Raw genomic sequence first — 51,237 nt, 5'->3', positions numbered from 1 at the left:
ACCAAGTGTCTGGTCGATAATAGGTGAAAGCATGGAGTCAAATTGCTCCATGATTGAAAAAATTCCTCCAAAAGGTGTGAGTTTTTCAGATTTTATTTGTACCTTTGCCATGTCTTGTTACGATTTACGCTTGTTTTGAATTGCAACACTAAGATAAGTGAAAAATCTGACATGGCAAAATCCTGAGCAACTTTTTGTTGCTCAGGAACTTATAAATAAAGTTAAATTATAGTGTTGCGGAATTAAGGATATTCAAAGTCAATGCGCAATTTGTCATCATTCTTAATACGATTTGCCATAGCATTCATGATTTCCTCTCCTGCCAGTTCAAGAGAGACATATACTTTGTATTTACCATCAGGAGTCTTCATGGTTTTTTCACAAATTACACGCGTACCGCTCAATTCCTGTTCCACTACCGTACGGGTCAATGATTGATAACGACTTTTGCTTTCATCATTTTCATCTTGCTGATAAGAGGAAACATAACTATCGGTTACCGATTTCACTTTTGCATTGATAGCAGTAGCAATTTCAGCCCGGGCCTCCGTCATCGCTTTTTTCTTTGCAATAGACATATCCGTAGAAAGTCCCATCGAACTAGCTCTAAAATACTCTTTGTTCGTTTGAAATTCCGGTCCCGAACAAGGAACATTAATTTCTACGTCCTGTTGCACTGCCGGTTGCTGCACTGTTTGTGTTACAGGTTTTGAACTACCGCAACTTGTCATAACAGCAATGATTAGCAATGCTGTTCCCAATAAATTAATTCTTTTCATTTCAAGTCTTTTTTAATGTTAATATATGATTCATTTCAAGCCTCTCAACTTCACTATATTATTTTTGAAATCCTTCAATTGCAGCAGTGCCACAGATTGCAACTTACTTACCTCAATAACCATCTCCGTAGGCAGATCAGGCACAATGAGCGCAGTGACTCTGCGGTCATTGAACTTAGACCCCAGTTTGAGACTGACAATCGGAGATTCTTCACCTTTTTCGTTTATAACCGTCAGATTTCCACTATATAAGTCCACTTCGCAATCGTCAGCATTTGTATTCACAATCTTAAGATGTATCCTCGATTTGTCTCCCAAAGTTGCAAGTTTGTCAAATTCAAAAAAGACACCATCCAACCATTCAACCCGAATTGCCTTTTGATTCTCTGGTTTGGCGGACTTAACCGGAACCAAAGGAGCAGGAATAACTTCCGGCACCACAACAGGGACAGATATAACCGGATCAGCTTCTTTTTCCGGTACGGAAGGACCGACTACCGGAACAGGAACATCCGGCAACATCTTCTGTCTTTCCGGAATCTTTCCGGTTCTGTCGAATGTTATTTTCTTCAATTCACGTGCAAACTCCCGGTTCAGCCGTTTTATCAATTCACGCGCCGCCATATTCTTGCCTTGAGAAGCGGACTTATTTTCAGGTACTAATGTCCGTTCATCATTAATAGAATAATTCAATAGGATTTGCCCCGTCCGGTTATTTTCTATTTTAATCCCCAACGTAGAAAAGAATTCGATGAAGTTATACAGTTCACCCGGAACGGTATTGCCTTTACGACACTTATTATCCAATGTAACGATAATGTCGGCTTCAGAAGGAGATGCAACTACGTTAAAGAAATGATTGTTCAGCAAACTCTTCACAGTTCGTTCCACCGCCTCTATATCGCTCTGCGCACTTCTAACATAAGCAGAAGTCTGTGTCTGCACCGTGTTGATAGTCAACGTTGCTCCGGGAAGAGAAGAAAGCATTTGTTTGAATAAAGCTGCATAACTTCCCTTCCGGAACAAGCTGAACACATCATCAATTAATGAAATTCCAATTTCCTGCTGTGCCTGTTTAGAAGTAATATTGCGCACATAAAGAGCGGCAACTCCCGATTCGTCGGTGGGAGACATGGAAGACAAATCTCCCGACCCGGAAACAAACTCGGCTTTCAACCGGATATTCCTTAACGGATTTCCATTACTGTAAACACCTATAGCAATAGGCTCCCTTATACCTTGAAACGGCGTGACTGAAACGGTTGCCGGATTCAGAACAATCGTTATTCCATCAAATACTCCAGCCAAAGCCGCATATAGTTCAGTCGCCAAATTAATTGTCTTTCCTTCGTAAGAGCAGAACAACTCCTGATTAAGCACCGGGCGTATAGCCTCCATTCCATTCGAGAATAATTCAACGGCAGTCATTAAATCTCCCTGTTGTAAAGTAATGTGTCCCTTATACCAAAAATCGAAGCCGTTACGGATTGCCTTCTGACGACGTGCTTCCACCAAGGCCGCATAATCATCCTTATTCAGTTCATAATAAACCCAATACTCATTGTCACTTCGCCAGGAATCCACCAGACGAAAGTTCTCTATTTCCGCCCGGGCTTCTGTACGAATACTCTCTGCGAAGGTTTGTTTCACATTACCATCGTCCTCCAACGTATTCAACAAAGAATTGGCGGCAATCACCACTTGAATTTCAGATACAAGATCAGACAAAGCGTTTTGCTTTGCCTTTTGCTGATAATCTCCTTCCGATATTTCAGCCATTCCTATTCCGATGTAACTTAAACCACTAACAGGATGCTGTTTCACCCAGTCAGGACGGTTCGTTTGTTGACCGGAAAGCGGAAAGCAAAACCATGAAATCACAAGAATAAATAAAAGCCAATGTTTCATACGTCCTTGATTTATTGAATAGTCAAATAGATAGTACTTCCATCCACTCTATGTTCACTATCTATTCCGGAATCATTCAGATAATTAACCAGATTATCCGCAAATGTGATGCAATCCATCGGCAAGCCGTCGCTGTCCTTTGCAGGAATCTGTATCGAATCAAATATCAGACTATCGTCCACAGCACCTTGAATATGGTAACGTCCTCCCTGGGCATTTTTTCGTACCCAATTGCGTATATGCGCCGAAAGAGTAGTAGTACCGTTTATCCGGCTATTCATCGTATTGATAGCATTATCTGCGAGACTAACCCGAAGAACAACCGTATTCCCCTGTTGAACTTTCCGGGCAAACTCTTTCGAGATATCTTTCAGAAAACCATCCAGAACATCTTGTGCCGCGTATGCGCATAACTTATCCACGTCCGTCGTCCTAAAGCGGTTCGTCCAGCTTTTCCGGCTAGCCAAATCTACTCCGGTAGCCGTTTCACGAGCAGTCATAATCAATGAGACTCTACTTCCCGAAGCTGCAGATATGTCTTTTTGTAAATCAACCATCACATAGACGTCCGCTCCCGAATTCATCAACAACTGCTTATCATTGGAATCAGCATTCTTACTTTCCCATTCGGAAGCGCGCAAAGTTCCTGACTGTTTTCCCTCAGCAGCCACCGTCTTCACGCCAAGCTTAACAAATCCCTCCTTTACCGTACTTACGGCTATACGAAGATCAAAATCATTCTTCAGAATATCGGCGTATGAGCTTCGGTCATTGCTTTTATAGGGGACTACCATGATTGTCGGCAAAGCCATTTGTTGCCGAGTTTCCTCCATCGACATTTCTTCCTGGGGTCTCGTCATCAATTTATTCCGTATCAAGTCTTTTTTAAGCGCACCTAATAAGATTTGAGCCGTTACTGTACCTTTGTATAGATTGGAAGATTGCCGTACCGGGTCTCCTACCGTTTCATAGTTCTTCACAAAAAGCATATAACGTGAACTGAAAAACTGATTCATATAGTAAGAATCTTCTTTCCCGACGAGCGGCTGTCCGTTTTCCACTCCGTCAATGCCGTTGAGGAATATAGCATTAAAGATCGACTTCAATGCCATATTATATACATCCTTCTTTTTTTCGGCTGTTCCGGAAGCGGTGATAACGGCTATGTTATCATCTGCCTTCACACAAGTTACGTCATTAGAGTATGACTCCTGTGCCATGAAATGAATAGTGTATACAACTAGCAGGTTCAAAAGCAGTATTCGTAACTTCATCATAGTCCAAGTCCGCCTAAAAAGGTATTTTTTCGAGAAAGAATAATCAATTTCTTTTCTTCTTTCGATGCTTTCATTATCTCCTCACCGCCTTTGCTCACGGTACATAAAGAACGTGTTCCGCTCAATACTTCTTTCACATTCAAGCGTCCGACTTCTTTCAATGACAGTTCTCCGGCAATATCCATCTCTATGTAAACGATAAATTTCTGACCTTTTTGTACCCCTCTCTTGGTTCCAAGATCGATATATACAGTTTGTGCTTTATCTTTTTTGGTACTCTCAATCTGTACAATCGTTCCTTTCATTTTGAAATACTCGTCAACAAAATCGTCCATGCTTATTACTACATAATCCAAAGTCTTAATGATAGCTTCATCAGGAGTATCGCCAATATTCCCGGTCAGCCCCTCGTGAGTGAATGTCTGGGTTCCTTTGAGTGTACCGTTAGAAGGGTCTACTATCTTTAACGTGTAAGAAACACTCCCCTGATAATAGGTCTTCCCTTTACTATCTGTTTTTTTAACTCCCTGCATACTGGTAATATTTCCCTGAATAAGATATTGGGCGCCTAACGTTGTCATGACCTCGCTTCTGCAAACGGCATCTCCCATAGCAGAAGCCTCTTGGCGTCTTTTCGCTTCAGTCTTCAATGCTTCATTAGAATCAACATCAATAAGTTCTACACGATCCATCTTCTGGATACCTTCTATTACTTTATTACGCAATGCTTCCGCCAAAATATTACTGATAGTACCGGGACGCGAGAAATAATCAATATAGACTCTTTCTTTACCGTTTTCATCGGTTTGTGCATAGCCTAACATTGGAATTAGGCAAATAGAGAACAATAGTAAAATCTTCTTCATGTCTGTTTATTATTTATTATTAATGCTATGTTTGTTTTTTAGTGCAATATTTCGCTCTTTTAATACAATATAGAATGTTCTTTTTTCAATAATGATTTACTGTTATGAATGATTGTGTTTTCTCTGACTGCAAAGTTAAGCACACATTAAGGTGCATTGTATACACAATATTTACTACAACCATCCGTTAAACGAATAGTTATCTCCAAATATCAATGAGAAAAGGGAAAAGAGTGGTATGTTCAATAAAACGAGGTCGTTTTCCCGTCTCCAAGCTATTTGCACCATCGCATTTTCCACAGTTCTCTCGAATAAGTATAAAATAGCATTTGTTATATCCACTAAAATTGTTACATTTGTCCAATAATAAATTGCTTCCCAATAACAAGATACATGGAAACAGATTTAAAGAAGATAGTAGGACATCGGCTGCAAATGCTTCGTATGGAAAAGAATCTTACTCAAGAACAAATGGGAGAAAAGTTGAACCTGTCAACAAGTGCCTATTGTAAGATTGAGTATGGTGAAACCGACCTCACATTAACAAGGCTGAACAAAATAGCAGAAGTGCTAAATATGTCTGCATTGGAGCTATTTAATAAAATAGATGGAAATGTGTATGTCAATAACACAGGTACAATCGGGACAAATATCGGAGTCGCGAAAGATTGTAGCACTGTCCGCATCGAAGCTGCAGAGGATCTCCGTGAACTAATCAAGGCAAACAGCCGGTTTATCGAGATATTGTGCAAACGCATAGAACTTTTAGAGAATAAAGTACTGGTATAGTAACATACTCATAGAATTATTACATTAAGGTAACAATAATGAGGATGCACAGATCACCGATTAGTTATCGATTTTCTGTGCATCACTACTATTTTAAAAACACTTTCAAGACACCCTACTAAAATTCTTTATTAGGTGTAGCTTATACCCTAACTCTTATAAGAGTCTACGCAAAAATATCACTCCGTAAAATATAACCTATTACATCTCCTTTATGTACATTGGCACCTTGCTGTGCACATATCTCCACAACCCTTCCGGTAAATCCGGTCAGAATCTTTTCATATTCTCCCCACGGGGTAGAAAGATAGCAAAAGACTTCGTCATGCTGATATTTACGTCCGATGAATGGAGCAATGGATGGTCCCTCTACGGAAACTTCCCAAAGTACCTGCCCGTTATCAGGAGCAATGACCGGGTCTGCCTTGGCACGTTTCAATTTCTTAATTTCCTCTTCCGAATATCCGTTCTTTGCCATTGCCGCATCTTTAGCATGTTGTAACTCTTCCTCAAAACGCTTTTTGGCAACCCCGGACTTATAATCACGATACTGGCGATCGTGCATGGCCAGTTCGAAAAGCTCCTCGTCATCCTCTCCATATTCCCAGCCATTTTCATCCATTTCCTTTCGATATTCATCCAAAGCATCCGGATAATTCAACTGCGGGTCGGTATCGACAAATTCATATCCTTTAGATTTCGCCAACTCTATAATCTCCGGAGCGAGCTTACCCGGAAGACGTCCACTTTTACCCAGAATCATATCCCAAGTGTGGTTATCTATCATTGTCCAGCGATCTTCTCCTTTTACCTGCTGCATAAGATTCATTAATGCAACATTCTTCACATACTGGCTGAAAGGAGTCACCAAAGGAGGATAACCCAGCTTAGGCCATACATATTCCACTTCATCAAAAAGCATCACAAGCAAATCATCCAGACTAAGTTCCGGCTCATTCTTACTCCTTAATATCATATTGATACCGGAATGTACTCCTTTCAAGTCTGCCATCATGGAACCCATCATACCACCCGGCAAACCACATTTCAGTAGAAGTGAAGACATGTATTTATTGGTAGGATCCATAAAATAACCCAGAAAATCATCAATGAATTCTTGCGTCATAGCGCGAGCTTTCATATATGCTTTCATATTTATGTCGGGAACCTGGAAGCCTAAATCTTTCAACATAGCCTGCACAGAGATTACGTCCGGATGCACTTTACCCCAAGACATCGGTTCCATAGCCACATCAATGATGTCCACACCATTCTCACAAACTTCAAGAATAGAAGCCATAGACAATCCCGGTCCGCTATGACCATGATATTGAATCAATATATCCGGATGTTTCTCCTTGATAGTCCTGACCAATTCTCCTAACATACCCGGACGACCGATACCCGCCATATCCTTCAAGCATATTTCAGGTGCACCGGCCTCAATCAGTTGATCGGCAATTCGGGCATAATACTCAACAGTGTGTACGGGAGAATAGGTGATACAAAGAGTTGCCTGCGGAATCATACCTGCTTCCAAAGCATATTTAATAGAAGGAATGATATTCCTCGTTTCGTTCAGTCCACAAAAGATGCGTGTGATGTCCACTCCTTGCGCATGCTTGACTTTATACATCAATTTACGTACGTCTGCCGGAACCGGATACATGCGCAACGCATTCAATCCGCGATCGAGCATATGCGTTTGAATACCCGCTTCTTTAAAAGGTGCGGTAAAAGCACGGACAGCCTTATTAGGATTTTCGCCGTACAACAGATTCACTTGCTCAAAAGCACCGCCATTCGTTTCAACTCTGGCAAAACAGCCCATCTCAATAATCAAAGGAGCGATACGGACAAGCTGATCAACCCGAGGTTGATATTTACCGGAAGATTGCCACATGTCCCGATAAACAAGACTGAATTTAATTTCCTTTTTCATCATAGCCAATAATAAGTGATTTTTTCTTCGGTTAACTTCACATATACAAATATAAAGGTTTAAACTGACATATAGTCAAACAATCACCTTAAAAAATAGATATAAAGAGATGTTTAATATCATAATGCAAGAAAACCACCTCTGTATAGATCCATTCACTATAAATAACAAATCAAATTGTTTTATGTTCGTACATATATCATTCCTTTAAGATTGCCAAATACTTCATCACCTTCATTCATTGACGTTTAACGGCTTCTGAAGCTATACCAGAAAGTTTATTTATACCAAAGTTTGTACAAAAGCAAATCGCTTCTCAAAATCATCAGTAGGTATAAACAAACCAAGATAACCATCAGGCATAATCCACTTGTCAAGGGCTTTATTATACTCAAAATTACTATTACAATAATTAATATAAGATGCAATATTGACTGAATCATTAAAATAAAGATTTCATCATTTTTTATTGTTATTACTCTAGTAAATAATGGTATTAGTGAGAACCTAAAATCGTAAATTGTAAAGCACAAATACACAGCAACATACAAGTATATATTTTCCTTTAAAAGGAACACCTCGTTGGTTTTAAAGGAACGATGCCTTGGTTTTAAACCAACGGGGCGTTCCTTTTAAACCAACAAAGCACTTATTTTAAGTGCTCATTTCACGAGCCCTTCGAAATACAATGAAACATATTCAAGAAGGCTTGCATTTCTTTTCATTACTTACCATAAATGTGCCATGTTTTATCCATTAGAAGTACGTCGTGTCCGATAACAGTAAAAATTAGTGAAAGAATTTAAAAGAGAAACAAATACAACAGAATTATTTGGAAAGAATCAGTTGAACACTTACATTTGTCATGTGATTTTTTTCATAGTATTAGATTTAAGGTTAACAAAGGTTGGAGCAAGGCGTTGCTCCTTTTTTTATGTCTATATGTGAGATTAGTTCATGTGAGTTAATTCAATAATTGGTACATTCCTCCTGCCAATACACGAATCACCCCTTTCATTTCCAGTTCAAACAGTAGGGCAGTCATCTTATTTACGGGAATATCTGCTTCTACCACAAGAGAATTGATTTGCAGATTTCCCAGTTTCTCCAAAATAGCAACTATCTTCTGCTCTTCTTCAGACAATTCGATAAAAAGACTACGTTGCACACTTACCTTTTCCGAAAGAGTCGTCTGCATATTCCAGCCCATAGCCTGCACAAAATCCTCGGCAGATAATAACAGGGATGCTTTATTATCCCTAATCAACCGATTGCATCCTTTTGAATATTCATCACTCATGCGACCTGGGAAAGCGAAACAATCGCGATGATAACCTTCAGCAAGTTCGGCCGTAATCAATGAACCTCCCTTTTCTGCCGACTCAATGACGATGGTAGCATCACACATGCCGGCAACAATACGGTTTCGACTGATAAAGTTATGACGATCGGGATTCGTTCCGGACAGAAATTCGGTCAGTAATCCCCCTTTTTCAAGCATGTCAACAGCTGTTTTCCGATGGACATAAGGATAAATACGATCCAAGCCATGAGCTAAAACACCTACCGTAGGTAATTCATTAGCCAAAGCTTCACGATGCGCATGAATATCGATTCCATAAGCAAGGCCGCTAACTACAAGTACATCAGGACAAACTGCTTTCAGATCCCGCAGAAAAGAGGCGCAGATTTGTGTCCCATAATCAGTAGCATTACGGGTTCCTACCATATTCAGGATATGAAGGGAATTTAGATCAGCATTTCCTTTAAAGAAAAGAACGACAGGAGCATCTTCACATTCCCGCAAACGGGAAGGATAAGCCTCATCATGAAAGGACAGACAGGCGATCCGATTCTTCCGGATAAATTCATATTCCTGTTCGGCACGGATCACAGCTTGCGGACAATCCAATGCCTCTATCACCCGTTGACTTACTTCTGGAATACGTTCCGGTATTTCTTTGCGCAGACGGAAGACATCAACGGCATTACCCATTCCATCTATCAAATGTTTTGCTCCTATGTGCCCGATACCGGGCACCATTGTCAGAGCAATACTATACATTTGTTCTTCTTCGGAGCTGTTCATTTCAGGTAGGGCGCAAAGACATTATCGAACAATTCGCTGTCACTTAAACGTCCGTTTACCACACATACCGTCTCAACAGTGGATTTCACTACTACTTTATTATCATTCTTACGGAAGATATCCTGATAAAACACATATTTGATACCTTCCTTTTTCATATATAGTTTCGATACAAACTCATCTCCGCTTTTCAATGGAGTCTTGAATGCCATACTAATACGTGCCACTACCGGATCGACTCCCTGCTCATGAAGTGCAGCAAAACTGACACCCACCGAAGTCAGAAACTCGTGACGGGTATGTTCCAGATAGTGCTGATAATTGGCATTATTGACAATACCTTGAAGGTCACATTCGTAATCGCGAACCTTCATTTCCAATTCATAGATATAGTTCATTTAAATTGAGAATTGAGAATTAAAAGTTGAGAAATAACAGTTAGCCTCTTTTTTGCTCAATATCGAGTCCTTTGAACTTCTTCAATTCTTCGGTCGATACCAGTTTATACAGCTTGTCACTAGGACGTATCTTATCCGATTTCATGGAGAAATGCTGTCCCTTTTTCACTGTTTGCACAGATTCCAAGTCAACACGGGCTTCTTCCAAAGTCATAAATAGGGCACCGGTAGTCGGCCCTGTAATGAGAAGCTTATCGCCTACACTTACTTCAGCAGCTTCTACCAAGAATTCGGAAACTCCGATATTGGAGAAGTATTTGATACCTTTACCTACATAAATCTTACGTTCCGTAGCTGCCGAACCATAATTCCTGGTCCATTCGCCCAAACGCTGTCCCAAGTAATATCCATCCCAGAAGCCACGGTTGAATACGGTTTTCAGGCGTTCATCCCAAGCCGCAATCTTTTCATCGGTGAATGTTCCATCCAAATAAGCCTTGATAGCTTCTTTGTAACATTCAACCACCGTACGTACATATTCAGGTCCACGGGCGCGGCCTTCAATCTTGAATACACGTACACCGGCATCCAACATTTTATTCATAAAATGGATGGTCTTCAAGTCTTTGGGAGACATGATATATTCGTTATCAATATCCAGTTCCACATCCGTTTCCTTATCACGAACCGTGTAAGAACGACGACATACCTGCATACAAGCACCGCGATTGGCCGAATGATTCATCTCATGTAAAGAGAGATAGCATTTACCCGATACTGCCATACAAAGCGCACCATGGCAGAACATCTCGATACGAAGTTGTTCGTCGCTCGGACCACAAATATGTTCTTCCTGTATCTGACGATAAATCTCGGCCACCTGTTCCAGATTCAACTCACGGGCCAATACTACCACATCTGCAAATTGCGCGTAGAATTTCAAAGCCTCTGCATTGGAGATATTCAACTGGGTGGAAAGATGCACCTCCTGCCCTATCTGACGGGCATAATTCATCACTGCCACATCAGCTGCAATTACCGCAGAAATTCCTGCTTCCTTGGCCGCATCGACAATGGTATGCATCAGAGGGATATCTTTATCATAGATAATCGTATTGACCGTCAGGTAGCTCTTCATCCCGTGCTCATCACACGTACGGGCTATTTCCCGTAAATCATCAATCGTGAATGTATTAGCCGAACGGGCACGCATATTCAGGTTTTCTATACCGAAATAGATAGAATCGGCACCTGCCTGAATGGCCGCAGCAAGAGATTCGCGCGAACCCACAGGAGCCATTATTTCAAAATCTTTCAAACTAAGACTCATAGAATATATACTTATTTGTATCAGTTAAGCAAATGAATGCGTACAAAGGTAGGCTTTTTTCCGTATTTTTGCAGCGAAAACAAGAAGTTACTTCAATCATAAACAGTAAATAGCAGATTCATATATGAAAATAGCCCATATAGATTTAGGAAAACACCCCATCTTACTTGCCCCGATGGAGGATGTAACCGATCCGGCTTTCCGCCTGATGTGCAAGAAATTCGGAGCAGATATGGTGTACACCGAATTTGTATCGAGTGACGCACTGATACGCGCTGTCAGCAAGACTGCGCAGAAACTAAGTATCAGCGATGCAGAACGTCCTGTCGCCATCCAGATATACGGGAAAGATACAGAGACAATGGTGGAAGCTGCCAAGATTGTAGAGCAGGCACAACCTGACATTCTGGATATTAACTTCGGATGTCCCGTGAAAAGAGTAGCTGGAAAAGGTGCTGGAGCAGGTATGCTACAAAATATCCCCAAGATGCTGGAGATCACCCGTGCTGTCGTAGATGCGGTGAAAATACCTGTAACAGTGAAGACTCGTTTGGGATGGGATGCAAACAATAAAATAATTGTAGAATTAGCGGAACAATTGCAAGATTGTGGCATTGCCGCATTGACCATACATGGCCGTACCCGCGCACAAATGTATACCGGAGAGGCGGATTGGACACTGATAGGCGAAGTGAAGAATAATCCGAGAATTCATATTCCCATTATCGGCAATGGAGACGTGACCAGTCCTCAACGCTGTAAGGAGTGTTTTGACCGTTATGGAGTAGATGCTGTAATGATCGGTCGCGCCAGCTTCGGTCGTCCATGGATATTCAAGGAAATAAAACACTATTTAGAGACAGGTGAAGAATTACCTCCACTTAGTTTTGAATGGTGTATGGAAGTACTTCGTCAGGAAGTGGTAGACAGCGTTAATCTGCTCGATGAGCGTAGAGGTATTTTGCATGTACGCCGTCATCTGGCCGCAAGCCCGTTATTCAAAGGAATCCCTAACTTCCGCAACACACGTATTGCGATGTTACGGGCAGAAACAAAAGAAGAGCTTTTCCGGATATTTGATGAAATCACTTCCCAACGCAAAGAAAATCCGGAAATTTAAATCAACACCTATTATATCTATTCTTCAGGAGCTTGTACTTGTTCCTGAAGAATAACATGATCTAATTAAAACGTCAAGGTCTTTGGTTTCTATTTAAACATCGGCTGCGCAAACCACTTTTTAAACATCCAGGTTACGACTACATACAATAGGAATGCAGAGAAAAAACCAACAATGGCATCAATCACATAATGCGCCTGAATATATACGGTAGCCCCACAGAGCAACATATAGAAAGGTATAAGACAGGCAAACAACTTCTTGCTGCCACGCCAAGCCATAATCATCAGAATAGTAGAAATGCCTACATGCGAACTGGGGAATGCCGCCGTAGGACGTTCACCCACTTGCTGCGAGCCTTCCACCAAACTATAAAAAAATCCGTGCTGATAGCCCGGTCCGGGAAGTAACTCCTGATTATGATTGAAATAATCACCGATAGCAGGAAAAATACCTTTAGATACATTATCAATACCAATGGCAGGAAAATAGAATTGAGGACCTGCAACAGGAACGAATATATAAATCAGATAGTAAATAAAGAAAGAAGTGACAAGCACAAAAGACATCTTTTCGAACCACTCAAATTTATAAATGAAATAGAATAGAGCCACAATCAGCATCATCGGATAATAAAAGAAATATCCCATATTGAATGCCTCGCTGACTATAAGATGTGGAAACGTATGGCAGAACCAAATAGCAGGCTGACCATTGAAAATAAACTGTTCGGCAGTTGCAAATACATGATCCAAATTCGGAAAGAAACGATTGAACTCGAAAGTATCCGGATACCAGTAAGACAGCAGACTCATCTGAATGACAATACGCACAAACGCCGAAAATTTACAGGGAGCAAGACGATAAAGATACATCAATAAAAAAGTCATAGCCGCGATCATCGCCCTATCCAGCAACATGTGCCATGGATGATCCATCCGCTGAAACAGGAACAGAATCAATATGGAAGTCAACAGATTATAAATCAATGTAATCTTTTCCACAGCAAACAACCCTTTCCGGGTTTCTATGCGCTTAAATAAGTCTAAAGCCATCCTTCATTTTTATACCAGGCAATGGTTTCCCGAACTCCCTTTTCCAAATCATATTCGGGCACATACCCCAGTTCATCCATTACCGGGGTTATATCGCATTGCCAGTTGCGTTGTTTCATTATCTTATATTTATCCGAATTCAGAGTACTGCTCCTCCCGGAACGTGTAGCAATGAATTCAGCGAACAAAGATATAACTTTTAGCACAATTAATGGACATTTCAAGTGAAGAACAAACGGATTACCCAATTCTTTTTGTATCAAATCCGAAAAGGCACGGCTTTTATAAACTTTCCCGTCTGTCAAGAAATACGCCTTACGAACTACTTTTTTCTCTATTCCCAGGAAAATAGCCTGCACAATGTCTTTCACATACACAAAAGTCAAGTCCTGACGACGGAAACCTACCGAGAAATCAACGTGTTTCCGGATAGACTTTGCTATCAGATAGTAATCAGCTTCACGAGGTCCATAGACTCCTGTAGGACGATAAATGACATAAGGGAAACCGGGCATACTCTGAATATACAACTCCGCTTTCAGTTTGCTCAATCCATAAGCAGTATTGGGTACCGGAGGGTCGTCCGCCTTTATCGGAGTATAGTCCTTCTCACGTACAGGTCCGAACACACTCAATGTACTGATATAGATAAACTGTTTCGGAACCATATTCAGCTCCTTCAACGTATCGATAAAATATTTGGTCTGAAGATAATTTACATAGTCAAAAGAGTGCTTGTCGGGGCACTTTGTAACACCGGCACAATGAATGATATAATCAAATTTGTTGTAAGTGCCTTTATGCCCGAAGAGTTGGGCACGAAGTTCATTAGGGTGCGCAAAATCCAGTTCCAGAAAGTGGATTTTCCGGTTTTTCAAATACCGCTTGCTACTCGTAGAACGAATCCCGGCCCACACACCAAACTTTCGCTTCAACGCTTCCTCCACGATGAAACTGCCGATAAAACCACTCGCGCCTGTAATTAAAATACTCTCCATTATTACTTTTCAGGTCCTACATGAATATTAATTGAAAAAATATGATGCCACAAAGATACGATAAATATAAAATAAAAGCCATTTTGCTTTTCTCAATTATTATTTGTTTATTTGCAACGCGATTTATTTACTATTCAACACTTTTAAAGCACGTGGAAGATAAGGCCGATTTTGATTTTCTTTTTAAAGAGTACTATCCTCAACTTTATTATTATGCATTTCACCTGATTAATAATATGGAGGCTAGCAAGGATATCGTAAGCGACGCCTTCGAATTTATTTGGGCCAATTATGCAAAAATAGATAAAGCCACGGCTAAATCTTATCTATACATTTACGTTCGCAACAAAAGCATTGACTTCCTGCGACATCAGAATATACATGAACAGTATGTACAAATCTATTCCGAACTGACCAAAAGTTATGTTGAAACGGAATATCTGGAGCAGGATGAAAGAATGATGCATATCAGCAAGGCAATGGAAAAACTGACTCCACATACCAGGCATATTTTAGAAGAATGTTATATTCAACGCAAGAAATATCAGGAAGTGGCAGAAGAATTAAATATCAGTGTCAGTGCAGTCAGGAAGCATATTGTGAAAGCATTACAAGTGATACGTGAAGAATGTGCAAAAAAATCATAAATCAGGTATCTTTATTTTATGATTAAACGTAATATAAATAAGTATGATACAGTCAAACAGTGATGAATAAAGATATTGACAATATAAATAATACAGATGAATCTGTAGAGAAGGCGCTCGACATTATGGAGAGCTCTTCAGAAATAAACGTCGAACAACTGCAGGAAATGCTTAAAAATGAAGAAACCCTGCAGGCTTGTCGCGACATCATGGATAGTAGCCTTTTTCTGCAACAAAAAGGAGGAATAGAACTTCCTAATGTAGAAATGGAATTGGAGCGATTTAAGAAAAAACAACATTCAACACGAATGCGTTCCAATCTCTGGAAGATAACTATCGGAATAGCCGCCATGATTACCGTTCTATTCGGGAGTTACTATTTAATTAATAGCCTGACAACCCCTGCACTCGAACCAATCACTGTATTCACTGCTGATACTACTCCCCAACATATTGTTTTGCAAAAAGATGATGGAGAAAAAATTGTGTTAGACGAACCGCAGTCAAACAATCAAGTCCTGCCTAAAACCGCCATTGCAAAGTCTGAAAAGAAAGAGCTGGATTATAGGCAAGTCATCTCAACAACTACACAGACACATGTACTTACCGTACCACGAGGTGAAAGTTTCAAAGTGGTATTATGTGACGGCACAGAAGTCTGGCTGAATGCTAATAGTAATTTTGTTTACCCTACAGCCTTTATTGGCAACGAGCGTATCGTTACTTTAGAAGGCGAAGCTTATTTCAAGGTGGCCAAAGACGCCAAGCATCCCTTTATTGTAAAAACCAAGTCAGTCCAAACCCGCGTTCTCGGCACGGAATTCAATATACGTAGCTATACTCCCGAAGATACTCATGTAGTACTTATTAACGGGAAAGTAGAAGTAAGTAACACAAAAGGAGGATCATATACCCGACTATATCCGGGAGAAGACGCCCACCTGCAATCTGATGGAAATTTCGTTCTAACAGAAGTAGACTTAGACTCTTACGTCTATTGGAAGGACGGCTATTTCTATTTTGACAATATTACATTGAAAGATATTATGCAAAACTTAGGACGCTGGTACAATGTAAACATAGAATTCAGAAACAAAGAAGCAATGACGTATAAAATGCACTTCATATCCGATCGCACTAAAGATTTAGAGCATACAATCTCATTGCTTAATAGAATGAAAAAAGTCACTGTCACCTTGCAAGGCAATACGCTTACCATAGACTAGGTTTTTATTGCATAAGTATAACAAATCTATGCAATAAACAACAAAATATCACTTTTATTAAAAAATAAATCGCAAAAGGGGTATCCATTTTCTTTTCTCATACGCATTAGTTATATAAACATATCCAAATAGTGTTATTAAAAACAAACGTATGAGAAATAATTGGAACTTATTTATTGTGTGTTTTCTATGCGTATTGTGCTTCCAGCCTTACCAAGTTAATGCTCAAACGCAATCACAAAAGAAAATCACGATTGAGATTAGCAACGAACGATTGCCGTCCGTACTTAAACGTCTGGAAAAACTCTCCGGCTACAAAATCCTATTTACGTATGACGATGTCAAGAAATTCACCGTTTCCGGCTCTGTCAAAGATAAGAGTATAGAGCAGACTCTCGATATTATCTTAGCCAATAAGCCACTAGAATACCATATTGAAGATCAATTTATCACAATTACTTCCAAAGGTCCTTCCAAACAAGCGAAAGTATTCAATGTAAAAGGAGTGGTAATTTCCGGTGATGACGGACAGCCTCTCATCGGTGCAACTGTTGTCATCAAGGGAAGCAAGTCCGGTGTATTAACAGACATAGACGGAAAGTTTTCGATAGAAAATGTATCCAATAAATCCCTGTTACAATTTTCTTATATAGGAATGAAGCCACAAGATCTGACTCCTACCCCAACTATGAATGTTACATTAATGCCTGATGTACAAACTTTATCAGAAGTAGTAGTAACAGGTATGCAAAAAATGGATAAACGCCTGTTTACAGGAGCGACCAAACAATTGTCTGCAGATGAAGTGAAACTAGATGGTTTGCCTGATATCAGCCGTGGACTTGAAGGACGCGCCGCAGGCGTATCTGTACAAAATGTTTCCGGCACGTTTGGTACTGCCCCGAAAATTCGGGTACGCGGTGCCACATCTATTTTCGGTAGTTCAAAGCCATTATGGGTAGTAGATGGAGTCATCATGGAGGATGCTATTGACGTAGGTCCGGATGACTTATCTTCAGGAGATGCAGAGACGCTAATCAGTTCAGCCATTGCCGGGTTGAATTCAGATGATATCGAGAGCTTTCAAATATTGAAAGACGGATCAGCAACCTCTATCTATGGCGCACGAGCCATGGCAGGGGTTATTGTAGTAACAACCAAGAAGGGAAAAGCCGGCGTTAGCAAAATGAGCTATACCGGTGAATTTACAACCCGTATGATTCCCAGTTATAAAGAATTCAACATTATGAATTCGCAGGAACAAATGGGAATCTACAAAGAGATGGAGCAGAAAGGATGGCTTAATAACAGCGATACTTACCGTGCCAAAGATAGTGGTGTATATGGACGTATGTATCAATTAATCAATCAATATAACCCGGTTACAGGACAATTCGGACTTGCCAACACGCCGGAAGCACGTAATGCTTACCTGCGCGAAGCGGAAATGAGAAATACCGACTGGTTCAATACCTTATTTTCCAACAACGTTACACAAAACCATTCGGTCAGCATCACTTCCGGAACTGAAAAGTCTTCATTCTATGCTTCATTAAGTGCGATGTCAGATCCGGGATGGTATAAACAAAGTGAAGTAAAACGTTATACTGCTAATTTAAATACAACATATAATATATATAAGAATTTATCTATAAACCTGATCTCCAGTGCTTCCTACCGTAAACAGAAAGCCCCCGGGACACTAAGTTCAGAGGTTAATGCAGCAAGTGGAGAAGTTACCCGTCAGTTTGACATCAATCCCTATTCGTATGCACTAAATACATCACGTGCATTAGATCCAACAGTTGACTATACAGCCAACTATGCACCGTTCAATATCCTCCATGAATTGGATAACAATTATATGGATTTGAATGTAGCTGATGTTAAGTTTCAAGGAGAAATAAAATGGAAAGCACTTCCGGAGTTAGAACTAAGTGCATTAGGAGCAGTCAGATATCAGGCTTCTTCACAAGAACACAATATCAAAGATCACTCGAATCAGGCAACCGCTTATCGCACAGGAATGGACGACGCTACCATTCGTGACGAAAACAACTTATTGTATACCAATCCGGATAATCCGTATGCTTTGCCTATCAGTATACTACCGGAAGGAGGTATTTACCAGCGTAAGGACTATCGTATGTTGGGGGTAGACTTCCGTGCCACAGCATCCTGGAATCATTTATTTGCAGAAAAGCATATAACCAATCTTTTCGCCGGTATGGAAGTAAATGATTTGAAACGTATGCAAAATTATTTTCAAGGATGGGGAATGCAATATACAATGGGTGAAATACCATCGTATGTATATGAATTCTTCAAGAAGGGCATTGAATCCGGTGAAAGCTATTATGGATTAAACCATACAACAACAAGAAGTGTAGCAGGCTTTGCCAACGCAACTTATTCTTATGATGGACGTTATACAGTAAACGGAACATTCCGCTATGAAGGCACCAATCGTATGGGAAAAAGCCGTTCTTCCCGCTGGCTTCCTACATGGAATATGTCAGGAGCATGGAATGTACATGAAGAAAATTTCTTCAAGACATTCAGCTCTGTACTGTCACACTTAACATTCAAAGCATCCTACTCTTTAACAGCCGATAGAGGACCGGAATATGTGACCAACTCACATGCCATAATCACTAGTTATTCACCATTTCGTCCTTTCACCAGCGGACAGGAAACAGGACTTTATGTATCTGATCCTGAAAACAGTGAATTAACCTACGAAAAAAAGCATGAGTTGAACATCGGTGCCGACATGGGATTCTTAGACAACCGGATCAATTTCTCGATTGACTGGTATAAACGCAACAACTATGACCTGATTGGTATTACCCCGACACAAGGAGTAGGCGGTTCTATCTACAAATATGCCAATATAGCTTCCATGAAATCACATGGTATCGAGTTCACCATCTCAAGTAAGAATATCCAGTCGAAAGACTTTTCATGGCATACAGACTTCATCTTTTCCAAAGCAAAAAATGAAGTTACAGAACTGAATGCCCGTTCCAGCGTAATGGATTTAGTTTCAGGTTACGGTTTTGCCCGTCAGGGTTACCCGGTACGTGGTTTGTTTTCCATTCCATTTGTCGGCCTAAATTCAAATGGTATCCCGATGTATAATATCAATGGAAAAATAACCAGTACCGATATTGATTTTCAGACACGTGACAACATAGACTACCTAAAATATGAAGGTCCTACTGATCCTACCATAACAGGAAGTTTTGGTAATATTTTCACTTATAAAGCATTCAAACTGAATGTATTCATCACCTATTCATTTGGTAATGTAGTACGTTTGAATCCATGTTTCAGCTATCAATACAGTGACTTATCTTCTATGCCACGCGAATTCAAGAATCGCTGGACAGTGCCAGGTGATGAAAAACGCACGAATATCCCCGCTATTATCTCGAAACGCCAATATGAAGATAATAAAGATTTAATGTATGCATATAATGCCTACAATTATTCTACAGAACGAATTGCCAAGGGAGACTTTATCCGTATGAAGGAAATATCCTTGTCCTATGACTTCCCCCAATCATGGATTGCACCAGCAAAGATATCTAATTTATCTTTGAAACTTCAGGCTACCAATTTATTCCTGATTTATGCAGATAAAAAACTCAACGGACAGGACCCGGAATTCTTCAATACCGGTGGAGTAGCTTCCCCTGTACCTCGTCAGTTTACATTGACTCTTAGATTAGGATTTTAACCATTCAGATAATTATAAAAATGATGAAATACAGAAACGTCTTATATACAACACTCATTTCAGCTCTATGCTTGGGAACAACTTCCTGTAGTGACTTTTTAGATGAAATGCCGGATAACCGAACCGAATTGACTACTGAAGAAAGTATTACCAAAGTATTGGTATCTGCATACCCAATGACCACCAACTGTCATATAGGCGAATTCTACAGTGACAATATCGATGAAAATAGCAGAGCATACAGCTACCTTTTCCGATTAAACGAACATTTGTACCGTTGGCAACAAACGACTGAAGAAAATCAGGACTCTCCTCATGCTTTATGGAATGACTGTTATAACTCGATTGCATCAGCCAACCAAGCCTTGGCGGCTATTGAGCAGATGGGAAATCCTCAATCATTATCAGCCCAAAAAGGCGAAGCTTTGATATGCCGTGCATACAATCATTTTGTATTAGCTACCACATTCTGCAAAGCGTATGGTACAAATGGAGACAAAGACTTGGGTATACCTTACATAAAAGAACCGGAAACATCTGTAAATCCACAATACTCACGCGGAACAGTTGCTGAAGTATACGAAAATATTGCAGCCGATTTAGAAGAAGGACTGCCTTTAATTGATGACAATATTTACTCACGGGTAAAATATCATTTTAATAAGAAGGCCGCTTATGCATTTGCAGCCCGCTTTTATCTATATTATACACAACCGGATTTTTCCAACTGTCAGAAAGTTATCAATTATGCCAATATAGTACTCGGTAATAATGCGTCCCAATATTTACGTGACTGGGCTGCATTAGGAGCTTTATCTCCCAACAAGAATATACAGCCGAACGCTTATGTAGATGCAGATAACCGTGCCAATCTAATGGTAATATCAGCAGCTTCATATTGGCCATTGGTTTCCGATCCGGGTTATGCCAACTGCGAAAGGTATTGCATGAACAATATTACTGCTTCGGAAAGTTGTAAATCCGAAGGTCCATGGGGAGATCAGTCAAGTTATCATCAGATCCCATTTTCACCCGGTGGCTCTATAAAGAACGGATTCCGCCGCTTAGTTATCTATCAGCAATTCACGTCGGGCAACAGTTGGATCGGCTACATGCTGTATCCTGCTTTTACCACCGACGAAGCATTGCTTTGCCGAGCTGAAGCCTACACGTTACTAAAACGTTATGACGAAGCTGCCGCTGATATAGATGCCTGGCAGAAAGCCTTTACAAAAAACACCCAAACTTTGACCAAGGAGACAATCAATGATTTTTATGCCCGACTAAAATATTACACACCGGAAGCTCCGACAGTAAAAAAGGAATTGCATCCGGATTTTGTAGTAGAAAAAGGAATGCAGGAGAATCTAATACATTGTATTCTACATGCAAGACGTCTGCTAACCTTAGAAGAGGGGCTTAGATGGCAAGATATAAAACGCTATGGCATTATAATCTACCGCCGCTATTATGAAGGTTATACCTTGGTGAATATCACTGACAAGATGGACACGAATGACCCCAGACGTGCAATTCAGCTACCGGCCAGTGTCATTACAGCAGGTATGCAACCAAATCCAAGAAATGACTAAATAACTTTAGGAGGAAAAAAATATGAAGAAATACATCATATACAGTTTAATCATGACATTGACCTGTGGACTGGGTGCTTGCAACAATGACGAAGACGTAGACAAAGCAAACAGCATTTTCTCCACAGAAGAAGTAGATCGTAACCCATTCGACAAGTGGATATTAGGCAATTATACCCATCCATACAACATTGCATTAAAATATCGCATGGAAGATAACGAGAGCGACATGACACACATATTAGCACCTGCCGAATACAAAAAGTCTGTGGTACTGGCTAAAATTATCAAACATGTGTGGCTGGAAGCATACGATGAAGCAACAGGCAATCCGAACTTCTTACGCCAATATATTCCTAAGACAATCCACTTTATCGGTTCCCCCGCCTATGAAGACAATGGAACTATGGTATTAGGAACAGCTGAAGGCGGCATGAAAATTACATTATACAATGTAAATGACATCAATCCCGACCAAATAGATATTAACCTGTTAAACGACTACTATTTCCAGACAATGCACCATGAGTTCGCACATATTCTGCATCAAACTAAAAACTATGATCCGGCCTTTGACCGTATTACGGAAAATGCCTACATCGGTAGCGACTGGTATATGGTGGGAGCCGACCGCAATGCATGGCAACAAGGATTTGTCACTCCTTATGCAATGAGTGAATCACGTGAAGATTTTGTGGAGAACATCGCAGTGTATGTCACAAATACCAAAGACTACTGGAATAACATGCTGCAAAATGCCGGTGAAAACGGCCGTACACTCATAAAGCAGAAATTCGAAATAGTCTATAGTTATATGGAACAAACCTGGGGAATCAATCTGGACGAATTACGCGAGATTGTTCTACGACGCCAGGATGACATAGCAAACGGCTATGTAGACTTAAGTATTATTGAATAAAATATGAAAATTATGAAGAAATATCTATCCATATACACACTTCTGGCATTGGCCTGCATTGTTTTGCAATCTTGTCTTTTCTCCGAAGAAGAAATATTCGACGAATCATCTGCCAATAGAGCCACAGCCGATGTAATCAAATGCCAGGAGATTCTTAAAGATGTGCCGAACGGCTGGAAACTGGAATATTACATAGGAAGCAACTATTCTGCAGGTGCAATCACTTTACTAATGAAATTTGACGGGAAGCAGGTAGAAATGGCTTCGGAAACAGGCGCAGAAAGCTATAAACCGGGAACTATAATAACCTCTCTGTATCAAGTAAAATCGGAACAAAGCACAATGCTCACTTTCGACTCATACAACCCACTGATCCATATGTTTTCAGGTCCTTTAGGCCTGAACATGAACCTAGGAGGGGATTACGAGTTTATTATAATGAGCGCAACTCCCGACAAAGTAATTCTGCAAGGAAAAAAATACAAAAACATAATGGAGATGACGCCTATGCCCAAAGATATACCATGGCGTATTCAGATTGAAGATATCATTAACATTGAGAAAGATGCTTTTCTAAATACATACCGCATGGAGAAAGGCGGACAAGTACTGAATTACTTTATACGCAACAATGGCACAATGGCTACATTCTCCGCTTACAGCGCCGATTATAGTAGTGCAAGAAGTTTACCCTATATCTACACAGAAAAAGGATTAAAGTTACAATCCCCGTACAATGTCAACGGACTTGAAGTCCAGAACTTCAAATGGGATAGAAAGTCCAGACTATTTGTTTGTACCGACGCAGGAGCAACTGACATCGTACTTAAAGAATATTATCCCGAAAACTATCTACAATATGAAGACTATATCGGTACCTACACTGCAACGATTGACGATTATGACGAAGGGCCAACTTCGCAATCTGTAACCATCTCTCCTAAAGTCAGAGGAGAAAGTTATACACTGAAAAGTATTGGCGGATTCAACTTCACCCTCCAGTATGACAAAGCCAGCGGAAAACTAGTTTTAGATTCACAAAGTATAAGTTCGACTTCTTCATCGTCTTATTACTTTGCGTGCGCGGCAGGTGTGGAAGGCTATGCCCACACAGAATTAAGTCTGCCATCACGCCTACGCAACGGATTGGTAAATGTGACGACAAACAGCAACCCTTTCACTTTTTACTTTGCGGATAAAGCAAGCCAGGAAATTACATCATTGATAATCTGGGCTTATTCATCTGATGAATATTCAACCTCCGGACTAATGGGTTACTGGAGCTGGTATAACTCAATCTTAATGGTAAAAGAAAACGAAAGTAATTAATACGATTATGAGAAAGCTTTTTAATATATTCTTATTTGTACTTTGCAGCGTAGCAATAGCGGGATGCAATGATACGGAAAGCAGCGAATCCAAGTTAGAAATCAAAGCTGTAAATACTAATTTCCAAGCTACCGGCGGAAAAGGATACATACAACTTCAGTCAACAGGAAATATAACAGCAGATGTTGACGTCGATTGGTGTGTGCTGAAAGAAGTAAATCCTAATGAAGTGGTATTCGAAGTAAAAGAAAATACCGGGTACTCCGGTAGAAATGCTTTATTGACAATCAGTAACGGAGTAGAGACAGAAGCATTCAACATCAATCAATCCGGAGCTGTTTTCATCTTCGGCAAAGACGAATGGATGCTCCGTACCGACAATAAAGCAGCTACTCTGCCAATAAAACTACAAAGTTCTTTCGATTATACAATAGACATACCCGCAGAAGCTCAAGAATGGTTGTCATTTGAACAGAATGCGAAGGGAATAAATTTCAAGGTAAAAGAAAATACCTCCGGAAAAATGAGAGGAGCTATTGTCAATGTGGCAGCAAAAGACAGATCGGCTTCTTATCAGGTAATACAATATGATGTTGACGAACTTACCGGAACATGGCAAGGCATGTTTTCAGACGGGCAAATGAATTACGGTTTGAAAGATGTCACCATTGAGAAACAGGAAGACGGAACATACCTGCTTTCAAACATTCTAACCGGATTGCCTTACAAACTGAAAGCAAAAGCCATAGACAATTGCCTGGCTTTTGGGGCCGGTCAAAACCTAGGAGTCTTCGAGGACAATTTATATCTCTCATTCGAAATTCTTAGCTCTGACCTATATTATGTAAAAGATCCTTCTGTAACAATCTCATTAGGCCCCGTAATGTTAACAGACGGAACATTCGTTTTCGCTTTTTCCGGAATAAAAGAAAGTGATCCTTTCGGTTTTGTTTTCCGGGTATATGAAGATGCAGAACTGCAGAAGGTTATAGACAATCTGTCCATTTTTATTAACTGTATTCTATTTAAAGAAGACATAATCCAATAACATATGAAAAAGATACTATTAACTAGCTTTATTGTGGCATTAGGATTACTTGGTGCAAGCTGTAAAGATGACAATAGCACAGCAGGCGGAGGAGGAGAAATACTTCCGGACCAACAGGTAAGCTGTGAGATATTTATGCCAACTGATGGCGCAACCGTTATTATGTCAGACAAACTGATTATCAGAGGAGAAGGGACTACAAACTATGGTAAAATCATTTCTGCAGAACTGAAAGTCGGGGAAGAGATTATCACTGACATCACTTCAGTTCCATTCTATTATGAGTATACCTTCTCCAAAGATGCCGAACCGGGAGAACTGAAAATTGAGTTAGCAGTTAAAGGAGATCACGAAGGTAGTGCCTTGGCAACTATTACAGTGACAACAGAACAAGGAAACAGGCCTGCTCCCCCTCAATATGGAGAAGTGCTAACCGATACCCGTGATGGAAATACATACAAAACCGTACAACTTGCAGACCAGTTATGGATGGCAGAAAATTTACGCTATCTACCAGAGCAACAGTTTGATGTGTCCTCAACCGAACCAAGATATTACGTAATGTTTGATAATGATGCAAAAACAGAACTTGGAAAAGGTTTCCTGAATGCATATGGAGCCTATTACAACCTACCTGCTGCTCTACAAAACGAAACGGCTTTAGGTCCCGATGAAACACGTATAATAAAAGGAGTTTGTCCTGATGGATGGCATATTCCTTCTCAAAAAGAATGGCAAAAATTATCTCAATATGTATTAGATTCCGGAATGGCAGCAATTATGAATGATGGTCAAGTAGATGAAACAGCCCTAGCAAAGGCTCTAGCTTCAACAACGATGTGGATGATGCCGGAATACACAGAAATAGAACCACAGCCAACCTGGGTTGGAGTTGAGATGGAAAAGAATAATGCAACCTTATTCAATGGTCTGCCTATAGGTTTCCGTGCTTGTGCAGGCGACGAAGATTGGATGCATTCAGCCTACAGTGCGGGTTGGTGGAGTTCGACAGCGGGAGTACAAATGGGACCAGAATTTGGTATTACCGTACGTATGTGGTCAGACCTCCACACATTTGTAACCAATGCAGAATTTAATCCGGGAGTAGGACTCCCCGTTCGTTGTATCAAAGATTAACCATATATTATTACTCACTAAATAAAAATACAATTATGAAGAAGTTAGGATTCCTTTTATTTTTAGTCTTAGGACTAACGGCTTGCGGTGATGACAACAATGATCCCGCTCCAGAACAACATGTAACATGTGCCATATCTTCTCCTACTGAAGGAGCAACGATAGACATAGCTGAAAAGATGACAATCAAAGGAGAAGCAACTGTTGACATTGGTCAAATATCGAATGTTACTCTTAAAATCGGAGACAAACAAATTTCAGAAGTAACTTCTGTTCCATTTAGTTATGAATACACATTCGAAGCCAGTCAAGCCGTAGGAGCACTAAAAATTGAACTGACCGTCAAAGGCGATCAAGGTGCCATGGCGACAAGTGAAGTAAATGTCACACTAAAAAAGACCGAACCAACCCCAGAACCGGAAGAAGGAAAGATGATTGACCCACGGGATAATCATGAATACAAAATTGTTACAATTGGTGAACAAATATGGATGGCAGAGAACTTGGCTTATTTACCATCAGTTAGCAAACCGGAAGATGCCGCTACCAGTGATGGAGATCCGCTCTATTTTGTTTTCAACTATGATGGCAAAGATGTAAATGCAGCTAAAGCCACGAAAGAATACAAGACATACGGAGTCTTGTATAATTGGTATGCCGCTATGAACCAAAAGAACGCAACCGGTGGAAATGCGGATGCCATACCAAGTGGTATTCAAGGAATCTGTCCTAACGGATGGCATCTACCCAGCAAAGCAGAGTGGAAAAAACTAGAAAATTTTGTTGCAGATGAATTAGCACCAGTTGAAGGTAATGTATGGACAGATGATGAAGGAAATAAATACTCCGATAAAGACTGCAAAAACGTCTGGTCAGCATTGACAGGAAAACTGGATGCTGACGGTTGGGGAGAATCCGGCATGATAGATGAAAATCCTGATCTCGCTAAAGGTCCACGTGACACCTATGGCTTTAATGTTATACCTGCCGGACAATGTTATCAGAGCGGAAGTTTTGAAATGCCTAAGTCACAGAGTAGAACAGACTTTTGGAGCACAGACCAAGCTACTTACGGAGCAGGAACTGTATATTTCAGTAATATGAGTTATGGGTTAGGTTATTCTTCTGATAAAGGAGGAATACAAGTAAAACGTGGCCTTTCAGTACGTTGCGTAAAAGATTAACTATATTGTAGATAAACATTTATCAATTAGTTCATTACAGAATTAATAAATTCTCTCTTAAAGATAAGGGAAGTATGTCGAGAGATATGCTTCCCTTTTAATATATCTTTTTACACCTAGTTACCAACTCACTCAAACATATAATTAGTCGATATCCAATATCACGAAATAAAACAAATTCTGAATGTTCTTCCATTTTATTATATATCTTTGTAACTAGATATTTTAAAAGACTACATTATGGCAAAAAAGAAAGAAAAGAAAGAGAAAAAGGCCGGCAAGAGAATGAGTAAGAAAGAGCTGGCAGCACTATTAATAGACTTTTTCCATGCCAAATCCAGCGAGACCTTGAGTATGAAATATATATTTTCGGAACTGCGTCTCACTACCCATCCGCAAAAAATGTTATGCGTCGATATATTACATGACCTTTTAGCTGACGATTATATCAGTGAAATAGAAAAAGGAAAGTTCCGCCTGAACAGTCACGGAACGGAGATGACAGGTACTTTCCAACGGAAGAGCAACGGTAAGAACTCGTTTATTCCTGAAGAAGGGGGCGACCCGATATTCGTGGCCGAACGTAATTCCGCACATGCGATGAATAACGATAAGGTAAAGATCACCTTCTATGCCAAACGGAAGAACAGAGAGGCCGAAGGAGAAGTCATCGAAATATTGGAACGCGCCAACGATACATTCGTCGGCACACTGGAAGTAGCTAAGTCATACGCATTCCTGGTGACAGAGAACCGTACATTAGCCAATGATATTTTCATCCCAAAAGATAAGCTGAAAGGCGGAAAGACCGGAGATAAAGCCATTGTGAAAGTAACCGAATGGCCGGACAAGGCAAAGAATCCTATCGGACAAGTAATAGATATATTAGGTCAGGCTGGCGACAATACCACAGAGATGCACGCAATTCTTGCAGAGTTCGGTCTGCCGTATGTATATCCAAAAGCAGTAGAGACAGCAGCAGATAAGATTCCTGCCGAGATTTCAGCAGAAGAGATTGCCAAACGCGAAGATTTCCGTAAGGTAACAACTTTCACCATCGACCCGAAAGATGCCAAAGATTTTGACGATGCACTTTCCATCCGCAAGCTAAAGGACGGATTATGGGAAGTAGGTGTACACATTGCCGACGTGACACATTACGTAAAAGAAGGCAGCATCATCGACAAGGAAGCAGAAAAGCGGGCAACTTCCGTTTATCTGGTAGACCGTACCATCCCGATGCTTCCCGAACGGCTGTGTAACTTCATTTGTTCACTCCGCCCGAACGAAGAAAAACTAGCTTTCTCCGTTATCTTCGATATTACGGAAAAAGGAGAAGTCAGAGACTCACGCATCGTACATACGGTTATCAACTCCGACCGTCGCTTCACCTACGAAGAGGCACAACAAATCATAGAAACAAAAGAAGGAGACTTCAAAGAAGAAGTACTCACATTAGATACGATTGCCAAAGCACTGCGCGAAAAACGCTTCTCTGCAGGAGCTATCAACTTCGACCGCTACGAAGTGAAGTTCGAAATTGACGAAAAAGGAAAACCAATCAGCGTTTACTTCAAGGAGTCAAAAGATGCCAATAAACTAGTGGAAGAATTCATGTTGCTCGCTAACAAGACCGTAGCAGAAAAGATAGGATGTGTGCCGAAGAACAAGAAAGCCAAAGTGCTTCCTTACCGTATCCACGACCTACCCGATCCGGAGAAGTTGGAGAACTTGTCACAGTTCATCGCACGCTTCGGCTACAAAGTGCGTACAAGCGGAACGAAGACTGATATTTCAAAATCCATCAACCATTTATTGGACGACATACACGGAAAGAAAGAAGAGAACCTGATAGAAACCGTATCCATCCGCGCCATGCAAAAAGCACGTTACTCAACCCATAACATCGGTCACTACGGACTAGCTTTCGAATATTACACTCACTTTACTTCTCCCATCCGCCGTTTCCCGGACATGATGGTACACCGTTTGGTGACGAAGTATATGGACGGAGGACGCAGCGTATCCGAAGCTAAGTACGAAGACCTCTGCGACCACAGCTCGAACATGGAACAAATTGCAGCCAATGCCGAACGTGCTTCCATCAAATATAAACAGGTGGAATTTATGAGCGAACGTCTGGGGCAGATTTACGACGGTGTAATCTCCGGCGTAACCGAGTGGGGACTTTATGTAGAATTGAACGAAAACAAATGTGAAGGTCTGGTCCCTGTTCGTGATCTGGATGATGACTACTACGAATTCGACGAGAAGAACTATTGTCTTCGCGGACGCCGCAAAAACAAAATATACAGTTTGGGAGACGCTATTACTGTTCGGGTAGCTCGTGCCAATCTGGAAAAGAAACAATTGGATTTTGAATTAATAGAAAAGTAAATTCACCACAGAGTACGCTAAGAAATCAGGAAGTAAAAAGACTTCGTGTACTCCGTGTCCTCTGTGGTAAGCCAAACAGCCATTATGAAAACTGTCATTATTGAAGATAAACAACGAATCGAGTCCATTATTCTCCATTGCGATGCCTGTTTTGTAGGCATTACTGATTTGGAAGGTAATCCCTACGTAGTTCCGATGAACTTCGGTTATGAGAATGGCATCATATATCTTCATTCGGGTCCTGAAGGCAGCAAGTTGGAGATGCTAGAACATAATAATAATGTATGCATCACTTTCAGCGTTGGACATAAACTTGTCTACCAACACGAAAAGGTAGCCTGCAGTTACAGTATGCGTTCGGAAAGCGCGATGTGTCGGGGGCAAGTAGAATTCATCGAAGAGATAGACGAGAAACGCCGTGCATTGGATATTATCATGCGTCATTACACAGATAGTGAGTTCAACTATTCCGATCCTGCGGTACGTAATGTCAAAGTATGGCAAGTACGTATCAATCAGATGACAGGAAAAGTTTTCGGTCTGCGAGCCAACGAAAAGCCATGAAGCGGTTTTCCGGCTTTCGACAATACTTGAGTAGAGTATTCAACAAGCATTGTAGAGTATTTCCAAATTAATTTCTCTAAACAAAAGTTTAGATCACTTTTACCCTCACACCCCCACCATTGCCTGTATCTCTTTATCCATCGACATTACAGGTGTGAGAGTAAAGGTGATTATAAAGACTATTCTATCCTCTCATATCAAATTCTTTTTGTATACTTGCAACATAAATAAAATAGATAAGTACTCTTGCAAAAAAATAAATTATGAAGAAATTACTATGTCTCGCACTGTTAGTATCTGCCGGAAGTATCTACTCCGAAAGTATCTCGGCAAACAACAAACCTACTGATAACAAATCCGGCAACAACTCAAAGGACATATACAAAAAGACCTGGATCGACTTCAATAAAAACGGTATAAAGGATGTATACGAAGATCCCTCCGCTCCTATCGAAGCCCGCATCGCGGATTTGCTTTCGCAAATGACACTGGAAGAGAAAACCTGTCAGATGGCTACTCTCTACGGTTCGGGACGGGTATTGAAAGATGCATGGCCTACTGCCGGATGGTCAGCGGAAATTTGGAAGGACGGTATCGGAAATATTGATGAGCAGGCGAACGGACTGGGTAAATTCGGTTCTGAAATCTCCTATCCGTATGCCAACAGCGTAAAGAACCGACACACCATTCAACGCTGGTTTGTGGAACAGACACGACTGGGCATTCCGGTGGACTTCACCAATGAAGGAATACGCGGATTATGTCACGACCGGGCTACCATGTTTCCCGCTCAATGCGGGCAAGGTGCCACGTGGAACAAGAAACTGATCCGGGAAATTGCGAAAGTCACTGCAAATGAGGCAAAAGCATTGGGATATACCAATATTTATTCTCCTATTCTGGATATTGCACAAGATCCTCGCTGGGGACGTGTGGTAGAAAGTTACGGAGAAGATCCGTATCTGGCGGGCGAATTGGGAAAACAGATGATCCTCGGTCTGCAAAGCGAAGGTATTGTTGCTACTCCCAAGCATTTCGCCGTGTATAGCATCCCGGTCGGTGGACGCGACGGAGGTACGCGTACGGATCCGCACGTGGCCCCGCGTGAGATGAAGACTCTTTATCTGGAACCTTTCCGCAAAGGTATTCAGGAAGCGGGTGCTCTAGGAGTGATGAGTTCGTATAATGATTATGACGGGGAGCCAGTTTCCGGAAGCTATCATTTCCTCACGGAGATTCTGCGTCAGCAATGGGGATTCAAAGGATATGTAGTATCGGATAGTGAGGCGGTAGAGTTTCTGCACACCAAACATCGTATCACCCCGACTGAAGAAGAGATGGCGGCACAAGTGGTCAATGCAGGATTGAATATCCGTACCAACTTTACTCCCCCGCAAGATTTCATTCTTCCGTTGCGTCGTGCTATCGACGAAGGTAAAGTCTCTTTGCATACGCTCGATCAACGCGTCAGTGAGATTCTGCGTGTCAAGTTTATGATGGGGCTTTTTGATAATCCATATCCCGGTGATGACCGCCGTCCGGAGACAGTCGTACACAATGACGCTCATAAAGCAGTATCTATGAAAGCCGCTTTGGAGTCTGTCGTTCTTTTGAAGAATAAGAATCAGATGCTTCCGTTATCCAAGAACTTCAAAAAAATAGCTGTGATTGGTCCGAATGCGGAAGAAGTGAAGGAGCTGACTTGCAGATATGGTCCTGCCAATGCGTCTATTAAGACTGTATATCAGGGAATCAAAGAATATCTGCCTAACTCGGAAGTTCGCTATGCAAAAGGCTGTGACATTATTGATAAATATTTCCCGGAGAGCGAACTGTACAATGTTCCATTAGATACACAAGAGCAGGCGATGATTCATGAAGCGGTAGAATTAGCAAAAGCTTCGGATATCGCTATTCTTGTACTGGGTGGAAATGAGAAAACGGTTCGGGAAGAGTTTTCACGTACCAATCTTGACCTCTGCGGACGGCAACAACAATTATTGGAAGCGGTTTATGCAACAGGTAAACCTGTCGTTCTAGTGATGGTGGACGGAAGGGCAGCAACCATCAACTGGGCAAACAAATACGTTCCTGCCATTATCCATGCCTGGTTCCCCGGAGAATTTATGGGAGATGCCATCGCTAAAGTTCTTTTCGGAGACTATAATCCGGGAGGGCGTCTGGCTGTCACTTTCCCGAAATCTGTGGGACAGATTCCTTTTGCATTCCCATTCAAGCCGGGTTCTGACTCTAAAGGGAAAGTCCGTGTAGACGGTGTACTTTATCCTTTCGGATATGGTTTAAGCTATACGACCTTCGGATATTCAGACTTGAAAATATCTAAACCGGTGATCGGTCCGCAGGAAAATATCACTCTTTCATGTACTGTGAAGAATACAGGAAAGAAAGCAGGAGATGAAGTAGTCCAGCTTTATATCCGGGATGATTTCAGCAGCGTTACCACCTACGATAAAGTATTGCGTGGTTTCGAACGTATTCATTTGCAACCGGGTGAAGAACAAACCGTCAGCTTTACCCTTACTCCTCAAGACTTGGGATTATGGGACAAGAATAATCAGTTTACGGTAGAGCCGGGAAGTTTCTCGGTGATGGTGGGAGCTTCTTCACAGGATATACGGTTGAAGGGGAGTTTTGAGGTCCAATAAACTTGAATAGACTAAAAAGTAACCACTAATAATTCTGTACCGGATGACTTAAAAAGAATAGAGTATTTGAAAAGCCTTGAATTTATAAAGCAACTTCTGATTTAAAATACTTATTAAAATATGGTCAAACAATAAATTGAGACTTCATTCTCTTTCTATCGTTTGACCATATTTGATGAATATACCTAGACTAACCTTAGTGAAAACGTCATTTTAGCATATATGTATTATTGCAAACTGAATTTCTTTGTTTGTACATCGCGGCTATTTCCACCAACCATCACTTCAAATTCTCCCGGTTCACATACCCAATTCAGCGCACTGTTATAGAATTTCAATTGTTTTGCTGTGATATCGAAAGAGACAGTGCGGCTTTCCCCTTTCTTCAAATGGATACGTTCGAAGCCTTTCAATTCTTTCACCGGACGTGCTACACTCCCTACCATATCACGAATATACATTTGTACGATTTCGTCAGCATCATAGTTGCCCGTGTTGGTGACAGTGACAGAGGCGGTTATCTTCCCCCTTTCATTCATTGAGTTATTGCTAAGTTGAAGATCACCGTAACGGAATGTGGTGTATGACAATCCATATCCAAATGGATAAAGAGGATCATTGTCTATATCAAGATAGTTGCTACGGAATTTACTGAACCACTTTCCTGCCTCTAAAGGACGACCTGTATTCAAATGGTTGTAATACAAAGGAATTTGTCCTACGTTCTTCGGGAAGGTCGTAGTCAGTTTTCCACTCGGAGAAACATCTCCGAATACTACATCACAAATCGCGTCGGCTGCTTCACTGCCTCCGAACCATACATTCAGTATAGCCGGGAAATTTTCCTGTTCCCAAGTCATCACAGTGCTGCGACCGGCAAAATAGACCAGTACAACCGGTTTGCCTGTCTTTTTCAATGCTGTCAGAAGATCACGCTGCGCATCCGGCATTTCAAGATTAGTACGGCTGCTGGATTCACCACTCATTTCAGACGATTCACCAACTGCCGCCACAATCACATCTGCTTGGGAAGCTACATTCAAAGCCTCATCAAGCAACTCCTGCGCACTACGCGGATCACGCATTTCACGACCGAACATAGTAGCTTCCGCCTCTCTTTGAGCATCATACATCAGATTTGAACCTTTGGCATAAAGCACTTCCGCTTTACCTGCCAATGATTGCTTCATGCTTTCATACAGGGAATTGTATTTGTCAGAAGCAGCTGCCACACTCCATGTACCCGGCATATTGGCCTTTGTATTGGCAAGCGGGCCAACAAGAGCTATTTTGCCTTTACGCTGTAATGGAAGCAGGTTGTTTTCATTCTTCAAAAGCACAAATGTTTCAGTAGCTATTTTACGGGCTACGGTACGGTTTTCTGCCGTAAAGATATCTTTCTTCACACGGCTTGCATCACAATATTTATAAGGATCATCAAACAATCCGAGCTTGTATTTCGCTTCAAGAATACGACGGCAGGCTTTATCTATTTCAGCCATTGTCACTTTCCCTTCTTTGAGAGATTTCTCCAAAGTAGTAAGGAAACCGTCTGCAACCATATCCATATCGGTTCCGGCACTAAGTGACATGGCAGATACCTGTTGAAGATCTCCCATTCCGTGAGCAATCATCTCGGAAATAGCTGTGTAGTCTGTCACAACAAAACCATCAAATCCCCAACGGTCACGCAAGACATCGGTCATCAGCCATTTGTTGCCGGTAGCAGGAATACCGTCAACCACATTGAAAGAAGTCATCACACTACCCACACCAGCATCAATAGCTGCTTTATAAGGAGGGAAATAATTGTTGAACATACTTAGGTGACTCATGTCTACTGTGTTATAATCACGGCCGGCTTCGGGTGCACCATACAAGGCAAAGTGTTTCACACAAGCCATAATGGTGTTCTTATCTGTCAGATCATCACCCTGATAACCTTTTACCATGGCTGCCGAAATCTCCGAACCTAAATAAGGATCTTCGCCTCCGCCTTCAGCCATACGTCCCCAGCGGGGATCACGACAGATATCGACCATAGGACTGAAAGTCCAGCAAATACCATCGGCACTGGATTCTTTTGCGGCTATACAGGCAGATTCTTTGATAGCCTCCATATCCCAACTACAGGAAAGTGCCAAAGGAATAGGAAAAACAGTCTCATATCCGTGAATGACATCCATACCAAACAACAAAGGAATTTTCAAACGGCTCTGCTCTACGGCAATCTTTTGGACTTCCCGAATATTCTCCACTCCTTTTACATTGAAAAGACCACCGACCTGACCTTTCCTTATCTTCCCGGCCACATCACTGCTCTTAGCTTGTCCGGTGACAATCTCACCCGACACAGGAAGATTGAGCTGACCGATCTTTTCCTGCAAAGTCATCTTCCCCATCAGGTTGTCAATAAACTGATCCATTTTACCTTTATCGGCTTGCGAGGCAGCCATAGCAGTGACAGCAGACGCTGTAATCACTGCTGTTAGCAAAAATCTACCTATTCTCATATTCTGTTTTGTATTTATATTATTCTTTCTTCTGTTTTTATTCGGCTGTTGTAGAAGTGAAACCTAGCTTTTTCAGTCCGTCCTGAATTTCCGAACAACTCATAAATAATCGCCAAAGTAGTCCTGTACGGTGGTTCTCTATCATTGGCGCAATCGTACACTGGTCGATGGCGAGATAATGCGGAACAGTCCACTTTTCGTTCGGTGAGAATGCATCGTAAAATCCATATTTCCCCCAAATCCACGATCCTTGTTTATAGAAACCTTTCAAGGCGGCCATCGACTCTTCCGGTGTGTAAGGGAAAGAGGATAAAGCGGCAGTAGGAGTTATCACACCGAGATCATTGTCGGGCATGTGAGCTGAATAGCCATTTATGGAGTAACTCGCTGTAAGTCCCCAGCAATCAGGTCCATATCCTTTGTAGCCTTTCGGATTAGTGACACAATATTGATAATCACTCATCGCATGATTGCGTACCACATTCCAGTAGTTGGCATATTGATCGGTCAAGTTACGCGGGTCGAGGCCGATGTAAGAGTAGTGTGCCCAGAATAAGGGACCGCCTTTCTCTTCTGCGCCATTATGCTTCAGTTCGAGCGGGTAACCGTAAGGTTTGGAAGCGCTTTTGATGCCACCGCTACGCGCCCACCCTTCATGGTAACAGGCTGCCGGAACGGAATGTGTAGGGGATGAGGCTGCAAGGATATAGGTAATCAGACATTCATTATAGCCTTCGAGCGGGAAGTTCATTTCCCAGCCATAGTTAGGAGACCAATGCCAGTATAATACATTCTGGTCGCCGTTGCGATACCAGTCGAATTCCATCCCGTGCCACAGTTCGTCTATTTTAGCTGCCAGTGCTTTTTCTTTCTCGTTGCCATCCTTTACGTATTGCCGTACACACAGCAGACTTTGCATAAGGAAGCTACTTTCTACCAGGTCGCCACCGTCATCTTTTGTTCCGAACGGTTTCACTTTGCCCGTAGGACCATGGAGCCAATGCGGCCACACTCCATGAAAACGATCGGCTTTTGCCAGATAGTCTACAATCTTTGTCAACCGGGCTACACCTTCTTCCCGGTTGATAAAGTTTCGTTCGATAGCCACCAACAAGCCGGCAACTCCAAATCCGCTACCTCCAATCGTAATTACATCCTGGTCCTGTTGTGGATAAACGTTATCAAGATGTATACGTTCGCAGGCCAGTCCGGAAGTCTTTTCCGCACCTTCCCACATATAGTTGAAATGCGTCTTTTGAATATAGTCGAGTAGTTCATCGTCGTTCGCAAATGCCTCGGGGCGATCAGGCTCCGCATCGGTCACTGTCTTGTTCTTTTGTGTACATGCGCATACCACTACGAGTAGAGTAATAAATATGCCGGTTCTTGTCCATTCCATCATCATATAAAGTATTTCTTCTGATTAATAATTATTGTTTCACGACTTTCGACAACGCCGACCGTCCCGATTCATTCAAAGCTTCAATGGCAAAGTAGTAAGTCGTACCAAGGTCAAGTCCCCGGAAGTCATAATGATCCGCACCGTTCACGGTGATGCAGTTATATAGCTTTTCGGGAGCAATGCCATAATAAATATTATAGCCGTAGGCATCGGATGAAGGATTCCACGAAATCATCGCATTGCGCTTATCCTGTTTGTCACGTGCTACCTTGAAGTTTCGTACAGGCAGAGGTTTCTCTCCATCGGCAAAACCAAACACCCGGAATTCCGAAAGGCAAAAGTTGCCGGATGGAACATGAATGTTTTCCAGTTTCAGATAACGGGCATCCAGCGTCTCACCCAATTCGATGTAGTCATGAGGTACATCTTTATCGTTATCACTTTTATCTACCGCCAGTGTCCAGTCTGTCCCGTTATCACTGGAGTAGATACGATATTGATAGTATAAATCGTTTGCACGATTATGCTGCACACTTTTATGGTCATAGTAGTTGAGTTGGATCGCCTTGATGTGTTTCATGGCGCCAAGATCAATTTCTATCCACTCACCCGGTTCCCCGGTTTTAGCAGCCCAATACGTACGCATATTTTCATCGGTAAGATTGGAAGAGGAATAGATGCTGTCGGTACTGGATACTTTTACCGGTTTCTCATAAGAAAGGAGCATCCAGCCGGTAAACCGGTCAGACGGATTTTTAATATCGTAGTCGGCATTCCAGCAAGGATAATCGCCGAATGCTGTGGTAGAGTACATCACTCCATCCGGATCGAATGCCGTAGGATATAATCCGATACGCCTTTCAAACTTATATTTGAGAGATAACATACAGGTACCCACATGCCAGTAATTCCCTTTCAAATCTTGAAAAGTGCCACTGTGTCCTACTCCCTGTACAAATCCGCCGGGCTTATAGCTCATCGGATTATGCTGCTGGTAAGTGAACGGTCCTAATGGCGAATCACTGACATATACTCCGTCGGCATATACCTTAAACTCCGTTCCCGGAGCACCGTACTGAAAATAATATTTTCCATTATGCTTCGTCATATAAGCCCCTTCGGTAAACGGACGCAACGTCACTTCATCATCATTGTTCATCCCAAACCGTTCCCAGCCATGTTCTTCCGGACGAAGCATCATGATATCATAAATCTTACTGACCGGACGAAAATCATCACGACTGACCTGTACGCCTTTAAGAGGGTACTCGTTACTCGAGCCATAATAAAGATAGAGTTTACCGTCATCATCCAAAAACAAGCAAGGATCCCATGAAGGTAACGTATTACGTTCGATAGCACGCTTGAAACGCCCGGATTTGGGAGACGTGCTATACCATACGGGCAATCCTTCATAAGTAGAACCGGTATAGAACAACGTATCTCCGCTTACAAATGCTGCCGGAGCGCACATATCGTCATCCGTAGGACGACGCTGGAAAGAGGCCGGAGCAAATTCCCAGTCACTTAGATTCTTCGAATAATGGAAGCCTCCCTGGTTCGTGGAAAACAGGAAATACTCATCTTTATAAGTTAACCCCATCGGATCGGCAGAAGATCTGAACGATCCGTTAGACTGAACATTGTTGTTATAAGGTTCATAGTTATAACTAATATTCATAGGATTACAATAGGTACGAGTGACAGGATGCGCAGGGTCATACCACCTTGTAGCTTGAGCAGGCTGACGCTGCACAGACTTATGCTTCCCTGATTGCATAACGATTTTCACTTGCCGGTCGTCAACAGCACGTTTTACATTGGCAAAAGATTTTCCCGGATAATAGGCATAAAGATGCACATCGTTATCAGTAGCCTTCAACGTATAACGGCCTTCTATGTTCGTGTTACAATGAACCGGACTCGAGAAAAACATAACGGTAGCCCCTTCAAGCGGATTACCCTGTTCATCTACAACCGTTCCGGTTATTTCGTATTGATTTACTACCGGGATATAGTAGTCACTTACCTGTCCTTTTACTACTTTTATAGAATCTTCCGGTGGTAGTGCGTTCCCTGCCAAGGCAGAGAACGCTATCCCAGAACTTAGTAATATCTTTTTTACTATTCCTGTCATTTCCTAATTTTATTTAGACATAATTACTCGTCAATCGGTTCGTTCGTCAGACTTGGGATATTAGATACCTGATCGAAAGGAAGCGGATAATAGGTTTTATCTTCAGTCCATCCTTTGGAACCAAGCACAGAAGCAGCCTTACCGGTACGAATCAAGTCGTTGTAACGCTCTCCCCACTCACAAACAAGTTCCATACGGCGTTCATCAAGGATTTGGTCTACTGTCGCATTATCAATCTCGGACATCTTGGCGCGGTCACGCACAAGCTTCAACGGTGCATCACCATCCTTACCCAAACGTACCTTAGCTTCTGCATTCATCAATAGTACATCTGCGTAACGGAATATACGTACATTGTTATTTGCACCATATTTAGTACGACCTGGTGTCAACTGATCTGTCGGAGTATAGGCTTTTCCATTCCAGCAATCTGTTTGAGTAGAGTTCTGCAATTCACGAATCACATCACCGCTTGGAGTAGTTGTACCGGCCAACAGGAACGAAGTCGTAGCACGGATAGTCTCACCACGAGCCGCTGCCCAATCACGGAAATCTTTATATATACCGATAAATCCCCAACCTGAAATATTTCCGTCGTTCGCCGGTCCTTGGAATACAAACCAGTTATCAGCATCTACCATATCACCTGACCCAAGACCAAAATCAGTACACTGACATTCGAATAACGATTCATCACAAACCTTACCCGGAATCTTGAATAAATTATAGTAATCATCATAAAGCTTAAATTTCTTGCTACCGATAATATCATCTGTCAATGTTTCAACTTCTCCATAATTACCCTGATTCAGATGTATCTTTGCTGCAAGCATCTCTGCCGAGAAAGCAGTGACAGCACCATAATGGGCCATTTCATTCGGACGTAATCTCGGAGTATGGTCCATCGTATACTGTAGATCTTCAAGAACATATTTATATACAGCATTGATCGTTGAACGGGTCATGTCGGTTTGAGTATTATTACGCAAAATAGTTACCGGACCAAAAGCCTGTACAAGCCGGTAATAAGCATAAGCACGAAGGAACCTCACTTCACCACAGTAAGAACGGTAATTAGTCATATCATCGTCCGACGTGATATTTTCTGCGTAGGAATCCAGCGATTCAAGAGCAGCATTGGCCACTTTTATGATACCATAATACTGATTCCACATCTCGTTGAGTCCCCAGAAAGAACTGTCGTAGTTGTAGTTACCCATATCAATAAGGGTTGCCTGGTCATCTATACGTCCGGACCAAACATCATCATCACGCACGACAGACAATGGCCATATCACCCAGTGCATACCGCCTGTTCTAACTTTAGCATATACTCCGGAAACCGCTTGATACATATTCTCAATTTGAGTAAAGTCTACATTCTCTTCCGGAACCTTATTTTCGGGCTCTTTATCAAGATAATCACATGATGTATTGCATAACATTAATGCTGGCAACGCATATATTAAGATATTCTTTAGTATTCTCATTTTCTTGTTCTTTTGTTAGATTAAAATTAATTTTTCCATTCCGGCTTAGAAATCAATCTGGATTCCAAAGCTATAAGTAGATGTCAAAGGATAAACTTCTGTATCCCATCCTTCAGCATCGCTCAACTCCGGAGTGAATGAATTCGCCTTAAATGTTGTGAACGGACGGTCTGCCGTCAGTGAGAAACGGATACCCGGCAATGTGTAATTTCCCATCTTGATATTACGCAAACTATAACCGAGAGTTATGTTCTGAATACGGAAGAAATCCGCACTTTCTACAAAATAAGAGTTCACTCTTTGGTCAGATACATTCCAGCCCTTTACCAATGCTGCTGCAGACGGATGCGAGTTAGTAGAACCCGGTCCGGTCCAACGATTCTCATACTGTGCTTTATCAAAGTTATAATTAGACTGTGCATAACGCAAAGCACGTTTACGGTTGTATATCTGTCCGCCTGTTTGACCATACGTAGTCAATTCAAAATCCAGATTCTTCCAGTTCAAACCAAGATTAATGCCGTATGTAAAATTAGGTATGTAAGAGCCAAGTACTTGGCGGTCATCACCATCAATTACGTTATCACCGTTTACATCTTCATACTTGAAGTCACCCGGTACAAGATTGTTGGCTACGGCAATCGGATCTTCCGCACATTCTTCCAAAGTCTGATAAACTCCTACAACCTTATATCCATAGTATGAATTCATTTCTTTACCTACCATATTAATGGTCTTTCCTCCCTTGATAGAGCTCAATCCTCCAAGGTCTTTTACCTTATTCTTCAAATATGAAAGGTTCACTCCTAAATTATATTTGAAGCCTCTTCCGATATTATCATTCCAGTTAAGTGATAAATCAAAACCCGAATTCAGAATCTTACCATAGTTTCCGGCAAGTACGTCATTGCTGAACGGTAAACGCGGAGATATAACAGCTCTTTTTGTCAGGCGATAGAAATAGTCCAAATCTACATTCAAACGATTCTTAAAAGTAGAGAAGTTCAAACCGACGTTTGTTTCATCTACCAGCTCCCACTTCAAATAACTGAAATAAGTTGTATTTTGATAGCCTGGGAAAGTAGAGTTTCCAAATACACCGGATGCAGAATTACCTGTGGTAATTGAAGCAAAACCATCACTTGCAGCTACGTGGTCATTACCCAAACGCCCCCAGCTGGCACGCAGTTTCAGGTAATCAAAGAACTTTTGATCTTTCATAAAATCTTCTTCACTGATAACCCATGCAGCACCAACGGATGGGAAATATCCCCAATGTTCCTGATATTTGGAAGAACCGTCCGCACGCATAGTGAATGTCAACAGATATTTCCCTGCATAGTCATAACTTAAACGGGTGAAATAAGACTGACCGCGATAGCAGTAACCATCATCTCCAAGAGTTACACCTTCAGCATTTCCCTGACTCAAATAAAGCCATTCGTCTTTTCCTTCCGGTACATTATTAGCTTTTCCCCACATATATCTGTACTGTTGTTGCCGCATAGAGTAACCCAACATGGCTCCAAAGTTATGTTTTCCCCACTGATTATTATAAGTCAATATATTATCCCAAATGTAATTGTAATAGTTCGTATCTTTCTTTGTCAATTCTGAAACGGCCTGTTGTTGCCAGCTACTTACATAGTAGGGAGCAATATATTCACGACCGCGAATGGCTGAATAATCATAACTATAACTTGTTCTGAAATTTAACTTCTCCGGTAAGAGTTGGAACTGTGCATAGAAGTTAGTCAATACCTGATAGTTCTCATTTTGTGAATCATAATAGTTGGCTGTTGCCACAGGATTGTAGAAGTTAGCAGTGAAACCAACTGCATCAGGTGATGCATACTTGTCGGGGAAAGTATTATCATTTGCCGAATCATAAACCGGATAAATGCCCGGAGCATTAAATGCCTGCTGCCAAGCTTTATTTTGTGGCAACACTTGGGTAGAGTTACTAAATACACCATTAAAACCGACCTTCAGCCAGTTGGCTGCTTCATAATCGAGTGCTGCACGGAAATTGAGACGTTTATAGTTATTCTCTACATCCATTACACCATCCTGATACAAATAACTCATACCTACGGAATAAGTGCTTTTCTCTGTTCCACCACTAATTCCCAAACTGTGGTTAGTGATAAGCGCACTCCGCAGTAACTCCTTATACCAGTCTGTGTCTGAATCGAATTTCCAGTTATGAAAATCCGGATCGGAATAGTCACCGCCGAATTTATCAATAGAAGCCTTCATGGTAGATACATACGCATCATAATTAGCCTCGAGAAGCATAGTAGAATACTCTTGAGAATTAGCCATTTCTAAAACGTTTGTAGCTTTCTGTACACCTATATATCCGTTATAGGTAATTTTAGCTTTCTGATTACGTTGGCCTTTTTTGGTAGTGATAATAACAACACCATTAGCGGCACGCACACCATAAATGGCAGCAGCCGAAGCATCCTTCAACACGGACATATCCTGAATGTCATTACTATTGAGGAAATTGATGTCATCATAGAACATACCGTCTACAACATAAAGAGGCGAACTGTTGGAAAATGACCCTTTACCACGAATGGCTACCTTCGGCCCTTCTCCCGGAGTACCGCTATTGGTTACATTTACTCCGGCCACTTTCCCTTGCATGGCAGCCATAGGTGAAGAGGCGGGAGTAGAAAGTAACGCTTCCCCCTTGACTACCGTAATAGGAGAAGTCAAGTCCTTGGCTTTGGCTGAACCATAACCGATCACGACCACTTCTTCCAGCTTCTGAACATCATCTTTTAATTGAACATTGATTACATTCTTCCCTTTTACAGCAATTTCTTGAGGTATCATTCCTATATAAGAGAAGGTAATAACAGCATCTTCGGGAACGTTTTCCAAAGTATAGTTACCATTAAGGTCCGAGATAGTACCAGTGTAGGTACCTTTTACATGAGCAGACGCACCAATGATCGGTTCACTAAAGGAATCAACAATAGTACCTCTGATTGTTTTGTTTTGAGCAAGCAGTGTTTGTAAACACAACACTGCAACTACAAGAAAAGTAATCTTTCTCTTCATTTTTTTACGTATTAGTTGATAATAAGGTTGCTAAAAAATCGATGCAACAAAGGAATGGAGTTTTTAAAATTCTTGCAAAATAACGCATACTACGCTACTACTTTTATGCTGTACAACACTACGTTTTTAGTACGTTTATCGCTTGTAGACACTTATTTTGGCATGTTTTTTCGCTGATTTGGGATTTTTTAATTATTTGGTATTATATTTGAAATTATTTTTCATCACTATAATAGAGAGAGTATTCTATGAGACGCACTGATTTTATCTATTTATTATTTATTTTCATAGGAGGATGTTTATCCCCGGTAATAAGTCATGCATCTACATTTATGCCCATTGTGACCAACTATACTGCCAAAGACTACCAAGCAGGATTACAAAACTGGGCTTTAGCCCAAGGAAAGAACGGAGAGATGTATATTGGAAATAATACAGGACTATTATGTTTCGATGGCTATACATGGAGTAAATATCAAATGCCCGGTAATCAGCTTGTGCGATCCATACTCATTGACGACGACCGTATCTATGTGGGAACATACGAGGATTTCGGCTATTTCAGCCGCAACTCTCTTGGTATACTTGAATACACTTCCTTATGGAGCCAACTCAAGAATATCGAAACACACAATGATGAAATATGGAATATACTCAAAATAGGTGAATGCATTTATTTCCAATCTTTCAGTTCATGGTTTAAATATGACGGAAAGAAAGTAACCGCACACTATAATTCTCAACATTTGCCATTGTATTTTCATAAAGCGCATGGACGAATCTATGTACAGATGGTCAACGGTGATTTTTACCTTCTGGAAAATGATGAATATAAACTATTGATTAAACGTAAAGCATTAAAAGATGACTCTGTGGTTGCAGTCATTCCCACCGCAGGAGGAAAAATGATTCTATGTACCGAGTGGAACGGACTTTTTGACTATGACGGAAAGACACTTTCTCCCCACCCTACCGCTATCGATCAGGAATTAAAAAGTCAGCAGATGAATCGTGCCGTAATGATTCCATCAGATTCGACAATCGTACTCGGAACGATCCGCAATGGTATTTATGCCGTTGACAAAGAAGGAAAAGAGAAGTGGCATTATGATATGGAAAATCGTTTATATAACAATTCTGTATTACGGCTTTTCTGCGATCGGGATAATAATGTATGGGCGGCACTTGATATCGGCATTGCATTAATCCATACCGGTTCTCCCTATTCCATTCTGATACCTGACCGCAACTCACAGTCATTCGGAATGGTATATGGAGTCAATGCATTTAATAATAGTCTATATATTGCTACTAACCAGTCTGCGTGGTTGTACTCTTTTGCCGGCCAAACAATTGTTCCTATCCAGGGTACCGAAGGACAGAACTGGCATATCAGTACATTTGATTCACAAATCTTGTTGGGAAACAATTTGGGAACTAAAATCATAACAGGAACTACCGCCAGCAATATCCCCGAAACAGAAACCAGTAGCACGTGCCTCCGCAAATGCATCATTAACGGACAAGAAGTGCTCATTGAATCGTCCTATTATAATCTTCGGGTCTACCGTAAATATAATGGTAAATGGAGTTTCTCTCATTCCATTGATGGCTTCTGGAATCCGGTACGCCAGTTCGAGGTCGATCATAGTGGAAATATATGGGCGGCACATATGAGTCTCGGTATCTATAAAATAGAGCTTTCAAGAGATTTAAAAAAGGTAGAAAAGTATACTTATATCAAATCATTGTCAGACGAAGAAAATAATGCAAGCCTGATGCATGTTATGAAGATACGTGGAAGAGTGGTATTGTCGGACAGCAAAAGAACGTATACTTATGATGATATTAACCAGCGCATCATACCTTTCGTACAACTTAACTCTATTCTCAAAAACGGGATTAATATGGCTATACCGGTAGATGATAACCTCTATTGGCTTACCGACTACCGCGGATACACCCTGATAAGATATGATAATGACAATTTCAGGATGGAACGCTTCATCCCTTCCTCTTTTTTCGGACTTGAATGCAATGAAAACAATAATAATGTATATGTAAACAATAACATTACTTATTTCTGTCTCAACAATGGTATAGGGCGTTTGGATATGAATCTAAAAAAAGACACTTTGCTGCAAAGGAATTCTTTACTCATTAGAAAAGCTACTTCTTTGTCGCAGGATTATCAATTGCATCTAATGCCTGTATCTGCCGAAAAGAAAGACAACAAGAAAATATGGGGGGATATAACTTTCCATTTGTCTTATCCTAATTTTAACTACGAACCTCTCCGTTTTTGTTATCACCTCACGGGAAGTAGCTTGGATCTGATGTCAGAATCAGCCGATCCGGTAGTCACATTTGGTAGCTTAGGGTATGGAGATTATCATTTTACGGCTTCAGTGAAAAATGTCGATGGTCAGGTACTTAGTTCCGTAGAATATTATTTCAATAAACCACGCCCATTTTATCTGTCCATATATGCTTGGATAATATATGTGCTTCTTGCGAGTGTAATAGTATATTTATACTCTCGCTGGCATGCTGCCAAAATGCTAAGAAAACGTAATAGGGAGTTTGAGAAAGAGAAAATGAAACAGGACTTCAAGATGTTGGAGCAGGAACATATCATTGCGCAACAACGCGAGCAATTACTTGAAGCAGAATTACAGGTCAAAAGTAAGGAATTAGCCAGCCTGGCTCTCGATGCCGTAGTCCAGCGTAAAGCAGTTGAAAGCTTGAAAGAGGTTATGTCTGAACAAGAGCATAAAGGAATTATCAATCAACATGATATAGACACCATACTGAAGCAGATTAACGGAAACCTGAATGAGGAAGAATTCTGGGATATTTACCACAAGAATTTTGATATGATCCATAAGAATTTCTTCCGTAACCTGCGTAAACAATATCCCAGTCTCACAGCCAGTGACTTGAGATTTTGTGCACTGTTACGGCTAAATCTATCGACCAAAGACATTGCGCAGTTCACCAATCTTACTATTCGTGGAGTAGAAACAGCCCGTTACCGAATAAGAAAGAAACTTGCCATTCCCGGAAATATAAATCTTGTTGATTTTCTAATTGACTTTACATAGGAACATTTACTGAATATTCCTTCTAATTTCGTACTCCTATTCTGTTGGGATTTTCTAAAGAAACTTTATCTTTGTAATGTCAACAATTAAAAGAATATGGTTCGTTTTAATCTTGTTATCACCTTACTACTAATGATAAATATGGCTGTCAAAGCCGAACTGACCAACCGGATGTTCGATGTCAGGCATGTAGGCTATGCAGAAGGCCTTAGTAGTCAACGTGTTTTTTCGATTGTCGAGGATGGAGACGGTGCGATGTGGATTGCTACAAAAACCGGAATAGACAGATACAACGGTCATACGGTAAAGAACTATGATTTACCGGGCAGTTTCTATTATGGCGATCTTGCCGGACGCAGGCTTTACTTATTGTACGACGCACAACAAGGACTGTTTGCCTACGACCATACCGGACGAATTTACCGATACTCCACCATCCTGGATCATTTTGAGCAAGTCCTCCACCTGGGACAATTGATTCAGGAAGAAGTCATCTTGAACAAACTCTGTTTGGATAGTGACGGAACCTGGTGGATGGGGGCGGATAAAGGACTATACAAGCAAGAAGCGGACCATCATATAGTTGCCGTGCTGAAAGGACAATATGTCAACGACATCGCATTTGCCGGCGAGTCGCTTTTTGTGGGTACTTCTAACGGTGTCTGGCAACTGTCACACGCCCTGCCGGATAAGAAACGCCAACTACTGGAAGGGTGGAATGTACAAACATTGTTCTGCGACAAACCGAAAAAAGAACTCTGGATAGGCACATTTGGCAGCGGTTTGTCTGTGATGAACCTCGACACTTCCAAAGTGCTTGCGCTGGAGGGACAAGGGAGCACGTTCCTTCATCCGATACGGGCAATTACAGACTATGATGTACATACCATACTCATAGGCGTAGACGGTGGCGGTGTGTATGCGATAGACAAGGACACTAAGAAAGCCCGTTTACTGATGAACACCAAAGATGACACAGATACTTACCTGCGCGGAAACGGCGTATATGCCGTAACCAGAGACGACCAGGGCAACATCTGGATAGGTAGTTATACGGGAGGTGTATCCGTGGCTATCCTGCTGAAACATCCCATTTCGATATTAGCACACGAAAAGGGAAATACCCATTCTCTCATCAGCAACAACGTGAATGATATCGAAGAAAATCCGGATGGCAACCAATGGTTCGCTACCGATGATGGAATCAGCATCCGAAACACCTTGTCAGGCACTTGGAAACACGTGCTGAAAGAAATCGTAACCATTTCTCTTTGCACATCCGGAAATGGGAACGTATGGGTAGGAACGTACGGAGACGGAGTGTATCTACTGGATAACAACGGACGCGTGTTACGCCATCTCACCAAGCAACAAGGGCAATTGACCACCAATTATATTTTCTCCGTCAGACAAGACATGGAGGGAGACTTATGGATAGGAGGTCTGGACGGATGCCTGATCATGTTTGAAAAAGAAAAAGGCAGCAGACGGTCTTTCGACGTGAATTGGGTACAATCCATTGAACCTATCGACCGAAACCGGGTAGCGGTGGCTACCGTCAATGGTTTCTTCCTGGTGGACAAACATACAGGGAATATACAGCACTATGCCAATTCCCAGGAATTTCACAATCAGAATGTCAGTGCTTATATCATCTCTATGCTGTTCAATGACGACGGAACCGTGTGGCTGGGAACCGAAGGGGGAGGATTGAATCTATATGACATGAAAAACCGGACGGTAAAGACTTTCACTGTTCAAGAGGGATTGCCGTCCAACGATATATATAGTTTGCAGCGAGACGACAAGAAACGCTTGTGGGTCAGCACCGGAAAAGGAATTGCCTTGATAGACAGCCTGCGCGTGTCGAACCTCAACTATGCGGGCAATATAGACAAGGAATATAACAAATCCTCATTTGCCCGGTTGATGAACGGAGAGTTTGTGTATGGCAGCACGGATGGCGCTGTCTTTATCATGCCACTCGACATCTCAACCGTAGACTACTGGACGCTCCTGCGTTTCACAGGGCTGACGGTTGATTATCAAAACGTCCAGGAAGAAGAATCGTTGAGACCCGCCATCCATGATATGCTTGCCGACCGTGCGGTACGGCTCGGCTATAAATACAACTCGTTTACCGTTTCTTTTGAATCTATCAACTATCGTTTCCAGCGCGATATTGTCTATCAGCATATTTTAGAGGGGTATGACAATGACTGGAGCAAACCGTCTGCCGAGGGCAAGGCATCCTACACCAAGGTATCGCCGGGCAGTTATCTTTTTAAGGTGCGCAGCCTGCGGCGCAGCGACGGAAAGACTATCTCCGAAAGCACCTTAGAAGTGAAAGTGAGCCAGCCATGGTGGAACTCGTGGTGGGCTTGGGCTATTTACCTATTTATAATAGGCTTCGTTTTCTATTTCATCCTGCGCTATAAGAGCAACCAGCTCCAAAAGAAATACGACGAAGACAAAATACGTTTCTTCATCGACACGGCGCACGACATTCGCACGCCGGTAACGCTTATCATGGCACCTCTGGAGGATTTGAACCGGGAACAGGATCTCTCGGACAAAGCCCGTTATTACCTGAATCTGGCTCATGAAAGTACCCGGAAACTCCATTCGCTCATCACACAGTTGCTCGAATTTGAAAAGGTAGACGCCCACAAGCCATCCTCTTCATCGGTTCCGCTTTGTCTGAATGAAGTTTTGCTGAAAGAAGTCTCCATCTTCCGGTCTTTTTGCGAGAAGAAGCAGTTGACACTGAATCTGACCCAACCCAACGAATCCGTTTTCGTTTCGGCCGACAAACACCTGATAGAGATGTTACTCGACAATCTTCTTTCCAATGCCTGCAAATACACCATGCCCCAAGGAGAAATCAGTCTGGATTTGAAAGCCACGAAACGCAAAGCCATCCTTTCGTTGAAAGATAACGGAATAGGCATACCGAAGAAAGCGAAAAAGCATATCTTCTCCGATATTTACAGAGCCGAAAATGCCCGGCAGTCACAGGAAGAAGGAACCGGATTCGGACTGTTGCAGGTGCAGCGCATTGTAAAGATGCTACATGGAAAAATCACTTTCTGTTCCGAGGAGGGCAAGGGAACTACTTTCATCGTAACATTGCCGCGAACCACCGTAGCCGAACCCGTGTCGCACGAATCATCCCTCGAACACCTTGCCGGCACATTGGATAATAATAGCCACGAAACGGATAAAATGAAAGATCCGGACGACCGGAATACATTGCTCATTGTAGAAGACCACGAAACTCTCCGTCACTACCTCCGCCAGACCTTTGAACACCTCTATCGGGTGATTGATGTTGCCGACGGACACGAAGCTATCGCCTGTCTCGCCAATGAATATCCGGATATCATCCTCTCCGACGTCATGATGCCCGGCATACGGGGTGACGAGCTTTGCAGAATGGTCAAGGAAAATCCTGACACATCAGGTATTCCGGTCGTTCTGCTGACGGCAAAGGCTAACCACGAAGCAATAGTGGAAGGATTGAAGAAAGGCGCGGATGATTATATCCCCAAACCATTCAGTACAGAGATACTGAAATTGAAAGTACAAGGATTGATTGACAATCGAAACAGGCAACGGCAGTTTTTCATGCGGCAAGCCATCGCTCAAGTAGAGGCGGGCGGCAAACGTGACGACAATGAAAGCAATGAAAACAATGAAAGTATCGACAACAAAAACGTAACGACAGCAAGCGAAACAATGGCCGAGGGTGACCGCCGGTTTATCATGCAAGCTACCCGGTTTGTTCTTGAACATTTGGATGAACCCGATTTCAACATCAATCTCTTATGCCATGAAATGGCAATGAGCCGGACACTATTCTACAGTCGCCTTAAATCACTGACGGGAAAAGGGCCGCAAGAGTTTATCCGTATCATCCGGCTACAAAAAGCTGCCGAACTGCTGAAAGAAGGTAAAAGCGTAACCGATGTCGCCGCCGAAACCGGATTTGTCAACACGAAGTATTTCAGTTCATTGTTCAAGAAACAATTCGGGATGCAGCCAAGTAAATATAGTGGGAAGTAGACAAGCATTCATGTTCGGTTTTGAATTAGAATTAGCTCGTTTCCGGTACAGTAATGAACTGTTTCAGCCTATTCTGACAAGGGTATATTCTCACTGCAATGAGAAAAAGTTCTCATTATAATGAGTATTTCTTCTCATACCTATGAGTATTTTTTCTCATAGTGATAAGTATACTTGAGAATGTTTACGGAAGTTTTTTTGAATTATAATTGTATGAGTTTACCTCATTTCCGTACCGTTCTTAATTAAATGGGAATTTTGCAGTTAAATGAGAAATTATCGGTTAAATGAGAATTTTGCAGTTAGGCTGAAAGCCTTACAATTATATATTTATTGGGCTGCCCTGAAAGGGCTTAATTATATAGCGTAGGGCAACGCCCTACGAAAAAAACACACCAGCCACAAGCCCTGAAAGGGCGGAACCGTATACAATTATGCCCTTTCAGGGC

Annotated in this window: 31 protein-coding genes; 16 read left to right on the top strand and 15 right to left on the bottom strand. The window is 41.6% G+C overall.

All coding sequences use genetic code 11. The annotated features are described in order from the left end of the window. Window positions 1–242 precede the first annotated feature (242 nt). The 4 genes from HMPREF0106_RS09300 to HMPREF0106_RS09315 are packed head-to-tail and all read right to left on the bottom strand — an operon-like array spanning window position 243 to window position 4,830. Window positions 243–779 (bottom strand): LPP20 family lipoprotein, encoded by a 537-nt coding sequence (locus HMPREF0106_RS09300; protein ID WP_009040352.1) that lies wholly within the window; start codon window positions 777–779, stop codon window positions 243–245. Between the two features lie 30 nt (window positions 780–809). Then, a complete protein-coding gene (locus HMPREF0106_RS09305) occupies window positions 810–2,687 on the bottom strand; it encodes an LPP20 family lipoprotein (protein WP_009040351.1) in 1,878 nt (625 codons plus the stop codon). 11 nt (window positions 2,688–2,698) lie between these two features. Beyond that, window positions 2,699–3,964: a DUF6175 family protein gene (locus tag HMPREF0106_RS09310; protein WP_009040350.1), complete on the bottom strand. Its 1,266-nt coding sequence runs from the start codon at window positions 3,962–3,964 to the stop codon at window positions 2,699–2,701. Continuing rightward, on the bottom strand, window positions 3,961–4,830 hold the full coding sequence (locus HMPREF0106_RS09315) for a hypothetical protein (RefSeq protein WP_004298503.1): 870 nt from the start codon (window positions 4,828–4,830) through the stop codon (window positions 3,961–3,963). Before HMPREF0106_RS09315 ends, HMPREF0106_RS09310 begins: the two co-directional genes overlap by 4 nt. A gap of 393 nt (window positions 4,831–5,223) precedes the next feature. Between HMPREF0106_RS09315 and HMPREF0106_RS09320 the strand changes: the two genes are divergently transcribed. Continuing rightward, window positions 5,224–5,619: a helix-turn-helix domain-containing protein gene (locus HMPREF0106_RS09320; protein ID WP_004312261.1), complete on the top strand. Its 396-nt coding sequence runs from the start codon at window positions 5,224–5,226 to the stop codon at window positions 5,617–5,619. 166 nt (window positions 5,620–5,785) lie between these two features. On the opposite strand, the gene HMPREF0106_RS09325 is transcribed toward HMPREF0106_RS09320, so the two are convergent. The 4 genes from HMPREF0106_RS09325 to HMPREF0106_RS09340 all read right to left on the bottom strand — a co-directional run bounded on the left by HMPREF0106_RS09325 (window position 5,786) and on the right by HMPREF0106_RS09340 (window position 11,378). Further along, window positions 5,786–7,561 (bottom strand): oxaloacetate decarboxylase, encoded by a 1,776-nt coding sequence (locus HMPREF0106_RS09325; protein ID WP_032851457.1) that lies wholly within the window; start codon window positions 7,559–7,561, stop codon window positions 5,786–5,788. A 964-nt stretch (window positions 7,562–8,525) separates the two neighbouring features. Beyond that, window positions 8,526–9,650, bottom strand: a complete 1,125-nt coding sequence (gene dprA, locus HMPREF0106_RS09330; protein ID WP_009040348.1) for a DNA-processing protein DprA — start codon at window positions 9,648–9,650, stop codon at window positions 8,526–8,528. Then, window positions 9,647–10,048, bottom strand: a complete 402-nt coding sequence (locus HMPREF0106_RS09335; protein ID WP_007757582.1) for an acyl-CoA thioesterase — start codon at window positions 10,046–10,048, stop codon at window positions 9,647–9,649. The genes dprA and HMPREF0106_RS09335 overlap by 4 nt, the downstream gene beginning before the upstream one ends. Before the next feature lie 40 nt (window positions 10,049–10,088). Continuing rightward, window positions 10,089–11,378, bottom strand: coding sequence for a peptidase U32 family protein (locus HMPREF0106_RS09340; RefSeq protein WP_009040347.1), 1,290 nt, complete (start codon window positions 11,376–11,378; stop codon window positions 10,089–10,091). A 124-nt stretch (window positions 11,379–11,502) separates the two neighbouring features. Between HMPREF0106_RS09340 and dusB the strand changes: the two genes are divergently transcribed. After that, the gene (gene dusB, locus HMPREF0106_RS09345; RefSeq protein ID WP_009040346.1) at window positions 11,503–12,498 is read left to right on the top strand and encodes a tRNA dihydrouridine synthase DusB; all 996 of its coding nucleotides are present in this window, start codon (window positions 11,503–11,505) and stop codon (window positions 12,496–12,498) included. A gap of 89 nt (window positions 12,499–12,587) precedes the next feature. Here the strand turns inward: dusB and HMPREF0106_RS09350 are convergent, their stop codons facing one another. Both HMPREF0106_RS09350 and HMPREF0106_RS09355 read right to left on the bottom strand, forming a co-directional pair. Continuing rightward, complete coding sequence (locus HMPREF0106_RS09350; protein ID WP_004298541.1) at window positions 12,588–13,553, bottom strand: phosphatase PAP2 family protein; 966 nt, start codon at window positions 13,551–13,553, stop codon at window positions 12,588–12,590. After that, entirely contained in the window at window positions 13,544–14,551 is a 1,008-nt protein-coding gene (locus HMPREF0106_RS09355) for an NAD-dependent epimerase/dehydratase family protein (RefSeq protein ID WP_009040345.1), read from the bottom strand. Before HMPREF0106_RS09355 ends, HMPREF0106_RS09350 begins: the two co-directional genes overlap by 10 nt. A gap of 44 nt (window positions 14,552–14,595) precedes the next feature. Here HMPREF0106_RS09355 and HMPREF0106_RS09360 point away from each other — a divergent pair, with 44 nt between their 5' ends. The 12 genes from HMPREF0106_RS09360 to HMPREF0106_RS09415 all read left to right on the top strand — a co-directional run bounded on the left by HMPREF0106_RS09360 (window position 14,596) and on the right by HMPREF0106_RS09415 (window position 33,002). Further along, complete coding sequence (locus HMPREF0106_RS09360) at window positions 14,596–15,198, top strand: RNA polymerase sigma-70 factor (protein ID WP_004317021.1); 603 nt, start codon at window positions 14,596–14,598, stop codon at window positions 15,196–15,198. Window positions 15,199–15,260: 62 nt separating this feature from the next. Beyond that, entirely contained in the window at window positions 15,261–16,424 is a 1,164-nt protein-coding gene (locus HMPREF0106_RS09365) for a FecR family protein (protein WP_009040344.1), read from the top strand. Between the two features lie 151 nt (window positions 16,425–16,575). Next, complete coding sequence (locus tag HMPREF0106_RS09370) at window positions 16,576–20,166, top strand: SusC/RagA family TonB-linked outer membrane protein (RefSeq protein ID WP_009040343.1); 3,591 nt, start codon at window positions 16,576–16,578, stop codon at window positions 20,164–20,166. Window positions 20,167–20,189: 23 nt separating this feature from the next. Beyond that, on the top strand, window positions 20,190–21,758 hold the full coding sequence (locus tag HMPREF0106_RS09375) for a RagB/SusD family nutrient uptake outer membrane protein (RefSeq protein WP_004317017.1): 1,569 nt from the start codon (window positions 20,190–20,192) through the stop codon (window positions 21,756–21,758). 22 nt (window positions 21,759–21,780) lie between these two features. Continuing rightward, window positions 21,781–22,677, top strand: a complete 897-nt coding sequence (locus HMPREF0106_RS09380; protein WP_009040342.1) for a putative zinc-binding metallopeptidase — start codon at window positions 21,781–21,783, stop codon at window positions 22,675–22,677. A 12-nt stretch (window positions 22,678–22,689) separates the two neighbouring features. Then, complete coding sequence (locus HMPREF0106_RS09385; protein ID WP_009040341.1) at window positions 22,690–24,006, top strand: DUF4302 domain-containing protein; 1,317 nt, start codon at window positions 22,690–22,692, stop codon at window positions 24,004–24,006. Window positions 24,007–24,013: 7 nt separating this feature from the next. After that, a complete protein-coding gene (locus HMPREF0106_RS09390; protein WP_009040340.1) occupies window positions 24,014–25,054 on the top strand; it encodes a BACON domain-containing protein in 1,041 nt (346 codons plus the stop codon). Window positions 25,055–25,057: 3 nt separating this feature from the next. Continuing rightward, on the top strand, window positions 25,058–26,191 hold the full coding sequence (locus HMPREF0106_RS09395; protein ID WP_008643925.1) for a fibrobacter succinogenes major paralogous domain-containing protein: 1,134 nt from the start codon (window positions 25,058–25,060) through the stop codon (window positions 26,189–26,191). 35 nt (window positions 26,192–26,226) lie between these two features. Next, a complete protein-coding gene (locus HMPREF0106_RS09400; protein WP_008643920.1) occupies window positions 26,227–27,375 on the top strand; it encodes an FISUMP domain-containing protein in 1,149 nt (382 codons plus the stop codon). Between the two features lie 240 nt (window positions 27,376–27,615). Beyond that, a complete protein-coding gene (rnr, locus tag HMPREF0106_RS09405) occupies window positions 27,616–29,772 on the top strand; it encodes a ribonuclease R (RefSeq protein ID WP_008643914.1) in 2,157 nt (718 codons plus the stop codon). Between the two features lie 84 nt (window positions 29,773–29,856). Continuing rightward, window positions 29,857–30,336, top strand: a complete 480-nt coding sequence (locus HMPREF0106_RS09410) for a pyridoxamine 5'-phosphate oxidase family protein (RefSeq protein ID WP_004298553.1) — start codon at window positions 29,857–29,859, stop codon at window positions 30,334–30,336. A gap of 263 nt (window positions 30,337–30,599) precedes the next feature. Continuing rightward, on the top strand, window positions 30,600–33,002 hold the full coding sequence (locus HMPREF0106_RS09415; RefSeq protein WP_008643912.1) for a glycoside hydrolase family 3 N-terminal domain-containing protein: 2,403 nt from the start codon (window positions 30,600–30,602) through the stop codon (window positions 33,000–33,002). 227 nt (window positions 33,003–33,229) lie between these two features. Here HMPREF0106_RS09415 and bglX read toward each other — a convergent pair whose 3' ends face one another. From bglX to HMPREF0106_RS09440, 5 genes are read right to left on the bottom strand one after another with little or no spacing between them, the layout of a single operon-like run. After that, a complete protein-coding gene (bglX, locus tag HMPREF0106_RS09420) occupies window positions 33,230–35,515 on the bottom strand; it encodes a beta-glucosidase BglX (RefSeq protein WP_009040339.1) in 2,286 nt (761 codons plus the stop codon). A 37-nt stretch (window positions 35,516–35,552) separates the two neighbouring features. Continuing rightward, window positions 35,553–36,917 carry a glucoamylase family protein gene (locus tag HMPREF0106_RS09425; protein WP_157133809.1) on the bottom strand — a complete coding sequence of 455 codons (1,365 nt, stop codon included), beginning with the start codon at window positions 36,915–36,917 and terminating at the stop codon, window positions 35,553–35,555. 28 nt (window positions 36,918–36,945) lie between these two features. Next, complete coding sequence (locus tag HMPREF0106_RS09430) at window positions 36,946–39,054, bottom strand: family 43 glycosylhydrolase (protein WP_008643907.1); 2,109 nt, start codon at window positions 39,052–39,054, stop codon at window positions 36,946–36,948. A gap of 23 nt (window positions 39,055–39,077) precedes the next feature. Then, entirely contained in the window at window positions 39,078–40,544 is a 1,467-nt protein-coding gene (locus HMPREF0106_RS09435) for a RagB/SusD family nutrient uptake outer membrane protein (RefSeq protein ID WP_009040337.1), read from the bottom strand. Window positions 40,545–40,589: 45 nt separating this feature from the next. After that, the gene (locus HMPREF0106_RS09440; protein ID WP_009040336.1) at window positions 40,590–43,619 is read right to left on the bottom strand and encodes a SusC/RagA family TonB-linked outer membrane protein; all 3,030 of its coding nucleotides are present in this window, start codon (window positions 43,617–43,619) and stop codon (window positions 40,590–40,592) included. A 248-nt stretch (window positions 43,620–43,867) separates the two neighbouring features. On the opposite strand from HMPREF0106_RS09440, the gene HMPREF0106_RS09445 reads away from it, so the two are divergent. Both HMPREF0106_RS09445 and HMPREF0106_RS09450 read left to right on the top strand, forming a co-directional pair. Further along, window positions 43,868–46,723 carry a hypothetical protein gene (locus HMPREF0106_RS09445; RefSeq protein ID WP_009040335.1) on the top strand — a complete coding sequence of 952 codons (2,856 nt, stop codon included), beginning with the start codon at window positions 43,868–43,870 and terminating at the stop codon, window positions 46,721–46,723. 96 nt (window positions 46,724–46,819) lie between these two features. Continuing rightward, window positions 46,820–50,788, top strand: a complete 3,969-nt coding sequence (locus HMPREF0106_RS09450; protein ID WP_009040334.1) for a hybrid sensor histidine kinase/response regulator transcription factor — start codon at window positions 46,820–46,822, stop codon at window positions 50,786–50,788. The last annotated feature ends 449 nt before the right edge of the window (window positions 50,789–51,237 follow it).

Source organism: Bacteroides sp. D22 (assembly GCF_000163675.1).
Classification (GTDB): domain Bacteria; phylum Bacteroidota; class Bacteroidia; order Bacteroidales; family Bacteroidaceae; genus Bacteroides; species Bacteroides xylanisolvens.
This window is presented reverse-complemented; position numbering and strand designations above follow the sequence as displayed.

Excerpts from the sequence above, each read along its gene's own strand:
- bglX (WP_009040339.1), bottom strand. The coding sequence starts at position 35,515 with ATGAGAATAGGTAGATTTTTGCTAACAGCAGTGATTACAGCGTCTGCT.
- HMPREF0106_RS09320 (WP_004312261.1), top strand. The coding sequence starts at position 5,224 with ATGGAAACAGATTTAAAGAAGATAGTAGGACATCGGCTGCAAATGCTT.
- HMPREF0106_RS09395 (WP_008643925.1), top strand. The coding sequence starts at position 25,058 with ATGAAAAAGATACTATTAACTAGCTTTATTGTGGCATTAGGATTACTT.
- HMPREF0106_RS09305 (WP_009040351.1), bottom strand. The coding sequence starts at position 2,687 with ATGAAACATTGGCTTTTATTTATTCTTGTGATTTCATGGTTTTGCTTT.
- dprA (WP_009040348.1), bottom strand. The coding sequence starts at position 9,650 with ATGAACAGCTCCGAAGAAGAACAAATGTATAGTATTGCTCTGACAATG.
- HMPREF0106_RS09370 (WP_009040343.1), top strand. The coding sequence starts at position 16,576 with ATGAGAAATAATTGGAACTTATTTATTGTGTGTTTTCTATGCGTATTG.
- HMPREF0106_RS09450 (WP_009040334.1), top strand. The coding sequence starts at position 46,820 with ATGGTTCGTTTTAATCTTGTTATCACCTTACTACTAATGATAAATATG.
- HMPREF0106_RS09375 (WP_004317017.1), top strand. The coding sequence starts at position 20,190 with ATGAAATACAGAAACGTCTTATATACAACACTCATTTCAGCTCTATGC.
- HMPREF0106_RS09310 (WP_009040350.1), bottom strand. The coding sequence starts at position 3,964 with ATGATGAAGTTACGAATACTGCTTTTGAACCTGCTAGTTGTATACACT.
- HMPREF0106_RS09325 (WP_032851457.1), bottom strand. The coding sequence starts at position 7,561 with ATGAAAAAGGAAATTAAATTCAGTCTTGTTTATCGGGACATGTGGCAA.
- HMPREF0106_RS09425 (WP_157133809.1), bottom strand. The coding sequence starts at position 36,917 with ATGATGGAATGGACAAGAACCGGCATATTTATTACTCTACTCGTAGTG.
- HMPREF0106_RS09315 (WP_004298503.1), bottom strand. The coding sequence starts at position 4,830 with ATGAAGAAGATTTTACTATTGTTCTCTATTTGCCTAATTCCAATGTTA.
- HMPREF0106_RS09445 (WP_009040335.1), top strand. The coding sequence starts at position 43,868 with ATGAGACGCACTGATTTTATCTATTTATTATTTATTTTCATAGGAGGA.
- HMPREF0106_RS09380 (WP_009040342.1), top strand. The coding sequence starts at position 21,781 with ATGAAGAAATACATCATATACAGTTTAATCATGACATTGACCTGTGGA.
- HMPREF0106_RS09400 (WP_008643920.1), top strand. The coding sequence starts at position 26,227 with ATGAAGAAGTTAGGATTCCTTTTATTTTTAGTCTTAGGACTAACGGCT.
- HMPREF0106_RS09435 (WP_009040337.1), bottom strand. The coding sequence starts at position 40,544 with ATGAGAATACTAAAGAATATCTTAATATATGCGTTGCCAGCATTAATG.
- HMPREF0106_RS09355 (WP_009040345.1), bottom strand. The coding sequence starts at position 14,551 with ATGGAGAGTATTTTAATTACAGGCGCGAGTGGTTTTATCGGCAGTTTC.
- HMPREF0106_RS09415 (WP_008643912.1), top strand. The coding sequence starts at position 30,600 with ATGAAGAAATTACTATGTCTCGCACTGTTAGTATCTGCCGGAAGTATC.
- HMPREF0106_RS09410 (WP_004298553.1), top strand. The coding sequence starts at position 29,857 with ATGAAAACTGTCATTATTGAAGATAAACAACGAATCGAGTCCATTATT.
- rnr (WP_008643914.1), top strand. The coding sequence starts at position 27,616 with ATGGCAAAAAAGAAAGAAAAGAAAGAGAAAAAGGCCGGCAAGAGAATG.
- HMPREF0106_RS09390 (WP_009040340.1), top strand. The coding sequence starts at position 24,014 with ATGAGAAAGCTTTTTAATATATTCTTATTTGTACTTTGCAGCGTAGCA.
- HMPREF0106_RS09440 (WP_009040336.1), bottom strand. The coding sequence starts at position 43,619 with ATGAAGAGAAAGATTACTTTTCTTGTAGTTGCAGTGTTGTGTTTACAA.
- HMPREF0106_RS09365 (WP_009040344.1), top strand. The coding sequence starts at position 15,261 with ATGAATAAAGATATTGACAATATAAATAATACAGATGAATCTGTAGAG.
- HMPREF0106_RS09360 (WP_004317021.1), top strand. The coding sequence starts at position 14,596 with ATGCCACAAAGATACGATAAATATAAAATAAAAGCCATTTTGCTTTTC.
- dusB (WP_009040346.1), top strand. The coding sequence starts at position 11,503 with ATGAAAATAGCCCATATAGATTTAGGAAAACACCCCATCTTACTTGCC.
- HMPREF0106_RS09300 (WP_009040352.1), bottom strand. The coding sequence starts at position 779 with ATGAAAAGAATTAATTTATTGGGAACAGCATTGCTAATCATTGCTGTT.
- HMPREF0106_RS09335 (WP_007757582.1), bottom strand. The coding sequence starts at position 10,048 with ATGAACTATATCTATGAATTGGAAATGAAGGTTCGCGATTACGAATGT.
- HMPREF0106_RS09340 (WP_009040347.1), bottom strand. The coding sequence starts at position 11,378 with ATGAGTCTTAGTTTGAAAGATTTTGAAATAATGGCTCCTGTGGGTTCG.
- HMPREF0106_RS09430 (WP_008643907.1), bottom strand. The coding sequence starts at position 39,054 with ATGACAGGAATAGTAAAAAAGATATTACTAAGTTCTGGGATAGCGTTC.
- HMPREF0106_RS09385 (WP_009040341.1), top strand. The coding sequence starts at position 22,690 with ATGAAGAAATATCTATCCATATACACACTTCTGGCATTGGCCTGCATT.
- HMPREF0106_RS09350 (WP_004298541.1), bottom strand. The coding sequence starts at position 13,553 with ATGGCTTTAGACTTATTTAAGCGCATAGAAACCCGGAAAGGGTTGTTT.